The 57,671-nt window shown below is 62.4% G+C and carries 47 protein-coding genes (2 of these 47 only partly in view); 19 read left to right on the forward strand and 28 right to left on the reverse strand.

The genetic code is table 11. The features are described 5' to 3' along the window. From MUN81_RS19205 to MUN81_RS19240, 8 genes are all read left to right on the forward strand, one after another. Positions 1-126: the 3' portion of a hypothetical protein gene (locus MUN81_RS19205; protein WP_245113462.1), read on the forward strand. Its footprint begins 1,443 nt before the window's first position; the window shows 126 of its 1,569 coding nt (coding positions 1,444-1,569); its start codon lies beyond the left edge, outside the window; the stop codon is at positions 124-126. Between the two features lie 304 nt (positions 127-430). Further along, complete coding sequence (locus MUN81_RS19210; protein ID WP_190922795.1) at positions 431-727, forward strand: hypothetical protein; 297 nt, start codon at positions 431-433, stop codon at positions 725-727. 40 nt (positions 728-767) lie between these two features. After that, the gene (locus MUN81_RS19215; protein WP_190922794.1) at positions 768-1,061 is read left to right on the forward strand and encodes a cell division protein ZapA; all 294 of its coding nucleotides are present in this window, start codon (positions 768-770) and stop codon (positions 1,059-1,061) included. Between the two features lie 134 nt (positions 1,062-1,195). Beyond that, a complete protein-coding gene (gene rny / locus MUN81_RS19220; RefSeq protein ID WP_245113464.1) occupies positions 1,196-2,884 on the forward strand; it encodes a ribonuclease Y in 1,689 nt (562 codons plus the stop codon). A 105-nt stretch (positions 2,885-2,989) separates the two neighbouring features. Next, a complete protein-coding gene (locus MUN81_RS19225; RefSeq protein WP_245113466.1) occupies positions 2,990-3,784 on the forward strand; it encodes a hypothetical protein in 795 nt (264 codons plus the stop codon). Between the two features lie 65 nt (positions 3,785-3,849). Beyond that, positions 3,850-4,818 carry an N-acetylmuramoyl-L-alanine amidase gene (locus MUN81_RS19230; protein ID WP_245113468.1) on the forward strand — a complete coding sequence of 323 codons (969 nt, stop codon included), beginning with the start codon at positions 3,850-3,852 and terminating at the stop codon, positions 4,816-4,818. 74 nt (positions 4,819-4,892) lie between these two features. Further along, positions 4,893-6,131 carry a pyridoxal phosphate-dependent aminotransferase gene (locus tag MUN81_RS19235; RefSeq protein ID WP_245113470.1) on the forward strand — a complete coding sequence of 413 codons (1,239 nt, stop codon included), beginning with the start codon at positions 4,893-4,895 and terminating at the stop codon, positions 6,129-6,131. Between the two features lie 24 nt (positions 6,132-6,155). After that, positions 6,156-6,818 carry a cytochrome b/b6 domain-containing protein gene (locus tag MUN81_RS19240; protein ID WP_245113472.1) on the forward strand — a complete coding sequence of 221 codons (663 nt, stop codon included), beginning with the start codon at positions 6,156-6,158 and terminating at the stop codon, positions 6,816-6,818. A 204-nt stretch (positions 6,819-7,022) separates the two neighbouring features. Here the strand turns inward: MUN81_RS19240 and MUN81_RS19245 are convergent, their stop codons facing one another. The 3 genes from MUN81_RS19245 to MUN81_RS22765 form a co-directional block, all read right to left on the reverse strand. Further along, positions 7,023-9,377 (reverse strand): M1 family metallopeptidase, encoded by a 2,355-nt coding sequence (locus MUN81_RS19245; RefSeq protein ID WP_245113480.1) that lies wholly within the window; start codon positions 9,375-9,377, stop codon positions 7,023-7,025. Between the two features lie 80 nt (positions 9,378-9,457). Further along, the gene (locus tag MUN81_RS19250) at positions 9,458-10,051 is read right to left on the reverse strand and encodes a HupE/UreJ family protein (protein WP_245113481.1); all 594 of its coding nucleotides are present in this window, start codon (positions 10,049-10,051) and stop codon (positions 9,458-9,460) included. 122 nt (positions 10,052-10,173) lie between these two features. Further along, a complete protein-coding gene (locus MUN81_RS22765) occupies positions 10,174-15,111 on the reverse strand; it encodes a T9SS type A sorting domain-containing protein (RefSeq protein ID WP_280638228.1) in 4,938 nt (1,645 codons plus the stop codon). Between the two features lie 548 nt (positions 15,112-15,659). Here MUN81_RS22765 and MUN81_RS19260 point away from each other — a divergent pair. Beyond that, positions 15,660-16,151: a hypothetical protein gene (locus MUN81_RS19260; protein WP_245113483.1), complete on the forward strand. Its 492-nt coding sequence runs from the start codon at positions 15,660-15,662 to the stop codon at positions 16,149-16,151. A 127-nt stretch (positions 16,152-16,278) separates the two neighbouring features. Further along, complete coding sequence (locus MUN81_RS19265; protein ID WP_245113485.1) at positions 16,279-16,686, forward strand: hypothetical protein; 408 nt, start codon at positions 16,279-16,281, stop codon at positions 16,684-16,686. Between the two features lie 70 nt (positions 16,687-16,756). Here the strand turns inward: MUN81_RS19265 and MUN81_RS19270 are convergent, their stop codons facing one another. The 7 genes from MUN81_RS19270 to MUN81_RS19300 all read right to left on the reverse strand — a co-directional run bounded on the left by MUN81_RS19270 (position 16,757) and on the right by MUN81_RS19300 (position 24,464). After that, positions 16,757-18,466, reverse strand: a complete 1,710-nt coding sequence (locus MUN81_RS19270) for a hypothetical protein (protein ID WP_245113487.1) — start codon at positions 18,464-18,466, stop codon at positions 16,757-16,759. 285 nt (positions 18,467-18,751) lie between these two features. Then, the gene (locus tag MUN81_RS19275; protein WP_245113488.1) at positions 18,752-19,558 is read right to left on the reverse strand and encodes a hypothetical protein; all 807 of its coding nucleotides are present in this window, start codon (positions 19,556-19,558) and stop codon (positions 18,752-18,754) included. A gap of 84 nt (positions 19,559-19,642) precedes the next feature. Then, on the reverse strand, positions 19,643-22,252 hold the full coding sequence (clpB, locus tag MUN81_RS19280) for an ATP-dependent chaperone ClpB (protein ID WP_245113489.1): 2,610 nt from the start codon (positions 22,250-22,252) through the stop codon (positions 19,643-19,645). A 139-nt stretch (positions 22,253-22,391) separates the two neighbouring features. Continuing rightward, positions 22,392-23,117 (reverse strand): hypothetical protein, encoded by a 726-nt coding sequence (locus MUN81_RS19285; protein ID WP_245113491.1) that lies wholly within the window; start codon positions 23,115-23,117, stop codon positions 22,392-22,394. A gap of 1 nt (position 23,118) precedes the next feature. After that, entirely contained in the window at positions 23,119-23,721 is a 603-nt protein-coding gene (locus MUN81_RS19290; RefSeq protein WP_245113493.1) for a glycosyltransferase family 25 protein, read from the reverse strand. A gap of 261 nt (positions 23,722-23,982) precedes the next feature. Then, positions 23,983-24,246 (reverse strand): Txe/YoeB family addiction module toxin, encoded by a 264-nt coding sequence (locus MUN81_RS19295; RefSeq protein WP_245113495.1) that lies wholly within the window; start codon positions 24,244-24,246, stop codon positions 23,983-23,985. Then, positions 24,243-24,464, reverse strand: a complete 222-nt coding sequence (locus MUN81_RS19300) for a hypothetical protein (RefSeq protein ID WP_245113497.1) — start codon at positions 24,462-24,464, stop codon at positions 24,243-24,245. Before MUN81_RS19300 ends, MUN81_RS19295 begins: the two co-directional genes overlap by 4 nt. A gap of 148 nt (positions 24,465-24,612) precedes the next feature. On the opposite strand from MUN81_RS19300, the gene MUN81_RS19305 reads away from it, so the two are divergent. Beyond that, on the forward strand, positions 24,613-25,194 hold the full coding sequence (locus MUN81_RS19305) for a Fic family protein (RefSeq protein WP_245113499.1): 582 nt from the start codon (positions 24,613-24,615) through the stop codon (positions 25,192-25,194). On the opposite strand, the gene MUN81_RS19310 is transcribed toward MUN81_RS19305, so the two are convergent. From MUN81_RS19310 to MUN81_RS19330, 5 genes are all read right to left on the reverse strand, one after another. Continuing rightward, the gene (locus MUN81_RS19310; protein WP_245113501.1) at positions 25,163-25,357 is read right to left on the reverse strand and encodes a hypothetical protein; all 195 of its coding nucleotides are present in this window, start codon (positions 25,355-25,357) and stop codon (positions 25,163-25,165) included. The two genes, MUN81_RS19305 and MUN81_RS19310, sit on opposite strands and share 32 nt — an antisense overlap. 336 nt (positions 25,358-25,693) lie before the next feature. Beyond that, complete coding sequence (locus MUN81_RS19315; RefSeq protein WP_245113503.1) at positions 25,694-26,467, reverse strand: DUF3800 domain-containing protein; 774 nt, start codon at positions 26,465-26,467, stop codon at positions 25,694-25,696. A gap of 162 nt (positions 26,468-26,629) precedes the next feature. Beyond that, positions 26,630-28,219: an ABC-F family ATP-binding cassette domain-containing protein gene (locus MUN81_RS19320; RefSeq protein ID WP_245113504.1), complete on the reverse strand. Its 1,590-nt coding sequence runs from the start codon at positions 28,217-28,219 to the stop codon at positions 26,630-26,632. A 233-nt stretch (positions 28,220-28,452) separates the two neighbouring features. After that, a complete protein-coding gene (locus MUN81_RS19325) occupies positions 28,453-29,178 on the reverse strand; it encodes an NAD(P)-binding domain-containing protein (protein ID WP_245113505.1) in 726 nt (241 codons plus the stop codon). 215 nt (positions 29,179-29,393) lie between these two features. Then, positions 29,394-30,920, reverse strand: a complete 1,527-nt coding sequence (locus MUN81_RS19330; RefSeq protein WP_245113507.1) for a TonB family protein — start codon at positions 30,918-30,920, stop codon at positions 29,394-29,396. Between the two features lie 121 nt (positions 30,921-31,041). Here MUN81_RS19330 and MUN81_RS19335 point away from each other — a divergent pair, with 121 nt between their 5' ends. Then, positions 31,042-32,112 carry a hypothetical protein gene (locus MUN81_RS19335; protein WP_245113508.1) on the forward strand — a complete coding sequence of 357 codons (1,071 nt, stop codon included), beginning with the start codon at positions 31,042-31,044 and terminating at the stop codon, positions 32,110-32,112. Between the two features lie 27 nt (positions 32,113-32,139). On the opposite strand, the gene MUN81_RS19340 is transcribed toward MUN81_RS19335, so the two are convergent. After that, entirely contained in the window at positions 32,140-32,853 is a 714-nt protein-coding gene (locus MUN81_RS19340) for a DoxX family protein (RefSeq protein WP_245113510.1), read from the reverse strand. Between the two features lie 115 nt (positions 32,854-32,968). Further along, positions 32,969-33,547, reverse strand: a complete 579-nt coding sequence (locus MUN81_RS19345; RefSeq protein WP_245113512.1) for a hypothetical protein — start codon at positions 33,545-33,547, stop codon at positions 32,969-32,971. Positions 33,548-34,002: 455 nt separating this feature from the next. On the opposite strand from MUN81_RS19345, the gene MUN81_RS19350 reads away from it, so the two are divergent. Next, positions 34,003-34,677 carry a T9SS type A sorting domain-containing protein gene (locus MUN81_RS19350; RefSeq protein WP_245113514.1) on the forward strand — a complete coding sequence of 225 codons (675 nt, stop codon included), beginning with the start codon at positions 34,003-34,005 and terminating at the stop codon, positions 34,675-34,677. A 142-nt stretch (positions 34,678-34,819) separates the two neighbouring features. Here the strand turns inward: MUN81_RS19350 and MUN81_RS19355 are convergent, their stop codons facing one another. Both MUN81_RS19355 and MUN81_RS19360 read right to left on the reverse strand, forming a co-directional pair. Then, positions 34,820-35,464, reverse strand: coding sequence for a DUF4142 domain-containing protein (locus MUN81_RS19355; protein ID WP_245113515.1), 645 nt, complete (start codon positions 35,462-35,464; stop codon positions 34,820-34,822). A 137-nt stretch (positions 35,465-35,601) separates the two neighbouring features. Further along, positions 35,602-36,537, reverse strand: coding sequence for an NmrA family NAD(P)-binding protein (locus MUN81_RS19360; RefSeq protein WP_245113517.1), 936 nt, complete (start codon positions 36,535-36,537; stop codon positions 35,602-35,604). A 110-nt stretch (positions 36,538-36,647) separates the two neighbouring features. Here MUN81_RS19360 and MUN81_RS19365 point away from each other — a divergent pair, with 110 nt between their 5' ends. Both MUN81_RS19365 and MUN81_RS19370 read left to right on the forward strand, forming a co-directional pair. Then, positions 36,648-38,630, forward strand: coding sequence for a gliding motility-associated C-terminal domain-containing protein (locus tag MUN81_RS19365; protein ID WP_245113519.1), 1,983 nt, complete (start codon positions 36,648-36,650; stop codon positions 38,628-38,630). A gap of 45 nt (positions 38,631-38,675) precedes the next feature. Continuing rightward, positions 38,676-39,593: a pirin family protein gene (locus MUN81_RS19370; protein WP_245113521.1), complete on the forward strand. Its 918-nt coding sequence runs from the start codon at positions 38,676-38,678 to the stop codon at positions 39,591-39,593. A 69-nt stretch (positions 39,594-39,662) separates the two neighbouring features. Here MUN81_RS19370 and MUN81_RS19375 read toward each other — a convergent pair whose 3' ends face one another. Beyond that, entirely contained in the window at positions 39,663-41,789 is a 2,127-nt protein-coding gene (locus tag MUN81_RS19375; RefSeq protein ID WP_245113524.1) for a prolyl oligopeptidase family serine peptidase, read from the reverse strand. A 143-nt stretch (positions 41,790-41,932) separates the two neighbouring features. Here MUN81_RS19375 and MUN81_RS19380 point away from each other — a divergent pair, with 143 nt between their 5' ends. After that, positions 41,933-43,072: a hypothetical protein gene (locus tag MUN81_RS19380; RefSeq protein WP_245113526.1), complete on the forward strand. Its 1,140-nt coding sequence runs from the start codon at positions 41,933-41,935 to the stop codon at positions 43,070-43,072. Between the two features lie 16 nt (positions 43,073-43,088). Here MUN81_RS19380 and MUN81_RS19385 read toward each other — a convergent pair whose 3' ends face one another. The 4 genes from MUN81_RS19385 to MUN81_RS19400 all read right to left on the reverse strand — a co-directional run bounded on the left by MUN81_RS19385 (position 43,089) and on the right by MUN81_RS19400 (position 48,698). After that, complete coding sequence (locus MUN81_RS19385) at positions 43,089-44,429, reverse strand: sorbosone dehydrogenase family protein (RefSeq protein WP_245113528.1); 1,341 nt, start codon at positions 44,427-44,429, stop codon at positions 43,089-43,091. A gap of 104 nt (positions 44,430-44,533) precedes the next feature. Then, positions 44,534-44,935 carry an NUDIX domain-containing protein gene (locus MUN81_RS19390; RefSeq protein WP_245113530.1) on the reverse strand — a complete coding sequence of 134 codons (402 nt, stop codon included), beginning with the start codon at positions 44,933-44,935 and terminating at the stop codon, positions 44,534-44,536. A gap of 39 nt (positions 44,936-44,974) precedes the next feature. Then, positions 44,975-46,099, reverse strand: coding sequence for an acyltransferase (locus MUN81_RS19395; RefSeq protein ID WP_245113531.1), 1,125 nt, complete (start codon positions 46,097-46,099; stop codon positions 44,975-44,977). A 139-nt stretch (positions 46,100-46,238) separates the two neighbouring features. Next, positions 46,239-48,698, reverse strand: coding sequence for a prolyl oligopeptidase family serine peptidase (locus MUN81_RS19400; protein WP_245113533.1), 2,460 nt, complete (start codon positions 48,696-48,698; stop codon positions 46,239-46,241). A gap of 449 nt (positions 48,699-49,147) precedes the next feature. On the opposite strand from MUN81_RS19400, the gene MUN81_RS19405 reads away from it, so the two are divergent. From MUN81_RS19405 to MUN81_RS19415, 3 genes are all read left to right on the forward strand, one after another. Continuing rightward, positions 49,148-50,635 (forward strand): hypothetical protein, encoded by a 1,488-nt coding sequence (locus tag MUN81_RS19405; RefSeq protein WP_245113535.1) that lies wholly within the window; start codon positions 49,148-49,150, stop codon positions 50,633-50,635. A gap of 347 nt (positions 50,636-50,982) precedes the next feature. Next, entirely contained in the window at positions 50,983-51,345 is a 363-nt protein-coding gene (locus MUN81_RS19410; RefSeq protein WP_245113536.1) for a LysR family transcriptional regulator, read from the forward strand. 55 nt (positions 51,346-51,400) lie between these two features. Beyond that, positions 51,401-54,076 (forward strand): TonB-dependent receptor, encoded by a 2,676-nt coding sequence (locus MUN81_RS19415; RefSeq protein WP_245113538.1) that lies wholly within the window; start codon positions 51,401-51,403, stop codon positions 54,074-54,076. A 22-nt stretch (positions 54,077-54,098) separates the two neighbouring features. On the opposite strand, the gene MUN81_RS19420 is transcribed toward MUN81_RS19415, so the two are convergent. The 4 genes from MUN81_RS19420 to nuoL form a co-directional block, all read right to left on the reverse strand. Beyond that, a complete protein-coding gene (locus MUN81_RS19420) occupies positions 54,099-55,310 on the reverse strand; it encodes a hypothetical protein (protein ID WP_245113540.1) in 1,212 nt (403 codons plus the stop codon). Between the two features lie 132 nt (positions 55,311-55,442). Further along, positions 55,443-57,035 carry an OmpA family protein gene (locus MUN81_RS22770; RefSeq protein ID WP_280638230.1) on the reverse strand — a complete coding sequence of 531 codons (1,593 nt, stop codon included), beginning with the start codon at positions 57,033-57,035 and terminating at the stop codon, positions 55,443-55,445. A gap of 200 nt (positions 57,036-57,235) precedes the next feature. Next, positions 57,236-57,580 carry a hypothetical protein gene (locus MUN81_RS19430; RefSeq protein WP_245113542.1) on the reverse strand — a complete coding sequence of 115 codons (345 nt, stop codon included), beginning with the start codon at positions 57,578-57,580 and terminating at the stop codon, positions 57,236-57,238. Positions 57,581-57,609: 29 nt separating this feature from the next. Continuing rightward, positions 57,610-57,671, reverse strand: partial view of an NADH-quinone oxidoreductase subunit L gene (gene nuoL, locus MUN81_RS19435; protein ID WP_245113544.1) — the end only. Its footprint extends 1,933 nt past the window's final position; the window shows 62 of its 1,995 coding nt (coding positions 1,934-1,995); its start codon lies beyond the right edge, outside the window; the stop codon is at positions 57,610-57,612.

A 57,671-nucleotide genomic window follows, 5' to 3' on the forward strand; every position in this document is an offset into this window, starting at 1 on the left:
CCGCTGGGCTACCTCGGCGATACTTATGTGGACATGGGCAGCCCCAAATTCAAAGGCCGCCTGCGGACTGATTTCCTGTGGTCGATTGCCGACATGGCCTCCGCGCCACCGGATTCGCTGAAGTAGCCGCGGCTTAGGGTCGAGTTCGGGCAGGCAGGCAGCGGCTCAACACTCGGTTGAACGTCATGCTGAGCGCAGCAGAAGCATCTCGCGTGCAAGAGTAACTATTTACTACTGCACGCGAGATGCTTCTGCTGCGCTCAGCATGACGTTCTGATGTAATGGCATTCTGAATTTTACGACTTCCAGCCCTCTGCGTCTGCGCTACTCTACCTTTCAAACCTCTCTGAGGCACAAGCCGCGAGCAAGTGCCGGGTAAAGCGTAGCTTTCGGCCCGCCGCTTTATCTTCACCCAAAAATTTACTCGACCGTGGCCTCCTCCCAACAACTTGCGCAACTCGACCGCCTGGAGCGGCAGATTACCACCTTAGTGGCTGCCTATCAGGAACTGCGCGAGGAACTGGCCGACGCCAACACCACCATTCAGCAGCTACGCGCCGACGTGCGCGAGAAGGACCGGCAGCTCAAGGAGCGACAAAACCAGGAAAATATTGTTAAACTTGTACACACCATAGCTGGGGAACCCACCCACGCCAACGAACTTAAACTGCGCCTCAACGAATACATCCGCGAACTGGACAAGTGTCTTGCCTATTTGAGAGACTAACCCGACTGAACCCCTCACCCTGAGCCCTAATTATCGCTGTATGAGCGAGCTAGCCATCAAAATTCGTATTGCTGACCGGGACTATCCCATGCGCGTAGACGTGCAGGATGAGGAACGGCTGCGCCTGGCCGGAAGGCTGCTGGGCGACAAGCTGCGCGAATTCCGAGAAGGCTACGGCATTCAGGACAAGCAGGACTTGCTGGCCATGGTAGCCCTGGCCACCATGGCCGACCAATTGAAAGTGAGCAAGGAAAAGGATGGCACCGACGCGGCGCTGACCGAACGGCTCGCTCGTTTCGACGAGCTGCTATCAGGCGTGGTGCTGGCGGGCTAAGCGTAGCCCCGCCCGGCACCCACACACTCGTTGGCCCGGTTGGGCGGTGCGGCAATCGGCCGCTTCCGCTTAGCCCGGGCACTTCTGTTCTACCTGGTTATGGTTTTTTTACCCACCCCAAAAACCATAATTCCATGTCACCCATCATATTGTACTGTATACTGACCGCGGTGGTCGCCCTTGTGGCGGGCATCGTGGTGGGTAGACAGCTGGCCGGCAAAGCCCGGCTGGACCACGAGGGCGAGGCTCAGGCCCGCGCTCAGCAAATCCTCCGCGAGGCCGAGGAAAAAGGCAACCGCCTTCGCGACGAGAAAATCAAGCAGGCTGACGAGCGCCTGGAGCAGTCGAAGAACAAGTTCAAGACGCTGCGCAATGAGTTTGACACCGAAAGCCGCCGCCTCAAGCAGGCCCTCGACCAGGAGCTGACCGAACGCCGCCAAGGCGTGGTGGAGCAGGAACAAAGCATCAAGCTGCTCACCGAAACTACCCAGCGCCAGCTGGAGCAATTGCAGAAGAAAGAAGCTGATTTAGAGCGCCAGCGCGAGAAAAACCAAACCGATACCCAGCAGCTGCGCGACAAGCTTGAGGCCCAGGCCGAAAAGCGCCGCCTCGACCACGAGGAGGCCATGGCCGAGCTAGAAGCCAAGCAACGCGAAGCCGATGAGCAGCTGCACACCGTGCAGCGCCAGCTGGAAACCATTGCCAACCTGACCGCGGCCGAAGCCCGCGAGCAGCTGGTGGAGTCGCTCAAAAACGAAGCCCAGATTCAAGCCAGTTCCTACATCAAGGACACCGTGGCCCAGGCCAAACTCACGGCTACCAAAGATGCGAAGAAGATTGTGCTGGAAACCATTCAGCGCACCGCTTCGGAGCACGCCATCGAGAACTGCGTGTCGATTTTCAACATCGAAAGCGACGACGTGAAGGGCAAAATCATCGGCCGCGAGGGCCGCAACATCCGCGCGCTGGAAGCGGCCACGGGCGTCGAAATCATTGTAGACGATACCCCGGAAGCCATCATCATCTCGGGTTTCGACCCGGTGCGGCGCGAAATTGCCCGCCTCTCGCTGCACTTGCTGGTGAAGGATGGCCGCATTCACCCGGCCCGTGTGGAGGAGATTGTGGCCAAAACACGCAAGAACATTGAGGAGGAAATCGTCGAAATCGGCGAGAAAACCATCATCGACCTGGGCATTCACGGCCTGCATCCGGAACTGATTAAGATGGTGGGCCGGATGCGCTTCCGCTCGTCCTACGGCCAGAACCTGCTGCAGCATTCGCGCGAAGTGGCCAACCTTTGCGCCACGATGGCCGCCGAGATGGGCCTCGACGTGAAGAAAGCCAAGCGCGCCGGCCTGCTCCACGACATCGGCAAGGTGAGTACCGAGGAGCCCGAGCTGCCCCACGCCATCTTGGGTATGGAGATGGCCAAGAAGTGGAAAGAGCACCCCGACGTGGTGAATGCCATTGGCGCTCACCACGACGAGATTGAGATGACGGCCATGATTTCGCCGCTCGTGCAGGCTTGCGACGCCATTTCGGGCTCGCGCCCCGGCGCCCGCCGCGAGATGATGGAGAGCTACATCAAGCGCCTCAAGCAGCTCGAAGAAACCGCCAACGGCTTCAAGGGCGTGAACCAGTGCTTCGCCATCCAGGCCGGCCGCGAGCTGCGCGTGATGGTGGACGCCGAGAACGTGACCGACGAGCGCGCGGCCGAGCTGAGCTTCGAGATTTCGCAAAAAATCGAGAAGGAAATGCAGTACCCCGGCCAGATTAAAATCACCGTAATCCGGGAGATGCGCGCCGTGGCCTACGCCAAATAACACGCTCTGGCACACGCGCCAACGCAACTAAAAATAGCCCTCGCGACTCTTGTTGCGGGGGCTATTTTTGTAATTCCCTTTCGCTACTTCTTGCACTCACCCGTGATGAAGAAACTGCTACTTTATTTGCTTGGCGGGGTAATGTGCTCGGCAATGACCGGCTGCGTGGTGTATATGCCCATGCAGTGCGCGGCCCCACAGATTACCGATAAAAACCAGGGCGAGCTAAGCCTCAGCACCTACCTCAATGGGCGGGCCGAAATAGCGGGCACCTACTCGCCGGCGCGGCACGTGCTGGTGCGGGCCGCCTTTAGCAACCTGCGCAGTAATTCCCAGGACAGCACCTACTACCGGGGGCACCAGTTCGACGTAGGCGTGGGCACTTACTGGCCGCTGGGACACCGCTTGCTGCTGGGTGGCCTGGGCGGTTTCGGAAAGGCTCAAAGTGCGGCGGCCTTTACCGATGGCGGCTTTCTTTTCGGCCGTCCCAGCCGGCATGAGTACGACGCGCGCTACAACAAGGTGTTCGGCGAAATATATGGCACGCTGCAGGCGAGCGAAGGCTTTTCGATTGGGGCGGCATACCGCGTCACGCAGGTGAATTTCACCACCCTGACCGACCAAAATGTGCCCGTCGACCTCAGCCGCATGACCCGTAGCGAGCCGATGCTATACCTGCGCTGGCGCTTGGGCTACGGCAACACCGAAGACCGGCCCGTGCAGCTGCAGGCCGCCTGGGGCACCTCGGGCACATTTGGCTATTACGACGGCGACCGTTCTACCCCGTACCCGCCCGGCGTGCGCGACCTGAAGCAGACCCGGAGCTATGCCGCCATCGGCATCACCCTTTTTCCGCACTGCCTGTTCCGCAAAGACCGGCTTAGCAGCGAAGGACGGTAAACAGCCCGTTATTTGTGGGAAGCGTGGTCGTTTGACCCAATTCCCACCTTCCGAAACCCATTTGTATGCCCTTTCGCTACTGCCTGCGCTTGGCTGGCCTGGCCGCGCTGGCTTCCTGCGCCGCCCAGCGCAACCCCTACGCCGCCACCAACAAGTCCTACAAAGCGCAGGTGAAAGCCTACGCCAAGGCCCTGCGCGCCACGCCCGTGCCCACGCCCGGCGCCGACAGCCTGCTGCAGGGCGCCTACTGGGTGGGCACCACCAATTTCAACCTGCGCAAGCCCAACTACGTCATCATCCACCACACGGCGCAGGATTCCACGGCCCAGACGCTCAAGACGTTTACGCTGCCGCGCACGCAGGTGAGTGCGCACTACGTCATCGGGCGCGACGGGCGGGTTTTTCACATGCTGAACGACTACCTGCGCGCCTGGCACGGCGGCGCGGCCAAGTGGGGCAACACCACCGACATCAACTCGTCCTCCATCGGCATTGAGCTCGACAACAACGGTACCGAGCCGTTTTCGGAACCGCAGATGGCCAGCTTGTTGCGCGTGCTGAGCGGCTTGAAACGAACCTATGGCATTCCGACGGCCAACTTCGTGGGCCACGCCGACATTGCCCCGACGCGCAAAAACGACCCCAGCGCCTTGTTTCCCTGGAAGCGTCTGGCCGATAACGGCTTCGGCCTGTGGTACGACCCTGGCCCGCTGCCCAGCCCGTTTGGAGCCGACAGCGCCGCGGCCCTGGCCAGCCGCCTGCTGAACCCGACGGTAACCCTGCCCGAAGACGACCCGGCCGCCCCCCCGCTGCCCGCCGACACCAGCAAGGTCGACGCCCAGCTGGCCCGCCTCAACGGCCCGATTACCGTGTTTAATCCGCGGGATGCGCTGCGCATCATCGGCTACGATACCCGGGATTTGCCGGCGGCAATTCGGGCGTTTAAGCTGCACTTCATCCAGACGAACGTGGGCGGGCCGCTGACGGAGGCCGACAACCGCATTCTCTACAATCTGTATAAGAAGTGCTTGTAAGTGGCCCCGGGCCGCTATATTTAGCCGATACTGGCCTGCGGGTGCCGCGGCCGCCCGGGGCTTAAATTGATTGTATGCCAGAAGTTTCCCAGCGCGGGCAGGCCATGCCCGTTTCGCCGTTTCGCAAGCTGTTGCCCTTTGCCGAAGCCGCCCGCCAGCAGGGCAAGGTGGTGTATCCCTTGAACATCGGCCAGCCCGACGTGCTGACGCCGCCCGCCATGCTGGAAGCCGTGCGCACCGCCGACATCCAGGTGCTGGGCTACGCGCCCGGCGCCGGCACCGACAGCTACCGCCGCAAGCTCGAAGCCTACTACCAGCGCGCCGGCATTCCGGCCCGCTTCGAAGACATACTGGTGACCACGGCGGGCAGCGAAGCCATCCACTTCGCCCTGCTCTCCTGCCTCAATCCCGGCGACGAAATCATCATCGCGGAGCCGTTTTATGGCACCTACACGGCCTTCGCCATTGCGGCGGGGGTAAACATCGTGGCCGTCACGGCCCGCATTGAAGACAATTTTGCCCTGCCGCCCATTGCCGACTTCGAGGCCGTGATTACGGCGCGCACGCGGGCCATTCTGGTGTGCAATCCCAGCAACCCGACCGGGTACGTGTACCGGCGCGACGAGCTGGAAGCCCTGCTGGCCCTGTGCCGGCAGCACAACCTGTTTCTCATTTCCGACGAAGCCTACCGCGAATACTGCTACGACGGCGCCCGGGCCACCAGCGCCCTGAGCCTGTCTGGCGGCGAGCAGCACGTGGTGATGGTGGACACCATTTCGAAGCGCTATAGCGCCTGCGGGGCCCGCGTGGGCGCGCTCGTCACGCGCAACGCCGAGCTGTGGCAGGCCGCCTTCCACTTCGGCCAGATGCGCGTGTGCCCACCCGTGCTGGAAATGCTGGCCGCCGAAGCCGCCGCCGACCTGCCTCCCTCCTACTTCGACGGCACCCGCGCCGAGTATCAGGCCCGGCGCGACCTCACCGTGGGCCGCCTGCGCGCCATGCCCGGCGTGACCTGCCCCGTGCCCGGCGGCGCGTTCTACGTGGTGGCCCGCCTGCCCGTCGACGATGCCCAGCGGTTCGGCCAGTGGCTGCTCGAAGAATTCACCTATGAAAACCAGACGCTGATGCTTTCGCCGGCCAACGGCTTCTACCATACGCCCGGCTTGGGCCGGCAGGAAGTGCGCCTGGCCTACGTCATCAACCGCCCCGACTTGGCCGCCGCCCTCACCTGCCTGGCGCAGGCCCTGCTCCAGTACCCCGGCCGCGTCGAACCCCAACCAGCCGGCCGCGTAGAAGCTGCCATTGCCTCCTGATTTTAATTCTTTTTTAATTCCCCAATGGACACCCGCATTGCCCCCGCCGTCGAAGTTCCCATCAAAGACTACCGCGGCTCGCTGCGCTTCTGGCACTGGGCCAATGCCCTGCTCATCAGCCTTCAGCTGATGACTATTCTGTTTCAGAAGGTGATTGTGAAGGCCAAGACGGCGGTGCCGGAGCTGCAATCATCGGGCAAGGACGTGTCGGTGCCGCAGGCGCGCGAGCTGGCGCACATCATCAGCGAGCGTATCTGGGCCTGGCACATCTACTTTGGCTGGACCATTATCGCGCTGTGGGTATTCCGGCTGGGCTTGCAACTGTCGGGCCCGTCGGAGCTGCGCTTCTCGGCCCGGCTGATGGAAATCCTGCGCCGCTACCGCTTGGCCCCGCCGGCCGATAAGAGCAAGGCCGGCAAGATTCTGTTCGCCAAAACCACTTACGCGCTGTTCTACCTATTCATCACCATCATGGTGTGCACCGGCCTCATTCTGGTGTTTGAGGACGTATCGTGGCTCAAAGGCATCCATCACCTGGCCGAGGAAACGCACAACGTAACCATGTACCTCATCATTGGCTTCATTCTCATCCACGTGGTGGGCGTGGTGTGGGCCGAAATCAGCGAGGACCACGGGCTGATTTCGCGCATGGTAGGGGGCGAGGCGCCGAAGGCCAAGGTTTCCTAACGGGCGCCTCACCCCCGGCCCCCTCTCCCAAAGGAGAGGGGGAGCCAATCATACTTTTAACAAGTCAACCGAAAATAAAAAAGCCCGCAGTTGCGGGCTTTTTTATTAAAGAACTTTTTTGAGGCTTGCCCGGTGTCCCCTTTCCCTGAGGCTTCGCGCTTCAAGCGAACCGGGAGTCAGGGGGTGAGGCGCCTGCTCAAACACCTACTGGCCGCTGCCTACGGGCTTCTGCTCCAGCTTCTGCATGGGGCTGGTGGTGCGGCTGGTTTGCTGCTGCATGGGGTTCGCAGGGGCCTGGAACTGCTGCTGGAACAGCTCGAAGCGCGAGGCGGCGGGCTGGCGCGGGAAGGCGTTGTTGCTCACGTCCGTGTCAGCCGTTTGCTGGAAGGGGTCGATGACGAAGCTGATGACGGGCTTCTTGGTCACGATGATTTTCGTGACCTGGGCGTTGTTTTTGCGCCAGATTTCGGCCGGAATGGTCTGGATTTCCTGCGAGTTGTCGGCGTAGGTCATCTGCAGCACCACCGGCATTACGAGGCCGCCCACATTGCGCAGGCTCAGCTCGTAGAAGTTCTGGGTGTCGCCCAGGCGCTGCTTTTGTTCGTCGGTGAGGGTACCCAGGTAGGCGGTGTAGCGCTGCTGGTCGGCGGGCGTCACGGCCAGCGGGTCGTAGTTGTTGTAGAAGTCCTTCAGCTCGGGCTTTTCCTCCACCAAGGTCTGCTTGATGTCGGTGGCGTTGCGCTGGGCCGTGATGGACTGCGGCGCGGCGGCCTTCAGCTGCTGCAGGCGGGCGTTTTCTACCTGCGGGTTTTTGGTGCTCACGTTGTACGACTTCACCGACTCGAGGCTGATGTCGGTGTGGTCGATGGTGTAGAACCAGCCGCGCCAGAACCAGTCGAGGTCCACTGCCGAGGCGTCTTCCATGGTGCGGAAGAAGTCGGCCGGCGTGGGGTGCTTGTAGGCCCAGCGCTGGGCGTATGTTTTAAAGGCGTAGTCGAACAGCTCGCGGCCCATCACCGTTTCGCGCAGGATGTTGAGGGCCGTGGCGGGCTTGCCGTAGGCGTTGTTGCCGAACTGCAGCGCCGACTCCGAGTTAATCATAATCGGGGTTTGCAGGGTCTTATCCGTGGCCATGTAGGCCGTGATGTTGCGGGGCTCGCCGCGGCGGCTGGGGTAGTTGCGCTCCCACTCCTGCTCGGTCAGGAACTGCACGAAGGAGTTCAGGCCCTCGTCCATCCAGGTCCACTGCCGCTCGTCGGAGTTCACAATCATCGGGAAGAAGTTGTGGCCTACTTCGTGGATAATCACCGAAATCATCCCGTATTTCCGCTCGGCCGAGTAGGTGCCGTCCTTCTCGGGGCGGCCGCCGTTGAAGCAAATCATGGGGTACTCCATGCCACCGATGGCGCCGTGCACCGAAATGGCGACCGGGTAGGCGTAGGGAATGGTGAATTTCGAGTAGGTTTTGATGGTGTGGGCCACCACCTGCGTCGAGTACTGGCCCCACAGCGGGTTGCCCTCTTTGGGGTAATAGCTCATGCACAGCACGGGCTTGCCGCTCTGCGTGATTTGCATGGCGTCCCAGATGAATTTGCGCGAACTGCACCAGGCGAAGTCGCGCACGTTTTTGGCCACGTAGGTCCAGGTTTTGGTGCCCGTGGCGCGGCTGCCTTCGGCTTTCGTGGCCTCGTCCTGGGTCACGATGAGCACGGGCTTCTTGGCGCTTTTGGCCTCGGCCATGCGCTTCAGCTGTGCGGCGCTCATTACCTGGGATGCGTTCTGGAGCGTGCCGGTGGCGCCCACCACGTGGTCGGCCGGTGCGGTGATGCTCACTTTGTAGTCGCCGAAGGGTAGCGTGAATTCACCGTTGCCGAGGAACTGCTTGTGCTGCCAGCCCTGGTTGTCGGAGTACACGGCCATGCGAGGGTAGAACTGGGCCATCTCGTAGAGGTAGTTCTTGTCGGCCGGGAAGTACTCGTAGCCGCAGCGGCCGCCCTTGGTGGCGTCGTTGATGTTGTAGTGCCACTTCACGTTGAACGACACCGACTGGCGCGGCTGCAGCGGCGTGGGCAGGTCCACACGCATCATGGTGTGGTTCGTGACGGTGTGCAGGGCCTTGCCGTCCTTGCTGGTCACGCTTTCGATGCGGAAGCCGCCGTCAAAGTCGTCCACCAGCCCTTCGAGGGTCTGGAAGGTCACTTTGTCGCTCAGCGAATTCACCTCGGTGGCCGTCGTCATCGAGTTTTTGTCCCAGATGTTCTGGTCGAGCTGCACCCAGAGGTAGGGCAGCGCATCGGGCGAGAGGTTGGTGTAGGTGATGGTTTCGCGGCCGGTGAGGGCCTGCTTGGCATCGTCGAGGGTGACTTTGATGTCGTAGTCGGCGCGCTGCTGCCAGTAGTCGGGGCCGGGGGCGCCGCTGGCGGTGCGGTAGCTATTGGGAGTCGGCAGCATCGTTTCGAGCTGCGCGAATTTATCGGTGCCGGAGTTGGTGGTTTGCGCAGCGGCGGGCAGCAGGCCCGTCAGCGCCAGCCCCAAGCCAGCAAATAGAAAACGACGCATAGAATGAACGTGAGTGGGAAAAATCTGCAACAGTTAGGAAGGTCGGTAAAGTTACGCTGAGGTTGCGGCAGTGAGGAACCTCACGGCCACAGCTGTTGCATCAGCAGCACGGTGGCAATGCCCAGGGCCGCGCCGCTGGTGGTGAGCAGCCAGTCGCGCCGGGCCACGCGCAGGCTGCCCAGCAGCACCGCCCCCAGCAGCAGAATGGCGCTCACAATCAAAATCTGGCCCAGCTCCACGCCCACGTTGAAGGCAAACAGTTCTTCCACCGGCCGGCTGCTGGCCCCGAGTAAGGCCCGCAGGTAGCTCGAAAACCCCAGCCCGTGCACCAACCCAAAAACAAGCGCCAACACATTGGGCACGGCGGCAAACACGGGCGTCCGCCGCGTAATCAGCCGGCCGGCGCCCTGCATGTTGAGCAGGGCCGTGACCATGATGGTAACCGGAATCAGGGCCTCAATCACGGCCGGGCCGAAGTTCACCACGCCCAGCGTGGCCAGCGCCAGCGTGAGCGAGTGCCCCACCGTGAAGCTCGTGACCAGGGCCAGCACCCGCCGCCAGTCGTTCAGCACGTAGGGCGCGCACAGCGCCAGCAGAAACGTGAGGTGGTCGGCCGCGCGCGGCGTGCAAATGTGCAGGAAGCCGAGCTGCAGGTAGGTCTGAAAAACGGACATACTACAAAGCTACGGCAAGGGCAAAAGACCCACGCGACGCACCAGCCTAGGCAGCTTAGCACGCAAAAAGCCCCGGCCAATGCTGGCCGGGGCTTTTTCAGAATACCGAAAACGGCAGAAGGCTATTGCTTCACCACGCGGCGCGTGTCGAGGCCGCCTTCGGTTTTCACGCGCAGCACGTACACGCCCGAAGCCAGTTGAGTAAGGTCAATGGCCCGCGTGGCGGTGCCCGTCGAAGCCGGTACGGCGACGGTGAACACCACCTGTCCCAAGGCATTCAGCACGGTCAGCTCCGAGGCGTGGCGGTAGCCGGTCAGCTCCACGGTGAGGCGGCCGTCGTGCGTCGGGTTCGGGAACACGCTGAGCGAGGTGCCGGCCAGCGGCTTCACGCCGGAGGTTACGACCAGCGCAGCCGAGGGCAGCGACACGCAGCCGAAGGCGTTGGTAGTGGTCACGGTGTAGGAGCCGAGTTGGGATGGGGTGCCGTTCACCACGTAGGTCTGGCCGGTGGCGCCGGGGATGAGCGTCTGGCCCAGGTACCACTGGTTGCCGGTCGTCGCGCTCGAGGTGAGCGTGGTGGTCGCGCCGTTATACGTGGCCGTGATGGTGGGCGTGGCCGGGCGCGGGTTCACCGTGACGGTGACGGTGGCCGTGGCCGAGCAGCCCCCGGCGTTGGTGGCCGTCAGCGTATACGTCTGGGTAATGGGCGCGCCGGTCGTGTTAGGCAGCGTCACGGTAGGCTGCGCGGCGGTTGCGCTGCTCAGGCCCGTGGCCGGGCTCCAAGCATAGGTAGTGCCGGCCAAGGCCGCCGTACCGAGCGTAGCTGTAGCGCCGCCGCAGATGGTCACGGCCGGGCCCGCGTTGGCGATGGCCGCCGGAGCCACGGTCACGGTAGCCGTGGCCGTAACGGCCGCACAGCCACCAGCCGCGGCCACCGTATTGGTCACGGTGTAAGTACCGGGCGTCGAAGAAGCCAGCGTAATGGCGCCCGTGGTGGCATTAAGCGTCAGGCCCGTGGTCGAGGTGAACGTGCCCGCGGTGGCGCCCGTGGCCAGGGAAACGGTTGGGTTAGTGGTGCCGCTCACGCAGAACGTGGGCGTACCCGTGCCGTAGCTGAACGTGGCCACCGGGGCCGCCGTCACCGTCACCGAAGCCGTGGCCGACGAGGGGCAGGTGCCGCCCACACTGTACGTCACGGTGTAGGTGCCGGGCGTCGAGCTCGCGAGGGTGATAGCACCCGTGGTGGCATTAATCGTCAAGCCCGTGGTCGAAGAGAAGGTCCCGCCGGCCGTACCCGTCACCGTCGCAACGGGATTGGTGGCACCGCTCACGCAGTAGGTAGCGGCCGGGTACGTGAACGTGGCCGTGGTGGCTGGGTTCACCGTCACGGTAGTGGCCGTCGAGGTAGCCGAGCAGCCGCTGGCGTTGGTCACCACCACGGTATAGGAACCGGAGGCAATGGCCGTGAAAGTGTTGGCAGCCGCAGCGGCGCCCAGGCTGGTGGTGCCGTTGAAGAACTGGTAGGTGTTGCCCGCGCCGGCCGGCGCCGTGAGCACCACCGAGCCGCCCGCGCAGAACGTGGTGGGCGTGGTGGTCGTCAGGGTTGCCGTGGGGGCGGCGTTGATGGTCACGCTGGTGGTGGCCGTGGCGGCGGCGCAGCCACCGGCTGCGGCAATGGTGTTGGTCACGGTGTAGGTGCCGGCCGCGCTGGTGGCCAGGTTGATGGCACCCGTAGTAGCATTAATGACCAGACCCGTGCCCGAGGCCGAGAACGTACCACCGCTGGCTCCCGTGGCAAACACCGGTGCCGGCGTGGCCGTACCGCCCGCGCAATAGGCCGTGCTGGCGTAAGTGAACGTGGCCACCGGCGCAGCAGTCACGGTCACGGTAGCGGTGGCCGACGAGGGGCAGGTGCCACCTACGCTATAGGTAACCGTGTAAGTACCCAGGGTCGAAGCAGCCAGGTTGATGGCGCCCGTAGTAGCGTTGATGGTCAGGCCCGAAGTGGAGCTGAACGTGCCGCCGGTGGTGCCCGTCACCGTGGGCGTGGGGTTGGTGCCGCTGGTGCAGTAAGTGGTGCCGCTGTAGGCGAAGGTGGCCGTGGTGGCCGGGTTTACCGTCACCGTGGCAGCCGTCGAGGTAGCCGAGCAGCCGCTGGCGTTGGTCACCACCACCGTGTACGAACCCGCGGCCGTGGCCGTGAGCGTGTTGGTGGCCGACGCCGCCCCCAGGCTGGTGGTGCCGTTGAAGAACTGGTAGGTGTTGCCCGCGCCGGCCGGCGCCGTGAGCACCACCGAGCCGCCCGCGCAGAACGTAGTAGGGCCGCCGGCCGTGAGCGTGGCCGTCGGGGCCGGACGCACCGTCACCGTTACGGGCGTGGAGTACACTTGGCGGCCATCCGAAGTCAGGATAACGGCCCGGTAGGTGGTGGTAGCCGTCAGGTTGGTAAAGGTGAGCGTGGCGGTGGTGTTGACGGGCGATACCGGCGTAAAGCCCGTGCCGTTGTCAAACTCGTAGTTGAGGATGGTGCCCACGTTGCCGGCCAGCGTGAGGGTGCCCGTGTTGGCGCCGGCGCACACCGGCGCCGTTGCCGAGCTAGTGAGCGCGCCGCCTTCGGTATTGGCAATAACGAAGTAGTCCTTACCGGGCGTCAGGTCCAGCGTCGACACGATGCCGGTGGGCAGGATGGGCGCCACGGTGGTGGCGGCCACGGCGGCTCCACCCAGGGAGGCGTAGTCGCCGTTGGCGGTAGCGGCCTGGGCAATAACGGCCGTAGCGGCGTTGCCCACCACGTCATCGGCGCCGTAGCTCAGTTGCACACGGGCCGCGGCCGGCAAGTTGGCCGAGTTTTCGAGGCGCACGTAGCGGGTCGGGTTCAGGTTGGTAACGGGCGAAATGCCCTTGCCACCCGTTGCGCCGCCGATTACCGTGGCCGTGAAGGTCTGGTCCGTGCTGGTCGTAATGCCCGATACCACTACCGGGCGCCAGCCGGCCGCGTCGCCCACGGCGAAGGTGCGGCTGGTAGCCGTCGCGCTATTCACCGTGATGCCCATCGGGCCTTTGATGTAGGCAGAGGCCGAGCCCGTCGGCATCACCGTGGTGGCGCTGCCGCTGATGAGCCGGTTGCCGGCCGAAGTCGTCACGATGCCGCTCAGCAGGCTCAGCGAGCTGGAGGCCGTCGACGGGCCCACCACGGTCAGGTCGCCGCCGGCCACCGTAATGCCCTGCGGGTTGTTGAAGTCGGCGTAGTAGAGGCTGCGCGAGGCCGGCACCTCTACGCCCGTGGTGCGCGCGGCCAGCTCGGGGTTGTAAATCAGGTACAGCCCGCTGGTCGACACGTCGAACGTGGGGGCCACATCAAAATTGCCGGCCGACGAAGTGGGGCTGGTCAGGCCGAAAGAGACAACGGCCAGGGCCGTCGTGCTGCTCTGCACCGTCAGGTTGTTGGCGTTGATGACGTTGCCGCGGAACATGGCCACGTTGCGCGTGGTGATGGGCATGCCCACCGTCACGCCCGTGCTGCTGTTCTGAAAGGTGATTTGCAGCAAGGGGCTGGTCACGGTGCCCGTGCCGCCAATGCTTTGCGCCGTGGTGCCTTGGAAATAAAGGCGGCTGCCAGTGGCCGTGCCCGTCAGGGTGCCGTTGTTGGTGATGGTAGCGCCCAGTTGCAGCAGGATGGCGCCGTTCAGGTTCAGCGTCGCGCCGGGCGTGATGAGCACCGTGCCGAAGGGGTTGGTCTGCCCGGCAAGCAGCACGCTCTTGGCGTTGGTGGTGTTGTCGATGGCCAGGTTCGGCAGGTTGCCCCGCATCCGGAAATCGAAGTTGGTGGCCGTGGCCGTTGTGCCCGCGTTCACGGTGCCGCCGGTGTAGGTGTAAGTGCCCGCCACGTAGTAGTCGAGCGGCGTGGTGGCCGTGCTGCGCTGCACCAGGTTGATGGCGCCGCCCGAAATAGTACTGGTCCCGTTTACGCCAAACGAGGGCGTGCCAGAGGTGTTGCCGACGGTGCTCACGTTAATGGTGCCCGCGCTCATCGTGAAGGTCATGGTGCCCGTCACCGTCGAGGCGCCGGTGAAGTTGGTGAAGCGGCCCACCGTATTTAGCGTGCCGCCATCCATCGTATACACCGCGTTGGCGCCAAACCCAATGGAGTTGCCGATGCTGCTGCCCACGTTAAACGTACCCGCCGAAATGCGCAGCGAGCCGTTCACGGTGGGCGAGCCCGTTTGGGCGGCCACCGTGAAGTTAGGGTTGCTCAGCCAGAAGCCGCCCGTGGCCGGAATGACGTAGGAAGCCGCGTTGCTAAACACCCGGTTGCTGATGGTGGCCGTGCCCGAAATCTTGAGCGTGCCGGTCATGTCGTCCACCGTGTTGGTGGTGATGCGCGTGGAAAGGAAACCGGTGCCGCTGGTGGTGCTGCCCTGCACCGACAGCGTGGGCAGGTTCATGTCCACGATGTCGGCCCGCACCGATTTGGCCAGCGAAACGGTTTGCAGGTCGGTGGTGCCGGTGCCGCCAAACGTGACGCTGCCCGCGCCGGTAAAGCGCAAATCGGAGCCGATGGTGCTGCTCGCGCTCAAGTCCAGCGTGCCGTTGTTGGTGACGTTGCCGGCCACTTGCAGCGAGTACGCCGTGGTGGTCGAGGTGAGCAGCGAGCCCGTGCTGGCCACCGTGAGCGAGGCGCAGCTAGCGGCCACGTCCAGCGTGACGGTGGCGCCGCCGGCAATGGTCACGTCGTCGGTGGCGGCGGGCACCACGCCGCCCACCCAGGTGGCCGGGGCGCTCCAGTTGCCGCCCGTGGCCGTCGAGCTGATGGCCGCCAGACCCCGGCGGGCCGGACCGGTTTTCACCGGCACCATCGCGGCCGGAGCGGCCGTGATGGGCGAGGCAAGCTGCACTTCGAGAGTAGCCGGCCGCAGCAGGGCGCGGTTTTGGGCGTGGGCGCCCAGGGCCAGGGTGCCCAGAGCCGCCGCCAGCAAAGGCCGCCACAACCGGCCTGTCCCGGTGGCCCGGCCCTCAACGCGAGTGCCCGCCAATGTGGTAGAATGTAAACGGTGTTTCATCAATAAAAGAAAATGGTGGGAAGAAAATGGCAACAACAAACGATTGCGGCCCCGTGCCAGCGGCCGCCCGTTAAATGGCAAATCAGTAGGGAGCAAGGAATACACCGCCAGCAGCGGGTGTAGCAACCTCAATACTCGTGCTTTTTAATAGCAAAACACCGAGGCAAATACCAGGTAAAGATGGTGGGTATCTTGTCCTTTACCGCTCGTGCTGGGTAAAAATATTTTCCCGCTGTCTTCCAGACAACGAGCCGGCCTTTGCCGCCATCCGGCCGGCTATTGTGCCTGCGCCCGGCAAGGCCCCCCAACAACCTGCGTCTGCTTGAGTGATGGGTTCCATTTGAAGTAAAAACTTAGAATTATCAGACTTTATAAGACAGCAGAAGTGGCTTTACAAACATAGTTAAAGCTCATATAACACGGCTTTACCACTAACAAACACACCCAATAATCCGACTTTACACCAGCAAGCTCACTATTTGGTGGCTGGCGCGGGGCCCTCGTACTTCGTCCCATCAATCACCCCAACCATTCAACTGCCAGCCCCCATGTTTCGCCACACCCTGCTCCTCGCCCTGTTTGCCGCCTCTGCATCGGCCCAAACCCTTCCCTCCACCTCTACCGCCGCCGACTCAGCCCTGACGGTTGCTCCGGCCCCGGCTGGCCGCACGGCCGCCGATACGGTGCGGGCCCTGCACCGCTTGTTTGCCAAGCGCCGCAAGGTGGGCAACGTTCTTACCATCGGTGCCGTGGCTGCTGACCTGACTGCCGCAGGCGTTTCGGCGGCGGCCGAAGAACGCTCGCAACGCACCGCCAGCACCGGCAGCAGCGGATACGGGTGGGGGCCTGGCCCGTTCACCATTGGCTTTGGCGGGTACGCCGTGATTTACGGCGTGATAGCGGCACCCGTCATGGGCGTGGGCATTCAGCAGCTCATTGCCTACGGCCCCAAGCGCGAAGCCAAAATCGTGGCGCAGTACGAAGCCAACCGCCAACTGCCGGCCAAAATTCGCCGGCAGCTACGCCCCTACCTGCGCTAAAGCGGTACCGGCCGGCGCCTTGCGCCGGCCCACATCGGGCGACGCCGCGTAGCTTTGTTGCGAAAACTGTCCTATTTCCAACAAGCTAAAAACCCGACGCAAACGACGTCGAATCCGTGCGTTACCCATGAAGAAAACCCTACTCAGTGCCGGCCTGCTGTTCGGCCTTGTCTTTAGCGCCCACGCCCAGCAGCCGGCCGGCCCCGAAACCATGCGTACGCACGCCGACACGGTGCAGGCCCTGCACAACCTCTTCGGCAAGCACCGCACGGGCGGCATCATCTGGTCGGGCATCGGGGCGGCCGTGGCCGTGCGCGTGGCCACGGCCAGCGCTTCCGGCGACGGCGGCGGCAACGCCGGTGGCACGGCCGTGGGCATTGGGGTGCTGGGTGGCGTTCCGGCCCTAATTGGCGTGGGCAAGCTGCTGCGCTTCAGCAGCAGCCGGGAGGCGGCCGCCATTGCCGCCTACGACGCCGGCAAAGCCCTGCCCCGCTACGTGCAAAAACGGTTGGTGACGAAGTATTTCAGCCGGTAGTCGCGCTGGCACCACTACTTCAAACGGTCCCGCTGGCAATTGCCGGTGGGGCCGTTTGGGTACTACCACTTTAGAATATTCTTATTCCTTCGCCCTCCAGCACGTTGGCGCAGGGCTCCAGCTTGGGCGCTACCAGGGAAAAATATTGCGTAGCCGATTTAAAATCGGGCAAAGAATACAACTTGTTTTTTTCGGCGTTGTACACCAGCAACTGTGGGCTGTACGGGTACAAGCGCGACGGAATGGTGTAGACGTAGGTGCTTATTCCTGACGCATTATAGGTCATCCGGCGGGTTCTCACGTCGGCTTTCACGTCGGCGTTGTAATGCATGGTCAGTGCGCCGCTCAAGTCCCAATGGCAATCAAAAACGGGCGCCGGGCCCACGTAAGGGCACTGTCCGTCGAGCAGGATGGTGCTGTTTTTTCCGAGCCCGGGCGCAATGGCGTAAATTTTATCGAGCACCGCCAATTGCTGCGCATAGGACTGCGCGAAGAAATTCGATATCGTGCAATTGATGATGTAGCCGCTGCAGGCCACTGCTGCCAGCACCAGGCTAAAAACAGTGCTTCTGAGCGTTTTGGGTTTCACAAAGGAGCACAACAATCCGGCAGCCCCGACAAAGCAAATGGCCACGCCAATTGCAGCCGCAACCGTAATTCTGTTGGAAATTCCGGCCGCCGAAACCTGGAAATTAGAAGTAACCAGAAAGGCCGCGTAGCCGCCAACATACACTACTATTCCGGCTCCGATAAGCTTCAGCCAATCACTCTTTTTGACGGCATCGGCACCGACATTAAACAAGTAGTAAACAATTGCCGCAAACAGCGCTGCGCCGGTGAGCAAAATGCGCGGGTTGTAGTAGTCCCTAACAATTTTCCAGAGGATGACCGGCTGCTTCGCCCCATACACCCAGAAGTCGTTCGCAAGAACAGCTCTGAGTATACGAGCCACATGCATGAGGTAAGAACCCGCAATGCCGCCCGTTCTTTCCGACAGCAGAAACTTATAGGCAATACTTGCCGCAAACAGCAAGCCGGTGCAGAGCAGCAGCACATTGCCCGGCCAACTGGCTGAGTTGCTATGCAAAGGCGACCGTTTGCGCTGGACGCGGTACAAAATGCAAAAATTGACCAGGAAAAGCGGCACCGCAACCTCATAAGCCAGCGCACAGGCCACCACGCTAAGCCCGCTGATGGCCAGCCACCACTTCCAACGACCCGCGTTTTCGGCGGCACATACGCACCGCAGGCCGGCATACAAATGCAGGAAGAGAAACAGGATGCTGATGTTCGCACAAAAGCTGGATAGCCAAAAGCGAGCGGTGGAATAGTGGGGCAGCATGGCGTAAACCAAGGGCAACGCAACGACCAGGATTCTGGGCAGCTTGAGGCGTACTAGCGCCAGGTAAAACAGGAGTACGCCCGCAATAAGCGTCAGGAAATTGGCGACGTGATATCCCAATGGGTTGTTGCCAAAAAGCCAATACAGCAGCGAAAACTCAAGCCCCTGCACCGGCCTGACCACGAACCCATCTATGCGGAATGCCGCAGATAGAATGGCCCCCAGGCCCTGTGCTCTTGCATTGGTCAGGGTGCCCAATATCCACCAGTCGTCGCTGTAAAAGCCAAGCCTTCGCACGAAATAGCCTTGCAGCACCATCACCACTCCGGCCAGAAATAGCAGGTCTGCCGTTTTCCTCTTTCCAGTGTTGGCTTCGCCGCTAATTGCCATTGTTGAAGCGGCCACTTTCGCAACCATTGTATGAGGAGTTATTTCCATTGACCTGGCGAAAAGCACGGCACAATGATAAGACACGCCATGGATTTGCACTCATTTTTATAAATAATAATATTATTACGGAGAAAATACCGCATCAAATCATATATATTCTCGCAAATAATATCTAAAATATGAATACCTTATTTTTTTAATAACCGATTGTAGAAAGCGCTTTATCGAATGACAAAATTCTCACCAGCATCACGCTGACAGGGCTGTCTCTCCTGCCCCGCCGCCGGGGCCGCCGCGGCCGGGGTAGCGGGAGTTTCTGCCAGAAAGGTTGGTTTATAAACGCTGTCCAGGCTGTGCATGTACCTCTACAATCAGCTTACCATCTCTATCCAGCCATTTCCACCAAGCAACAAGGTCATTCTTAAAGAAAAGCTGGTATTTACCGAAAGGGCTGGCAAGTTCATACAAGCCATTGCGAGGATTCCCATCCTTTACGATTGCGCCATTTTGGGTAAGCGGCGACGCAGGGTCACTCCATCCTAATTTCTTTTCCTCCTTCCGGTAAGGTCCGCCATTACCGTCGCCGGGCATGAAATACGACCTACCAATTACCTCTCCAACTGCATTAACCTCTGTTATAATATACAAATTACCCTCATAGTGGTAGGAGATAAGGTGAACATTAAGTGGGCTTTCCCAGTCGTAGGACCGACCGTATCCATTAGCCTTGCCTAAATGATAGGGTATCTCCTCCCACAAGATACCATTCATATAACGTTTCTGCATTCCTTCTAGCTTCCCATTTACAAGCACCGTTTCGCTTTCAATAGTACCGTTTACAACATACCTGTAAACACCATCGGGTATTTTCTCCTTAAATCTGTATCCTATAGCATACACGTGCCCCATGTCTTCGCTCCAGCTTTTCTTTACAAATACTGTATCAGATTCATTTTCTAAGCGCAAGCTTTTCAATTGTGCTTCACTGTTGGAAGCGTGATTATCTCTGATTCTTATGGTGTGCGTAGGCAGCACTGTTTCAGAATTCGACGGCTGTGCACAAACCACTACAGCCATAGAATCAAGCACGGCAAGCATTAATAATCCTAAACATTTATTCACAGAGCGGTTCATATTCATAGCAGTAAGATATAAACACAAATGCAAAAAGCCCCGCCAGCACGACGCTGACGGGGCTTTCCCATTCATAAAGCCAACCGACAATTACACCGCCGGCATTTCCACGTTCTCGAACTTCACCGCGCCGTCTTCCAGCACGGCTTCTACTACGGCGTCTTTGCTCACGCGGCCCGAGAGGATGTCTTTTGACAGCTCGTTCAAAATCACGCGCTGTAGCACGCGCTTCAAAGGCCGGGCGCCGAACTGCGGGTCGAAGCCGGATTCGCCCAGGTAATCGAGCACTTCGCTGGTGGCTTCGAGCTGGATGCCGGCCTCGGCCAGGCGCTGCTGGATTTGCTTGAACTGGATGTCGACGATGCGGCGGATTTCCTTGCGCTTGAGGGGCTGGAACATCACGATTTCGTCGATGCGGTTCAGGAACTCGGGGCGCATGTGCTGCTTGAGGCGCTCCACCACTTCGTCGCGGGTGCGGTCGACGACCTCCTCGTGGTTGAACTCGTTGAGGTCCTTGAAGTTCTTCTGGATGATGTCGGCCCCGGTGTTCGAGGTCATGATGATGATGGTGTTCTTGAAGTTCGCCACCCGACCTTTATTGTCGGTGAGGCGGCCATCGTCGAGCACTTGCAGCAGGATGTTGAACACGTCGGGGTGCGCTTTCTCGATTTCATCGAGCAGCACCACCGAGTAGGGCTTGCGGCGCACGGCCTCCGTGAGCTGCCCGCCCTCGTCGTAGCCCACGTAGCCGGGAGGTGCGCCGATGAGCCGCGACACGGCGTGGCGCTCCTGAAACTCGCTCATGTCGATGCGCACCATGGCGTTTTCGTCGTTGAACAAATACTCGGCTAAGGCCTTGGCCAGCTCGGTTTTGCCCACGCCGGTGGTGCCCAGGAAAATAAACGAGCCGATGGGCCGCTTGGGGTCTTGCAGGCCGGCGCGGGAGCGGCGTACGGCGTCGGAAATGGCCGCGATGGCCTCCGCTTGACCGGCTACGCGCTTGCCCAGCTCGGCTTCGAGGTTCAGCAGCTTCTCGCGGTCCGATTGCAGCATTTTGCTCACCGGGATGCCCGTCCACTTGGCCACCACTTCGGCGATGGACTCGCTGGTGACGACTTCTTGAAGCATGGCGCCGCCGTCTTTGTTGGCCGCGGCTTCTTCCTGCAGGGCTTTCAGCTTGGCTTCGGCTTCCTGAATCTTGCCGTAGCGCAGCTCGGCCACGCGGGCGTAATCGCCTTGGCGCTCGGCCTGCTCGGCTTCCAGCTTGAATTGCTCGATGGCTTCCTTCTGGGTTTGAATGCCGGTGAGGACACCTTTTTCGCTTTCCCAGCGGGCTTTCAGGGTGTCGCGGCGGTCGTTCAGCTCGGCCAATTCCTTGCTGAGGATGGCTTCGCGGTCGCGGTTGTCTTCGCGGCGGATGGCTTCGCGCTCAATTTCGAGCTGCATGATGCGGCGCTGAATTTCGTCGAGCTCCACGGGCATGGAATTCAGCTCGATGCGGAGCTTGGCGGCGGCCTCGTCCATGAGGTCGATGGCCTTGTCGGGCAGGAAGCGGTCGGTGATGTAGCGGGCGCTCAGCTCAACGGCCGCAATCACGGCGTCGTCGGTGATGCGCACGCCGTGGTGCAGCTCGTACTTTTCCTTGATGCCGCGCATGATGCTGATGGCGTCCTCAATAGTCGGCTCATCCACCATCACGGCCTGGAAACGGCGTTCGAGGGCCTTGTCCTTCTCGATGTATTTCTGGTATTCCTTGAGCGTGGTGGCCCCGATGGCGTGCAGCTCGCCGCGCGCCAGGGCGGGCTTGAGCAGGTTGGCGGCGTCCATGGCGCCCTCGCCCCCGCCACCGGCCCCGATGAGGGTGTGCATCTCGTCAATGAAGAGCACAATCTGGCCGTCGGAGTCGGTCACTTCCTTGATGACGGCCTTGAGGCGCTCCTCAAACTCGCCCTTGTACTTGGCCCCGGCCACGAGCAGGCCCATGTCGAGGCTCATGATGACTTTGTCGCGCAGGTTTTCGGGCACGTCGCCGGCCACGATGCGCTGGGCCAGGCCCTCCACGATGGCGGTTTTGCCCACGCCGGGCTCGCCGAGTAGCACGGGGTTGTTTTTGGTGCGGCGCGAGAGGATTTGCAGCACGCGGCGGATTTCCTCGTCGCGGCCAATCACGGGGTCCATCTTGCCGGCGCGCACCTGCTCGTTGAGGTTGCGGGCGTAGCGGTTCAGGCTCTGGTACTGGTCTTCGGCGCTCTGGCTCGTGACTTTGCGCCCGCCGCGCAGCTCCTTGATGGCAGCCTTCAAGTCCTTATCGTTGAAGCCGGTGTCTTTGAGCAGCGTGGCCACGGCATCGCGGCCGCCGAGGATGCCCAGCAGCAGGTGCTCGACGGACACGAACTCGTCGCCCATGTCCTTCATGGCCGCGTTGGCGCGCTGCACGGCGGCGGCCGCGTCGTTGGCGAAGTAGGGCGAGCCGCCGCTCACCTTGGGGTAGGCGGCCACAATGGCGTCGAGCCGCGGCGTGAGGATGTTGAGGTTGGCGCCCAGCTTATTGGCCAGAAACGAGAAGACGCTTTCGTCGCTTTGGAAGAGGCCCTTCAGCAAATGGCCCGTTTCGACGGCCTGCTGCTGGTTGCCCCCAGCTATTTCGGTGGCCTTCTGCACGGCCTCCTGTGCCTTGATGGTGAAGTTTTTAAAGTCCATTTTGGGTTGTCTCTAAGTAGGTGCTTCGGGTTAGGAAGTTGTACGTAGGGACTAGCAAATGGGGTGCGAGAGTGGGTTTTCGGACTTTTTGGCGGGAAACGCGAATTTCAATAATGCATGCACTAACAATTTGTCATTATTAGGGTGTGTATTTGATTCTCTTTAGCTTCCCTGTTGAATAGGCAGTTGATGCTTTATCGTTAGTCGAATAGAAAAATAAATAAGACTTGGTTTTTCCAATGTAAAATTCAGTATTACTAGATGTCAGTGTACTGCCTTCAAATTCAACCTCTACATTACTGAAGTAACCCGCTTTCACTTTTTGTATCTCATTCCACGTTGCGAGCAGAATCAGAGACGTGAAACTTATTACCAAAGAGAGTATTATCACATACTGCTGAAGCGACTGAATACCGGAATATGCACTTGATTCTAGTGCTACCATTGGCACCAGCATGGTAATAATAGGCCATGCCCAAACGTACCTCACAAGCTCAAACTTCTCTATTTTAGGTCTTCTCCAAAGAATCGATAAAAACACAAGAAGGAATACAAAGCCTATAAATATTACAGGTAGCAGAAGGCTAAGATGTGCACTTAGCCTTTGAAAGAAGCCTAATCCAATATCAATTCCCGAAAGGTTGTAAGGCAGAATGAGACCAACATATGGAATAGCCAGAATCAACACAATCACACTCGCTGTCGCTATATTATCTGCGAATAGAGTTATTATCTCGCTTGGGTCGATATAATCAACGATTGGAACGTTGAAAGCCTTATAATAAATAATGAATTTTGAAAACCCAACTACTAGCAATGCCAGTGATATAACACTTATTGTTTGGCTTGAAAAGAAGGATTCCATACTATCTAAATTTGGTAGAACTGGAAAATGAGTAATCAACCCAGCATAGCGGCTCATTCAAGTGATATGCAAGAATCCGTTTATCCCGAATTAACGAGCCAATTGCAGAATCTACGCCACCTCGTGTCACTTGCACAGTTGGAACCATGTTTAAAAGTTTTCTTGCACCATTATAACTAACGATGTATCCGTATGCTCCATTTCTAATTTGATATGGAACGAAGGCTTGTCCATTTATAATAGCACGTTTATTATGCGGGTAATTATTCCCGGAATTCAGAAATAATATATCAAAATCAGAAGGCACCAATTTCAATGCATGGTTTAGCTCGCTGTTAAAATTTTCAACAAGAATTATATCATCCTCAAAAATCATTGAATACTCAAGCTTTCGATTAGCTGCTTCTGTCCAAATCGAATAATGCCCAAGCCAGCACCCAATACTGCCTTTTGAAAGGTAGTTAGCTGACCTCAAACTTATTGCATCAGTGAATTTGTAGGCATCCTGCCAGATAACACCATCACAAATAGTGTAACCTAGTTTCTCATTATCAAATCTCTTTTTGATAACACTTCGCCTATTTAGGTTAGTTTTCAGCGACAAAACGAATGTCTGCCGTATGCATATTGCCCCATCAACTATACGTTTGACCTCGGGAGGCTTATACCATCTCAATCTGAGCTTAGCATATTCAATCCTATTGCTGAAATTATAATGCGCAAAAGCATTAAGCACTAATGAGCTGAACAGCTTTAGTATTCCAGTGACCACGAATATGCTTGAAAGTAAATCTTGGTAGAAACAGGAGCAAGCTACACAGAAGCTCTAGTTTCTTCAGCGGCGGGGGCAGCGGGCGGGGGGGCGTTACTTATCGCCGTAGTGAAAGCGGCAGGCTGCAATGCGCAATCCGTCTTCGGATACTTTGTACACCAAACGGTGTTCATGATTGATGCGACGCGACCAATAGCCGCGCAGGTCGCCTTTTAGCGCTTCGGGTTTGCCCGTGCCCGCGAAAGGCGAGCGCTGGCACTCTTTCAGCAGCGTGTTGATTTTGCGGAGAATGGCGCGGTCGGTTTCCTGCCAATACAGGTATTGCTCCCAAGCGGCTTCATCCCAGATGAGCCTCATGCGTCAATGAGGTCGTGTTGTACGCCCTTACCGCTCTCCAAGCGTTCAATGGCATCCTTCAGGGCTTTCGCGTTGGCTGGGTTACTCAGCAGATACTCCGTTTCGTCCTGCGGCTTGGCTTTCGTGCGAGCCGGCGTGGCTTTCACAAACGGCAGGCTTTGCAGCAGTTCCATCATGAATGCCGCTTTGTTATCAGGAATTTCTAGCGTGATTTTCATACCATCCAAAACTACAAAGATTCCGCTTAGTTCCTGCCGCCTGCTTGCCGCTACGCAAGAAGCGCCCGTTTCTTCAGCGGCGGGGGCAGCGGGCGGGGGAAGTTGCGTCAAAGCTAGCTATTTTGGCCAACCAACTCTCCCCTACCCCGTGGGCCACTACACCGACGCACCCGAAGACAACCTGCTCGGACTGACCGACCGCCGCCTACTCGACGAAGCTGAGGCTGAAGGCGTCATCCGCGCCGAAAACTTCCTCTACGACCTACCCGAAGAAACCGATTTCACGGTGGCGCTACTGCTCGACCTGCACCGCGCCGCCTTCGGGCGCGTGTACGAGTGGGCCGGGCAGTACCGCCGCTCCAACCCCAACGTGGGCAGCTTCCTGCCGCCCCCGTTTCAGCAGGTGCCCACGCTGCTCTACCAATTTGCCGATGAGGTGCAGCACCGGCAGCGGCTGGTGGGCACCGAAGCAGAACTGGCGGCCCTGCTAGCATATGCGCATTATCGGTTCGTGGCTATTCACCCGTTCACCAACGGCAATGGGCGCACGGCCCGCCTGCTCACCAATTTTCTGGCCTTCCGCCACGGCTACCAGGAACTGGCCCTGTACCAGCGAGCCGCCGGCACCGACCGCGAAGCGTATTTAACCGCGATAAAAGCAGGAAACTCCGGCGACTACCGGGAACTGGAGCAACTGATTAGCGCGCAGCTTCGCCGGTTTGGCGAGTAGATTTTGTGGCGCGTTCGGCCTCTACTTTTTCGTAGAGGGCTTCGAGTCGCTCCATGGGCACGGTCTGGTTCTCCAGCGCCATCGTGCCGTACACGGAGCGCAGCATCATGCGCTTCACGAAGGAAGCGTCTTGCAGTTGAGCGTAGCGTTGGCGGAAAGTCATGGCGGGGAAACGCGGGGCGTGCGGAAATGGTTGACGCCTGCTAAAGTAGCTCAGAAGCTTTGGTTTCGTCAGCGGCGGGGGCGGCGGGCGGGGGCGTTGGGGCCGTTGGAGAGAAGCTGTCGTATCGTTCCAGCGGCGGGGGCGGCGGGCGGGGGCGTTGGGGCCGTTGGAGAGAAGCTGTCGTATCGTTCCAGCGGCGGGGGCGGCGGGCGGGGGGCCGTTTTCAAATATGCAACTTAATCTTACAGAAAACTGTAAGTTTGCAGTGAATCTGAACGGGTGCCAGTCGCCCTAGTAGGATTCACCCGGGGCCGCCGCAAGGTGGCCCCTTTTGTTTTATAGCTGCACGAGGTGCAGTGGGTGGGTGCGGTTGGCGTAGGCATTGAGCACCGGGTGCAGGCGAGCGTAGAAATTGTGCCCCTGCTTACTGCGCATGTACGCGTTGGGCTCATACAACTGCCGGGCGGCGTAAGCCACTACATCGACCAACTGGTGAATAAACGAGTGGGCCGAATCTTTCAGGAAAGGGTCCTCGATGACGGATTGCAACGCTAGGTTGCGGTAGCCCGCCCCCACGGTCTGGTGGGCGGAATTGTTGGGCACCGGGTTGTAGTGCCGCATTTTTCGCAGCAGCAGGGTAAGCTTGCCGCCGTCGGTGTTGTCGGGTAGCACCAAGCCGCGCTGGTCGGCGAACGCGCCAGGGTAGTTGCGGTTGCGCAACGTGTTATCGAAACGCTGGATGAGCGCCTGCCAGGCATTTTCGAAGACGTCATAGCCCGGTTGCTTCGTGGTTTTATTCACCACAACCGTACAGATGCGAATATCGCTGCGGTTGCTGAGAAAATCCAGGCACTGTTTCAGAATATCGAGCCGGTCGTTGCGCCGGATGCGGACCAGCGCGCCTGGATTGGTAATGAATGGTGCGGCGTGAATTTCTTCCCGCAGCTTCAAGCCTTTGGTGGTCCGTAGGTGCCGCCGAAACGCCACTATGTCGTTTAAGAAATCCCGCCACCGCGTTTCATGCACTACCAAGCTGGACAAAATGAAATACCTCGTTGGACTGGCTACGAGGCCGGTGTCGCCGCTTTCGTCGGCGTAGAGTAGATACATGGGTAGCGGTTTCAGATGCGAGTAGCAAGCTACTCAAGAAGCGCCCGTTTCGTCAGCGGCGGGGGCGGCGGGCTGGGAGGCGTTGGGGCCGTTGGAGAGAAGCTGTCGTATCGTGCCAGCGGCGGGGGCAGCGGGCGAGGGTGGGTGGAGAATTTTTAAAGGCTACCCCAGCCGGAGGGTGCGCTCCACTTGCAGTTGCTGCAGGAAATACTCGTCGTGCGACACCACCACGAGGGTGCCGTGGTAGTCGTGGAGGGCGGCCGTCAGGATTTCCAGGTTCCGGATGTCGAGGTTGTTGGTGGGCTCGTCGAGCACGATGAGGTCGGGCGCCTGGTTGCTTATCATCAGGCAGCAGAGCAGCAGCCGCATTTTCTCGCCGCCGCTTAAGGCACGGCACGGCTTGTCCCAGTAGTCTTTCGGGAACAGGAAGCGGGCAAGGCGAATCTTGACCTCGTGCTCCTGCAGCCCGGCGGCATTGAACTGCTGCGCCTGCTCGTACACCGACAATTTGTTGTGGAGCAGGGAATAGTCCTGGTCGATGAACACGGCTTGGCTGCCGGCCCGGTGCAGGGTGCCGCGCGTGGGCTCCAGCTCGCCGAGCAGCAGCTTGATGAGGGTGGTTTTGCCGGAGCCGTTGGGCCCGTGCAGCGCCAGCCGCTCGCCGCTGTGCAGCCGGAAGCTCAGGTCGTCGGGCCACAGCAGGCTGGCGCCGTAACCGTAGTTCAGGCCCTGGGCCTCGAACAGCACCTTGCCTTTGTGCAGGGCCGACTGGTCGAAGTTGAACTTCATTTTGTCGGTGTCGGGCAGCTCCTTGCGCAGCTCGCTCAGCTCCTGGGCCAGGGCGCCCACTTTCTCGGCATGAACGCCCTTAAGGCGGGAGGCACTGTTTTCGGCGCTGTTGCGCATCATGCCCAGCACAATGGCGGGCAGGCCGGCTTTGTCCTGGCTTTTCTTGCCGCGGGCATCCTGCTTGTGCTTGCGTTCGAGGGCCTCGCGCTCGGCTTCGCGGGCTTTGCGCAAGGCCGTGGCGCGGGCCTTCACGTCCTGAGTTAGGGCATGGCTTTCCACCTGCTTTTGCTCGGCGTAAAAGGCGTAGTTGCCACCGTAGAGGGCCAGGCCGCGCCGGCTCAGCTCGCACACCGCGTCGAGCAGGTTCAGCAGCTTGCGGTCGTGGCTCACCACCAGCACCGTGCTGGGGCTGCTGGCGATGAAGTCGTAGAGCAGCTGTCGGCCGGCGGTGTCGAGGTGGTTGCTGGGCTCGTCGAGCAGCACAATGTCGGGCCGGTGAATGGCGATGCCGGCCAGAAATACCTTGGTTTTCTGGCCGCCGCTGAGGCTGGCCAGGGGTTGGGAAAGACGCACGTCGGCCAGGCCCCAGTGCAGCAAGGCTTCCTGGCTGCGCTCCTCAATGGTCCAGTCGTCGTCCAGCGCGGCCAGGTTGGCGTCGGTGGCGCGGCCATCCAGGATTTCCGCCAGGGCCGTGATTTTGCCGTCGATGCGCAGCGCCTGCGCCACGGTCAGGCCATCATACTGGCCGAAATGCTGCGGGATGTAATAGGGCGCAGAGCTGGCCACCACGCGCCCCGCGGAGGGCGCCAGCAAGCCCGCCATGATTCTCAAGAGCGTGGATTTTCCTGCGCCGTTGTTGCCAATTAGCGCCAGCTTTTGGTGGTCGTTGACAGCCAGGTTCAGGTTGTCGAACAGCACGTCTTTATTGGGGTGTGCGTACCCGAGGTTTTGCAGCAATAGCATGAGTTCTTTCTCAAAAAAGCGAACGAATGCAGCCGCCCACGTCGTGGGGTGGCTACTCGATTTTTGGAGGAAGTCAGCTATTACATAAACCGGTGCGTGGTGTTTGCAGAGGCAAATTTACGCATTTCCCTAAACAGAAAGAAAACAAAAAGCCCTAGCAGGCGCCAGGGCTTTTTGTTTGGGCATAACTCAACTAACCATCGGCGGGACGGCCAAGGGTGGTTCAGCACAGGCTACTTCAGCTGAATGCCCTGAGCCTGCATCTGCTTTTCCGTGGCGTTGTGGTTGGCCAGGTATTGGGCGTGCTGCTCGGGCGTGCGCTTGGTGCCCAGGCTGGCCAAGTGTTCGCGCAGCTTGTCGGCGGGCATGTCGGCGCCGTAGGACGGGGTGCCCGGCTGCTGGCGCCACGACTCGTGCAGGATGCCGTCGTCCACGGCGTCGAAGCCCAGCTCTTCTACCAGGGCCATTACCTTCTGCTTGGCGGCGGCATCGTCGCCGGCCACGGGCAGGGCAATGCGGCCGGGGGTACCGGCGGCCACGCCCTTGTTCTGCAGGTGGTCGGCGTAGATGTTGTTGAACACCTTCACCACCGGGCGGCCCAGGTGCTGCTGCACCCACTCGCTCTCGGTGAGGTCGCCGGTTTCCAGCTCGGGCATCTGGCCATCGCGCAGCAGGGGGTAGTAGTTGCTCGTGTCGATGACGGGCACATCAGCCGGCACGCCCTCGAACAAGTCTTTGGGCAGGTCGGGGATGTTTTTCAGCGGAATGGTCACCACGATGAGGTCGGCGCCCTGGGCCGCTTCTTTGGCCGTGACGGGCGTGGCGCCGGTTTTCTGGGCCACGTCGCCGAGGGTTTCGGGGCCGCGCGAGTTGGCAATTTTAACCGAGTGGCCGAGGCTGGTGAGGCGCACGGCGAGGGCGCTGCCGATGTGGCCGGCGCCAATGATTCCAATGTTCATAACAGTAAGCTAAGCGGGTGATGGGTTAGCCGCCTTTTCGCAAAGCGGCATGGGCTAAGACCACCCACCCGGCCCGATTGTTTTGCCCGGGCACCCGGCGGCCCCGGCCCGGCCGCGCACGGGGCCGCCGCAGAGCCCCTCAAGCGGTGCTTATTTTCTCAGCAATACTGGTCCGGCATCCGGTCTGGCGACGGGCCGCAACCCATCGGGCGGCGCTATTTCTTCTTCGCGGGGCTGCCGGCCGGCTTCCTGGCCGGAGTTGGGGCCGGCGTGGGCGCGGCCGAAACCGAGCTGGGGGCGAAGGGCACTTCGACGCGCATTTGGATGGGGATGGCGCGGCCGTTTTGCTGGGCGGGCGTGCACGGGCACACCTGCGCAATGGCGTCGAGCACGGCCTGGTCGCAGCTGGTGCACAGGCCCCGCGTGATGTGCGGCTTGCGCACCAGCCCGTCGGCGTCGATGACGTACTCGGCGTACACGGTGCCGTTGATGTTTTCGCGCTTCACGGCCTCGGGGTAGCGCACGGCCTGCTGAATGGTGGGCCCATAGACGGGGCTGCCGTCCAGCAAGGTGGGCATGCTTTCGGCGTAGGAATACACCTTATCGGTGTCGGTGAAGGGCTTGTTGGGGTCGGGCAGCGGCATGGGAATGTCCACGAACTGCCGGGTGGCCACGGACTGGTCGGCGTTGTCGCGGGCGGGCTTCCAGGCGGGGAAGGCATTTACGAGGCGCAGGGCTTCGGCGTCGCAGCTGGTGCAGAGGTGGGTTTTCACTTCGGCGGCGTCTATTTTGCCAGTGGGACGCACCACAAACTCGACGCGCACGCGGCCCTGCAGCTTTTCGGAAGCTACCACGGCCGGCACGCGCAGGTTGCGGCGGATGTAGTCGTAGAGGCCCGCCGGCTCCGCGAAGCTGGCGTGCAGGCCGCGGGGGTCGGCGGGGTACACGTGGTTGGGCGAGATGAGCTGCAGGGGCAGCACCATGTTCACGGCCACGGGCTGGCCGCCCTGCTGGCCGGGCACCAGGCGCGGCAGCTTGCGCACGGCCGCCAGCACGGCCTCGTCGCAGGCCGGGCACAGGCCGGTCACGATTTTGGGGTCGCGCACGTTGCCCTTGCCATCCACCACGAAGGTGACCTGCACGGGACCTTCCGATTTGGCGTCGCGCACCTCGGCCGGGAAGACCATATTTTTCAGCACGGCCGCCTGCAGGGTGGTTTTGTCGTTGGGGGCCGGCAGGGTGGGCATTTGCTCCACGTAGCTATACACGCGGGCGCCGTCGAGCAGGGCGGGCGCCGTGGCCCCCGAGGCCGGCGGGAAGGTGGCCGGCACCGTGAAGCTCACCGACACAGCCCGGCCGTTTTGCTTGCCCGGAATGAAGCGCGGCAGCTGGCTCACGGCCGCAATGGTGGCTTCGTCGCAGCCGGCGCCGATGCCTTTTACCACCTTAATGCTCTTGACGCCGCCGGTGGTCGTGACCGTGAACGAGACGAACACCCGGCCGGTCACGTTGTCGCGGCGGGCCTGCTCGGGGTACACCAGCCGCTCCTGAATGGCGGCTACAATGGCCTGATTGCCGCCGCTGCCGGGCAGCTGGGGCATTTGCTCCACGTAGGTGTACACTTTTTCTTCCTCGGCCTCGCCTTGCGCGGCGGCAGGCCGGGCCAGCGCCAACAGCACCAGCAGAGAAGCAAAAAACGGGGCCGCAAGGGCCGAAAATGAATAGCGCACACGTGGTTTCATACTGCAAGTTAGGGGGCAAAGCCGCGGCTCAACCGCACGGAGCACGGCCCGGGCCGGCGGCCGCCAGCCGGGCCGCCCGGTATCTTTACCGGAGCCTCCGATTTGTTTCTGCCGCGCCGCCATGAAAATTTCTCTTTTTGCCTTTACGCTGCTCGCCGGGGTGCTAATGGGTGCCAGCGCCCCGCTCAGCGAGTCGGACGAAACGGCCGATAACGACTTGGTGTATGGCGTGCGGCGCGAGGCATTATTTCGCAAGCACGGGGTGAAGGAGCTGTTTGTGGAGAGCGAGTCGTTCGACCAGGGCAAGGTGACTACCGCCCGCCACCTCAACGAGTACCAGCTTTTCGACCACAACGGCCGGATGGTGCAGCAGGAGCGCGCCTCCGAGCGGGTGCTCTCCTACCGCAACGACTGGGAATACAACGCCAAGGGCCAAGCCGTGGCGGGCACTTCTTACCACCTCATCGGCGGGCGCCGCGACACCGGCCGCGCCGACCTGGCCTGGCTGCCCACCGAGCACACCCGCTACGTGGCCGAGGGCACCGAGCTGGCCGGCAAAACCCGCTGGAACGCCGATACCGGCCTGTGGGACCCCCTCACCCGCATCCGTACCTGGATCCGCCACGACACCACCTACGTCGAAACCCGCGATGCCCAAGGCACCCTGACCGAGCTGGAGCGGCAGTTCACCGTGGGCCTGGGCAAGCACACGCAACGCACCGACAACCTTACCTTTTCCAATGGGCGGCCCCGGGAGCCCAAGTTCCGGTACTACCGCATCGAGAAAAAGCATGTGGTAGAGTCCGGAGAAGTGACTTTTGAGAAGGAAACTCAGGAATACGTGGAGAAGCACCCCGAAACCCTCGGCTACGTGCTGGGCGGCTCCAAATACGGTTTCCACGCCCTCACCTACTATGTGGCCGGCCTCAAGCCGGGCACGCTCAAGCCCGACTTCAAGCTGCTCTACAACCGCAAAGGGCAACTGCTGCTCGCCACCGGCTACGGCGTGCGCACGGCCTACCAGCGCGACGCCGCTGGCCGCGCCATTGCCAGCACCCAAAGCCGCGAAGAGGGCGGCGGCGCTACCATCACCGCCTACTCCTACCGCCCCGATGGCCTGCTGGCGCGTGAAATCATCACCCGCCCCGACGGCGCCACCGAAACCCGCTACTACCGGTACCGCTTCTTCTAAAGCAACACGGACGCCGCATTGCTGCTTTCAGCGGGCGTCGTCGGGCGTCTTGCGGTAGGTTTCCAAGGCCTGGTCCAGCGGCTGGCCTTGGATGTGAATGCAGTCGCAAAACCGGTAGCCGGCAATGGTTCGGCGGCTGTTGTTGAATTGCGACCGGCAATCGCGCAGCGTGTTGCGGGGCATTACGTCGTACAGGCGAGTCAGCCCCACCACCAGCGCCACCGTGGCGGCGGCCCCCGCAAAGAAGGCTTTGGGAAACTGCTGGCTGCGGGGCGCAAGCGCAAGCGTGGCCGCTGGCGGCTGGTTGAACGGCAAAATGAACTTCAACCGGTCGTAGTACCAACACAGCAGGTACAGGTTGGCCACCACCATTAAGGGCGAAGTAATGAGCGAGCCCTCAAACCGCACCGCCAATGACAGAATGCAGATGTTCAGAATGATAGGAAAGTACATCGCCGCTCCCAGCGCGGCAGTGCCCGGAATCAGGAGCAGGGCGGCGGCCGTCATCTGGGCGATGCCGATGTAGGTGTAGTAGTAGCCGGTGTGCGACAGCGCCTCCAGGTAGTGCCCCATCGGGTGGTTGTCGGACAGCGACGTGAACCGCTCCCCCATGATTTTGATGAACCCCGATGGCAGAAAGCCAGCCGCTAGGGCCACCCGGCAAAACACTGCCCAATACCGCATCCAGCGGTTGTGCTTGGCGTGGGAATGAATGCGGTCGAGAGAGACAGCCAGGCTCATGGGCTTGCGAAGGCAAGAAAAGCGCGCCGTAGCAGGGCGCCATCCTTGTAGAAAAAAGCGAAACGGAAGTAGGCTTGCGGGCGTGGACTTCCGCCGAGGTATTCTTGGAGGACCGTTAGGCCAGGCGGTGGCCCGACTGGGGGCCGGAGACTTGCGCAGCCCGCCGGAACAGCCAGCCCGAGAACACCCACATGGCCGCAAAGGCGGCGTTGGCCGCCAGCACGTTGGCCAGCTGCACGCCAGGCTCGGCGGCCGCGCCGGTGGGTTTCCATACAAACAGCGCAATCAGGGTGACCAGCACGTAGGCCAGCGCGGCCCCGAACATGGCCCGCGACATGCCCTGCGGCCGGAACCGCGCCGCAATGGCGCCAACAAGAGCCACCGCCAGCACACTCACGTAGAGCAGGTTGGCGGGGTTGTCTTCGCTGCCCACCAGCCCCACAGCCAGATTGGCCCACACCAGCAGCAGGCCCGCGGCCACGGCCACGGCAGCCGCCAGCCGGTAGGCGGTGCTGTTGGCCGGGCGCGCCACCAGCACAAACAGGCTGCCCGCCCCAAACAGCAGGCCGCCGGCCACCACAAAATCAAACGAGGTCCACTGCACTTCGGCGCTGAACTGCATGGCCACCAACGGAATGAGCAGCAGGGCGAACGTGGCCAGTGCCACCAGGAGGAGGCTTTTGGAAAGAGGCATTGCGGTAACGATTAGAGGTGAGAAGATGGAAAACGCCGGGCCCCCGGCGGCGCACACGGCCCGACGCCGTCCTACACCGTGCGTCAAGCAAATAAGCACGACACAAAAGTATTAAAAAGAACTTTGCATTTCAAAGAGAATTGATGTAAAGAGAATAAATAGTAGGAAAGGAGGACGCGTTGAAGCATTGATGAGGTGGCAATTGGTGGCAACGAGGCCACTTCACCAGGCAGCAGTCGGCCCAGCGAAATAAGGGGTTCGGCAGGAGCTGACCGAGGCTAAAAGCAGACTTTGCCCGACGTCAGAAACCGCTGGAATCGGCAACTTTGTGCAAACGTTAGCGCAAACGTGCTGAGTTACACGACAATAAAATTTCTCCTAACGTCATACACTGAATTATAAGACGTTGTAGCTTTGAAACACAAATTCCTACTCAACCCTTAACCCCAATACGCATGCAAAATTTTACTCTTAAAGCCACCCTGTTTTTCGCGTTCCTGCTGTCGGCCTCGCTGAGCAAGGCGCAGACTACTATCACGACGGTGGGCATCATCGGCTCGGCTACGCCCCGCACGGCCACCAACACGACGGGCTGGGACGCCTCGACGCCCATGACCCGCACCGTGGCCGGCGGCAACGACTGGACCATCACGCTGCAACTGACGGCCGCTACGGGCTCGAACGAAGTGAAATTCCGGGCCAACGACGCCTGGACCATCAACTGGGGCGCCGCCGCCTTTCCCTCGGGCACCGGCGTGCAGGACGGCCCCAACATCGTCATCCCCACCGCCGGCCGCTACTTGGTGCGCTTCAACAGCCAGACCGGGGCTTACTCGTTTTCGATAGTGACGGCCGCCAAAACCAGCAACGACTTCGTGCTGCGCATGGCCTTGGCGCCCAACCCCGCCAGCGGCAACGTGAGCGTGGTGTACGACCTGGCCAAGGCCGCCACGGCCACGGTTAAAGTGCTGAACCTGGTGGGCCAGACGGTGCGCCAGCTGGCCCCGGTGCAGCAGAGCGTGGGCTCGCAGCATCAGGAATTGGCCCTGCAGGGCCTGGCTGCCGGCATCTACCTGGTGCAGCTGCAAACCGCCGACCAGGTGCAAACGACCCGCTTGGTGGTCGAGTAAGCTTCGGCATCTTTGCCGGCTAGCGCCGCGAACCTGGGCCCGGGCCCGGTTCGCGGCGTTTTTTTGTGCCCGGCAGCCACAAAAAACCCGGCCCACGCAAATGCACAGGCCGGGTGATTTTCACAGCGGGAAGGCGGCGCGCCTAGTCTACCTTTTTCTCCAGGCTGTTGGCCATGTCGTAGTGCGAGCGCAGCACGGGCAGCGTTTTGGTGGCGAAGGCCTGCACGTTGGGCGACTCGGCGGCGGTGCTTTTCACCTCAAACATGGCCACGTCCATTTTGTGGGCCGTTTCCATGAGGTCCATGTAGGTTTCGTCGAAGTTCTTGCCCGACTTATTCATCAGGCGGTCGGCCAGGGCTTGGTGCACGGGCAGCATGGCGTCGGGCATTTTCACGCCCAGCGGCGCGGCCACGGCCTTGAGCTCTTGGCTGGACTGGTTGTGCTGGCTCACCATCATCTGGGCGTATTTGCGCACCTCGGCGCTGGTGGCCTTTTGCGAGGCCATCTGGCCGGCCCGGATTTCCATCATGTCGCTACTGGCGGCATTTGTCAGAAACACGGCGTCCGACATTGAGGCGAAGGAATTCATGTACGCCGTGGCATCGGCGCTGGCGTCGGTGGCAGCGGTGCCGGCGCTGGCATCCGGAGTAGTTGTGGTGGCGACACCGGTTGGGGCGTCGGCGGCGCTGCTGGTGGCCGTTTCGGAAGTGCCGCTGGTGCTGGTGCTGCTGCACGCTGCGCTTAGGGCAAACACGCCAGCCAGCAGAAAAGAGGGAATTGCTTTCATCGTTTTCATCAGAATTGGGTTGAGGATGATGGGCTATATACGACAAGCACCGACCCCAAGGACAACGATTTACCTATTCACCGTGCGGTGCCCCTCCCCCATTCTCTACGGCCGCGCCTATGCCGGCTAGCCGCGGCCTATGCCTGGCGGGCGGCCAGCACTTCCCGCACCGAAGTCCAGCGAATGTCGGCGTAACGGGCATTATCCAGGTGCGCAAACTTGGGCCGGCCCGAAAACATGTTGTGCAGATACTGCATACCCTGCCAGGCCGGAAACACCTCCTGCGGGGCCGGCGCCAGCGTGCGCGTCACCTTGATGAGTGTGCCTAGCACCCACAGGCCGCCGGCCCGCAGCAGCTTGAAGGGCTGGCCGGTGGCCTCGGTGGCGGCGCGCTGCAGGCCGCGGGCGCTGGCCACCTCGCCGGCCACGCGCAAGTAGCGCGGCGTGTCGGGGTCGAGGGCCGCGGCGGCGGTGTATTCGGCGGTATTGTCGATGGTGGTAAAATCGAGCGGCTGGTCGGCATCGCCGTAATACAGCACCCGGCCGAGGCCAAACAGCACCACCGGCGCCTGCCCGGTGAGCAGGTCGGTGAACATGCCGTTGAGCACGGACGTGGCCTGGATGGGGGCTTGGTCGAGGCGCTGGTTGAACTCGCGGCGCAGGTCGAGGTTGCGGTTGCTGCCCGCGGGCAGTGTGGTGTAGTCGATGCAGAAGTCGGACGGGACGAAGCGCGGCACGCCCGCCGCCACGGCGGCATCAAGCAGGCGCTTCTGGCCGTCTACAATCACCTCGCGCAGCCCCGAAAGGGCCGACACCACGCAGGCCGCCCCCGCACAGGCGGCGGTGAGGGCCGTCACGCTGTTGAAATCCACTTCCACTACTTCGGCGCCGGCGTCGCGCAGAGCGGTGGTTTCGGGTTTGGTGTTGCCGGGGCGTACCAGGGCCCGCACGGCTGCCCCGCGCCGGAGCAGGGCCTGGGCAATGCGAAAGCCCAGGTCGCCGGTGGCGCCGGCCAGCGCCACGGGGCCGGCCGGCGGGGCATTGGTTGAGGAAGAAGGCTGATTCTGAGTCAAAATAGAGAAGAGTATAAGATGGTGATTGGGTAACAGGAAGGTCAGCCATCGGTTAACATCAGCCAACCGTGCTGCTGAGTATCTTGCTTGTCCTTTCTTTTCCAACCGCTATGTCAGGCTTTTATTTACGCAGTATCGTGGGCGTGCTGTTGTGGCTGCTGAGCACGCTGCCAGCCGCGGCCACCCATCTGGTGGGCGGCGAGTTGAGCTACAAGTTTCTGGACGCGAACGGCTCCCGGGAAACTCCTTACCGCTACCAGATTACCGCCCGCATCTACCTGAATGCGGCTACTTCGAACCTCGGCGCTACCAGTACCATTTTGGTAAGCTCGCGCGCTGCGGGCATGCCGGTGCTCACGCAGCAGGCCGTGGGCTACACCAGCATGACGAGCATCACGCCGCCCGCGGTGCCGGGCTGCCCCGTGCAGGTACCCGAAGTAGTACTGGGCATTTATACCCTCGTCGTGGAGCTGCCGCTGGTGAGCGAGGGCTACCAGGCCTCATACAATGCCACGGCCCGAAACGCCGGCATCACCAACGTGCAGAACCCCACGCAGCAGTCTATGTTGCTCTCGGTGGACATGACGCCACCATCCATTCCCAACACCTCCCCCGTTTTCTCCACCACGGCCCTCAACGTTATCTGCGTGGGCGATACCAGCGCCCTGCTCAACAACGCCTACGACGCCGACGGCGACCGGCTGAGCTACGCCTTTGTGGCACCCAATAGCAACGGCTTGGGCGCTTCGGTTACGTACGCGCCGGGCTACGGCGTGGCCCAGCCATTTGGCAGCAACGGCTACGTGGCGCTGGATGCCCGCACCGGGCTGGCGCGCTACCTGAGCCAGCGCCAGGGCGTTTTCCTGCTGGCCATCGACGTGTCGGAGTACCGCGTGGTGAATGGCCGGGAAATATTGCTGAGCACGGTGCGGCGCGACATTCAGATTGCCGCCCGCGTTTGCTCGGTGGCGCCCAACCAAGCTCCAGCGTTCAGTGCCGCCAGCCTGGCCCAGCAGGATTTCACCGTGCGCGAGGGCCAGCGCCTCGACTTCACCATCACCGCCACCGACCCCGACCTGCAGCCCCTCGTGATGACGGTGCGCAGCGTGCTGCTGGACGGCGCCGGCCCCATCGATGCCACCGTAAACGGCCAGGCCGGGGCCGGCGTGCCGGGCAGCATCAACAGCGCCGTGGATGTCACGGGCATTGGCACCGTGACGGCGGCGTTCCACCTCACGGCCGGCTGCGGGCAGGCCCGCCCCGCGCCCTACGATGTGCTGGTCACGGTTTCGGACCAGGTGTGCGGCAGCAAAAGCATCGCCGGCGTGTTCCGCATCGCCGTGGTGGGCGATGCCCCGCTGACCCGCGTGCGCGGCGACTCGGTGCGCTGCGTGCAGAGCACCGGCACGTACACCGCCTTTGGGCCGGCGTTTGGCCAGTACCGCTGGACGGTGCGCGGCGGCGAGATTGTGGGCCCCGCGACCGGCCGCACGGTGCAGGTGAACTGGACTGCGAGCGGCCCGGGCACCGTGGCGGCCCAGGGCATTGCCCCGGGCGGCTGCCCCACGGTGGCAGCCACGCAGGCCGTTACGGTAGTGCCCGGCCCGCTCATAAAGGGTCCGAACGTGTATTGCCGGGCCGACAATACCGGCCTGCGCTATACCGTAGACGGCCCGGTCGTGGCCTACCAATGGAGCATCGACGAAGGCACCATCGTGAGCGGGCAAGGCACCAACAGCGTGGTGGTGGACGTGGTGAAAGGCGCTAGCACGACCCTGCGGGTGGAAGCCCCGAACTCGGCCCTGTGCCCAATCGGTGCGCTGCGCATCAGCCCCGACAGCCGGTGCCTGTCCTTCTACAACGTCATCACCCCCAACGGCGACCGGCAGAACGACCGGTTTGTGATTGAGAACATCGAACAGTACCCCAACGCCACGCTCACCATCTTCAACCGCTGGGGCCGCCAGATTTACCAGTCAACGAACTACCGCAATACCTACGACGGCGAAAACAATGTACCCGGCGTGTATTACTACTTCTGCCAACTGCCCGATGGTACCCGCTACAAGGGCTGGTTTGAGCTGGTGCGATGAGCTGCCACGGCGCGATATTGCTTCTAATTTAACTGCTGCATTGCCATGCTCGACCTTGTGATTGATGCCCGCCCGGCCGCTCTGGCGCCGGGGTTCGACGTGAAGCGCATTCTCCCCTACCGGCTGCGGCGCATGCTGGGCCCGTTCATTTTCATGGACCACGCCGGGCCGGTGGACGTGGCGCCCACGCAAATGGCCAACCTCGACGTGCTGCCCCACCCGCACATCGGCCTGAGCACGGTGAGCTACCTGTTTGGCGGGCAGGTCACGCACCGCGACAGCCTGGGCGTGCAGCAAATTATTCGGCCCGGCGAGGTGAACTGGATGACGGCCGGCTCCGGCATTGCCCACTCCGAGCGGTTTGAGGACCCGGCCGCGCTGGCCGGCGGCGCCCTCGAAATGATACAAACCTGGGTGGCCCTGCCCGAAGCCGACGAAGAGCAAGCCCCCACCTTCGCCAACTACCAGCCCCAGGAGCTGCCCATCTTCACCGACACCGGCGTGTGGATGCGCCTGATTGCGGGCGACGCCTTCGGGCTGAAAAACGACGTCAAAACGCATTCGCCGCTGTTTTACCTGCATGTGGTGCTGCAGGCAGGCGCCCGCTTCGGCCTGCCTCGCGGCTACCCCGAGCGCGGCGCCTACGTGGCCAAGGGCAGCGTGGAAGTGGGCGGCCGCACCTACACCGCGGGCCAGCTGCTGGTGTTCACGCCGGGGCAAGACCCGGTGCTGGTGGCGCGCGAGCCCAGCACGCTCATGCTGCTGGGCGGCGAGCCCCTGGGCGAGCGGTACATCTGGTGGAATTTCGTGTCGTCGCGCCGCGAGCGCATCGAGCAGGCCAAGGCCGACTGGCAGGCCGGCCGCATTGCCCTCCCGCCCAACGACAACGCCGAATTTGTGCCGCTGCCGCAGGACAAAAGCCGACCGGCCGGCTCGTCGCCTGCGCCGCAGGCCTTGTCCTGAACCGCAATTTTTGCCAATAAAAAAGGTCACGCCGTGGGCGTGACCTTTTTTGCGTTTAGCCACGGCGGGCTAGTTGTTCTGGTAGGGCGTCACGCCCATGTTCTGGAACATGAAGGACCATTTGTCGGTCTGCTCGCCGATGACCTGGGCCGTGGAGCGGCCCGCGCCGTGGCCGGCTTTGGTTTCGATGCGGATGAGCACCGGGGCCGTTCCTTTCTGGGTTTCCTGCAGGCGCGAGGCAAACTTGAAGGAGTGCGCGGGCACCACCCGGTCGTCGTGGTCGGCGGTGGTCACCATGGTGGCGGGGTAGCTGGCGGGCTGCAGGGCGTGGTAGGGCGAGTACTTGTAGAGGTACTCAAACATCTCCTTGGAATCTTTGGCCGTGCCGTAGTCGTAGGCCCAGCCAGCGCCGGCCGTGAACTCGTTGTAGCGCAACATGTCCATCACGCCCACGGCCGGGAAGGCCACTTTGGCCAGGTCGGGGCGCTGGGCCATGGTGGCGCCCACCAGCAGGCCGCCGTTGGAGCCGCCCGAGATGGCCAGGTGGTCGGTGTCGGTGTACTTGTTGGCTTTCAGGTACTCGGCGGCGGCAATGAAGTCGTCGAACACGTTCTGCTTCTGCAGCTTGGTGCCGGCCAGGTGCCACTTCTCGCCGTACTCGCCGCCGCCCCGGATGTTGGGCACAGCGTAGATGCCGCCGTTCTCCAGCAGCACAATGTTGGAGGTGCTGAACGAAGGCGTCACGCTGCTGTTGAAACCGCCATAAGCGTAGAGCAGCGTGGGGTTTTTGCCGTTGAGCACGGTGCCTTTTTTGTAGGTGATAATCATGGGCACGCGGGTGCCGTCCTTGGAATTATAAAACACCTGCTTCGACTCAAACTTGCTGGGGTCGAACTGCACGCCGGCCTTCTTAAACACCGTGGATTTGCCGGTGGCAATGTCGTACTTGAAGATGGTGGGCGGGTAGATGTAGGACGTGAAGGTGTAGTAGGTTTCCTTCTCGTCTTTCTTGCCGCCAAAGCCGCCGGCCGAGCCGACCGAAGGCAGCGCGATGGTGCGCTCCTTCTTGCCCGTCATGTCGTACTGCTCGATGAGCGAGGTGGCATCTTTCAGGTAGTTGGCGAAGAGCTTGCCGCCCACCGAGCTCACGTGCAGCACGTTTTGGGTTTCCGGAATCAGGTTTTTCCAGTTGGCGGGCTTGGGGTTGGCGGCGTCCACGGTCACCACGCGGTTGTTGGGGGCGCCCAGGTCGGTGAAGATGTAGAGCTTGCTGCCCACGTTGTCGATGACGTCGACGTTGTTTCTCTCATTGTCGACCACCTGCACAATGGGGCTATTGGGCTTGGTCAGGTCCTGAATGTAGAGCTCGTTGCCGGTGGTGGTGTTAGCCCCCGAAATCACCAGATAGCGCTGGTCTTCCGTCACGCTGCCGCCGATGTAGCGACGCGGCGTTTTCTCGCCGCCGAAAATCAGCTTGTCGGTGCTCTGGGGGGTGCCCAGCTTGTGGTAGTACAGCTTGTGAATCTGGGTTTTGCCGGCCAGCTGGCTGCCGGCCTTGGGCTTGTCGTAGGAGCTGTAGTAGAAGCCCTCGTTGCCCTTCCAGGCCAGGCCCGAAAACTTCACGTCCTTCAGCGTGTCGCCCACAATGGCCTTGGAGGCCGTGTTCAGCACGATGACTTTGCGCCAGTCGGAACCGCCTTCCGAAATCTGGTAGGCGGCCAGGCTGCCGTCTTTGGTGAAGTTGAGGCCCGCCAGCGACGTGGTGCCGTCTTTCGAGAAGGTGTTGGGGTCGAGAAACACTTCGGGCTTGCCATCGGCGCCCAACTGGCGGTACACCACCGACTGGCTTTGCAGGCCGGTGTTTTTGGTGAAGTAGGTGTATTTGCCCTCCTTGAAGGGCGCGCCGTACTTCTCGTAGTTCCACAGCGTTTCCAGCCGCTTGCGGATGGATTCGCGGAAGGGAATCTGGGCCAGGTAGTTCTGCGTCACCTTGTTTTCTTCCTGCACCCAGCTTTTGGTGTCGGGCGCCTGGTCGTTTTCGAGCCAGCGGAAGGGGTCGGCCACCTTGGTGCCGAAGTAGGTGGTCACGGTGTCCACCTTCTTCGTCTGCGGGTAAGGCAGCGTTTTGATGGGCGCCTGGGCCTGAGCGACGGTGCTCAGCAGCAGGGCGGCCAGCGCAGCGTAGTTGCTTTTCATGGAGGGACGTTAGGTAAATAATGCGGGTAAATTAACACATACCGGACGCCGGCGGGGCGGGCGCATAGTCGGCAGCGGGCGTTACTTTGTTGCTTCATCTGCCTAAATGCTGTCCTATGCGCGTTGGTTTCGTTGTTGCCGGAATGTTGCTGCTGGCCAGCTGCGACCAAAACACCGCCAGCCGGCAGGAAACGGCCACGCGCCCGCCCCGGCACGCCCCGGCCGATGTTCTACCCGACGCCCCGCTGGCTCCCCCCGATACGGCCCTCCCCTACCGCCTGCTGCCCGGCTTCGGCGATTCGGTGCAGGCACCGCCACTGGTGCGCATCGGCGCCGAGGATTTTCGGGTGTTGGCCACGGCCCGCACCGACAGCGCCCGGCCGCTGCGTTACCTGCCCCCGCCCCTGCCCGGCACTGACCCCACCGACTCGACCCAGAACGGCATCGCCAGAGGTTTTGAAGGCGTTTATACGTTTCGCGTGCTGCGGCCCACCGGCCAGCCCCTGTTCGTGCGCCAGCTGAAAAAGTCCGATTTTAAGGCTCTTTTCAGCGATGCCCTGACGGTGGAGAGCGAGGTGACGGCGCCTTCGTTTGCGGGCTACCTGCCCGCGTTCAACGCACTGGCGTTCGAAATCAGCTTCTACCCACCCGAAAGCGACGCCGGCGGGCAAGCCCTGGTGCTGCTCGACGCCGCCACGGGCCGCGTGCGCCACAAAGGCCTGGCCCGCTGGACCGACGGCTGCAACTCGCTCCTGGCACTTTCGGCCAACGGCCGCACCCTGCTCAGCAGCACCGAGCTGCTGCAAGCCAACGGCCACGTCACGTCGCTCGAAAAGCCCGGTCGCACCATTCTGGGCACATTGCTCATCAACGACCAAACGGCGCTGGTGGAATACGGCGCCGGCTACGACCGCCGCGGCCAGGACGTGCCCCTGCGCGGCCCCAACGCCACCCTGCTCGACGCCAGCGGCCGCGTGCTCAAAACCTTCACCCTCGAAAGCATCGAGGCCGGCCTGGGCTCCCAAATACTGGCCCGCTACCTCCCCCAAACGCACGCCTATTATCTATTCGACGAAACTCACCGCCAGCTGGCCGTGGTGCCGCGCGACCAGCCCACGCAACTCCAGCTATTGAAGCTGCGCCAGATGGCCCCCTTCCGGGCCCCACAGCGCCCCACCGAGGTCAAGATTGTTTTTGAGACGGAAACGGGTGCGCACGCGGCTTTCTACCTCGACACGGCGAGCAAGCAGTTCCGGTATACCCTGCGCAAGCCGGTGTATTGAGCGGCATTTTGCTTCGCTACGGTTTGGCGCTTACGCGCCAGATTTTATCGGCTGCGTCATCGGCCACCAGCAGGGAGCCGTCGGACAGGGTGGTCACGCCCACGGGGCGGCCGTAGGCCTCTTTCGAGTCGCCGCCGGCCAGGAAACCGGTCAGAAAATCTTCGGGCGGGCCGCTGGGCTTGCCGTTGGCAAAAGGCACGAATACCACTTTGTAGCCCGAGTACTGCGAGCGGTTCCAGGAGCCGTGCTCGCCGATGAAGGCGCCATTGCGGTACTTGGCCGGGAAGGCGTCCTTGTCATAAAAGGTCAGGCCGAGGGCGGCTACGTGGGCGCCCAGGGGCACATCGGGCACCAGGGATTTTTGCACCAAATCGGGCCGCTCGTTTTTGCGGCGGGGCTCTTCGTTCTGGCCGTAGTAGGCGTAGGGCCAGCCGTAGAACCCGCCTTCCTTCACGCTGGTGAAATAGTCGGGTACCAACTCGTCGCCCAACTCGTCGCGCTCGTTCACCACCGTCCAGAGGGCGCCGGTGCCGGGCTGCCACTGCAGGCCGATGGGGTTGCGCAGGCCGCTGGCATACACCTTCTCGTCGGTGCCGTCGGGATTGATTTGCAGGATGTTGGCCCGGCGCACTTCTTCGGCGGTGCCGTGCTCCTGCACGTTGCTGCTCGAACCCACGGTCACGTAAATCTTGGCGCCGTCGGGGCTGGCCAACAGGTTGCGGGTCCAATGATTGTTGTAACCGCCCTTGGGCAGGCCCAGTATGCGCTGGCCCGAGCCCGTGATTTTGGTGGCGCCCGGCTGGTAGGGGAAGCGCAGCACGCCGTCGGTGTTGGCCACGTAGAAGCTGTTGCCCAGAATGAGCATGCCGAAGGGCTGGCTGAGGTCGGCCAGGAAGGTGGTGCGCAGGTCGGGGCGGCCGTCGTGGTTGGTGTCGCGCAGCAGCGTGATGCGGTTGGCGCTGTGGTCGCGCAGGGAGCGGGATTTGTCCAACTTCAGCTCGGCGGCCACTTTCTTGGTCATCGTGAGCGGAATGGTGCTGGCTTCGGCCACCAGCACGTCGCCGTTGGGGGCCACGTACAGCCAGCGCGGGCTGTCGAGCTGGCCGGCGTACTCGGCCACGGCAAAGCCGGCGGGCGCGGTGGGCGTGCGGCCGGCGGGCCAGGGCACAATTTCCACGCGGTGGCTTACCGATTTGGTGGCGTAGGGCGCGGGCAGGCGCACGGCCTGGGCGGCGGGCGTTTGCACGGTTTGGGCCGGCGTGTTGGCCTGGGCGTCCTGCTTTTCTTCTTTGCTGGGGCCGCCGCAGGCAGCCAGCAGGGCCAGCCCCGCCAGTAGCAGAGGGTGAGTGTTGTGCATCAGGGGAAGGAGTAAGCAGCGGCAACCAGGAAATCCCGGCCGCTCGGCAGTGCTTTTTTACTTCGCCTCCGAAAATTGGTTGCCGCGCCCCCGCGCGGGCTGGCCTACTCCGCCAGCAGCCCGCGGCCCCGCAGCCAGTCGAAGATGAGCTGGTCGACGGCCGACACTTCGGCACGGTGGCGGTAGGTAAGCCAGCGCACTTCTTCGATTTCGGCGGCGGGCTGCAGCGTGCCGGCGTAGCGGGCGTAGTAGCAAGCCATGCGCACCAGCACGTCGGGCGCGTGGCCGTGGGCGGGGGCCTCCCAGGTGCCGGCGTATTCCAGACTGGCGGAGTCCAGGTCGACGGTCAGCTCCTCGCGGATTTCGCGCAGCAGTGTTTGCTGGTCGGTTTCGCCGGCTTCGCGCTTGCCGCCGGGGAAATAGTATCGGTCTTTGCCGCGGCTGCGGGTGCTCAGCACCTGGCCGTCGCGCAGGTGCAACCAGGCTATTTTGTCAATCAGGGGCATAAAAAGGATGGCAGGAATTGCTTGGATTGTTGCCCCACCTCAATGGTCCAGTGCGGGTGCGGGTGCCGCCGGACGGCCGAGCGCACGCCGCAGCCAGTGGTTGAGGGGCTCCTCAATCAGCCAGTACAGCCCAATGGACAAGCCGTAAAGCGCCAGCACCGTCAGCCCGGTGCTGCCCAGCCGCTGCTGTAGCAACTCTTGCAGCACGCCCATGTGAATGAGGTAGAAAGCATAGGAGCTTTTGCCCAGCAGCAGCAGCGGGCGCGAACTCAGCAACCGCCCGAGCCAGGTTTGCTCCTGCACCAGGCCCCACAGCAGCGGCCCCACGCCCAGCAGCGGCAGCAGCGCGTTGTTGATGAACATGCCCGCCGGCCGCAGCACCCCAAACGCGCCGACCTGCGGGCCGTGCAGCAGGCTCAGGGCGCCCAGGCACAGCAGCACGCCCGCGCTGCCCGCATACGTCAGCCAGCCCGGTGCCCAGGCGCTGGCGCCCCGCCGCAGCCCCCACGCCAGCCCCACGCCCACGAAAAACTCCACCGCCCGGCCCGGGTAGGTGAACTGAAACAGGAAATCGAAAGACCCAAACAAGCCGTGCCACGGGTGCAGCCGGCACAGCAGCACCAGGCCCACACCCAGCGCCACCAGCGCCAGCGGCAATGCCCACAGCCAACGGGCGTTGCGCCGAACGAGCCAGAACGCCAGCGGCGCCGACAGGTAGAACATTTCCTCCACCGTGAGCGACCAGCCCTGCCCGATGCCGGTGTACACGTATTGCTCGAACAGCCCCCGCAGGAAGGTGATGTTGAGCAGGTACTCAACCAGAAAAAATGGCTTGCCCTGCCAGCGCAGCACCGCAAACGTGAGCGTGGTGAGCAGGAAATACAGCGGATAGATGCGGGCGAAGCGGTTGGCGAAGTAGCGGCGCAGCTCCACCTGCCGCCCCAGGTAGCGGTAGCCAATGAGGAAACCGCTGAGCACGAAGAAAATCGTGACGCCGATGTGCGTTTCGGCCGCCAGGCTATGCAGGCGCCAGCCAAACCGCTCCGGCGCAAAAGGATTGAAATGATGCAGCAGCACCAGCCCGGCCGCCACAGCGCGCAGGCCGGTCAGGGCTGGAAAGTAGTCGCGCCGGGCCTCAGCGGTGCTGTTTTGGGGCATTTGCATGAGAAGGGAACCTGCACAAAAATAGAACGTCATGCTGAGCGCAGCCGAAGCGTCTCTACCGCACAAGTAACTTATTTACTGCTGCGGTAGAGATGCTTCGGCTGCGCTCAGCATGACGTTCCTTCGTCAACGCAATAATCTAGTTGGCCTGCGGCGCGGGCGCCTTCACGTACTTGTCCAGCCAGGTGTTCATTTCCCAGAGCATGTGGAGCAGGTTTTCGCGAGCGGCGTAGCCGTGGGCCTCGGCGGGCAGCACCACGTAGCGGGCGGTGGCGCCCTGCCCTTTCAGGGCGGCGTAGTACCGCTCGCTCTGGATGGGGAAGGTGCCGGAGTTGTTGTCGGCCTCGCCGTGGATGAGCAGGATGGGCGTCTTGATTTTGTCGGCGTAGTTGAACGGCGACATGGCGTTGTATACCTCCGGCGCCTGCCAGAAGGTGCGCTCCTCGCCCTGGAAGCCGAAGGGCGTGAGCGTGCGGTTGTAGGCGCCGCTGCGCGCAATGCCGGCCTTGAACAGGTTGGAGTGCGAGAGCAGGTTGGCCGTCATGAAAGCGCCGTAGCTGTGGCCCATCACGCCCACCTTGTTGGGGTCGACCACTCCCAGACGGGCGCCCTCGTCGATGGCGGCTTTGGCGCTGCTCACCAGCTGCTCGGTGTAGGTGTCGTTGGGCTCTTTGCTGCCCTCGCCCACTATCGGAATGCTGGCGTTGGCCAGCACGGCGTAGCCCTGCGTCACCCAGTACACGGGCGAGGCCCAGCTTAGCCGCGTGAAGGTGTAGGGCGAGCCGCTCACCTGCCCGGCGTTGTTCTTGTCCTTGAATTCCACGGGGTAGGCTTCCATGAGCGTGGGCAGTGGGCCGTCGGTTTTCTTGTAGTTCTGGGGCAGGTAGAGGTCAGCCGTGAGGTCCACGCCGTCGGCGCGCTTGTAGCGCAGCACCTGCTTCTTAAAGCTGCCGCCGAAGGCCGCGTAGGGGTTCGGGAACTTGGTGATGGCCGTCAGCTTGTCCTTTTTGGTGGCGTCGCGCAGGTAGTAGTTCGGGTTTTGGGTCAAGGACTCGCGGCGGGTGAGCAGCGTGCGCTTCTTGCCGCTGGCGTCGAGAACGGCCACCGGCACCTCGTACACCGGGGCCTCGGAACGCCACCAGCGGATGGTTTTCTTCGAGGCCAAATCCAGCTCGTCCACGAAGGGCCGGTCGCCTTCGGGCGAGGCGCCTTCGCCCAGCAAATAGATGCTCTGGCCGCTGGGGCCGCCCGTGAGCAGCACAAATTTGCCTTGTGCGTTGCGGTGCTCGTAGGGCGTGCCGGGGTTCTTGTACGTGTCCTGCGACGACCCATCGAACAGCACCGTGAGCGGGCCACTGGGGGTGCTAGGGTTCAGCTGCCAGGTGGTTTGGTGGCGGTCGGCCCAGCGGTAGCCGTCGGCCAGGGCCAGGGTAGAGTTGCCCCAGGTGAGGCCGGCAAAGCGCATGGGCAGGGCGGCCAGCTCCTGCGCCGGACCGGTGAAGGGCGCGGCCAGGGTATACACCTTATCACGAATGTCGGCTTTCACTTTGGGGTCGCCGCCGTCCTGGGCCTCGGCGTAGGCAATGGTGGCGGGCACATCGGCGCGCCAGGAGTGGCCGCGCGGGCCGGTGGCCACGGCGTCGAAGTTGGTGGGCACGTTGTCGGCCAGGGGCAGGTCGGCCACGGTTTTTACCACGGCGCCGCTGCCCAGGTCGAGCACGTCGATGCGCTGCGGGAAGCTGCTGATGGGCAGCAGGTAAGAATACGGCCGGTGGCGGGTGCGCACCAGCACGTATTGGCCACTGGGCGAGGGCGAGGCCGTTTGGATGATGCCGGGCTGGCCCAAGGGCTGCGCGGCACCGTCGGCCAGGCTCACCTTCACCAACTGCGACGTGGCGTAGTAGTCGAACAGCCGCTCGTCGGCCGGGTTTTTCAACAAATCCTGGTAGGTGCGGGCGCCCGATTTCTTGCCCCCGCCGCTTTCCTGCACGGCCGGACCGGTGGGCGCGGTATCGGCCGAAGGCGCGGCGCCGCGGCCGGCGGGCACGGTGCGGGCCAGCAGGGTTTTGCTGTCCGACACCCACTCGAAGGAGTTGCCAAAGGCGTCGTTCAGCGGCTGGGCCAGCAGGCGGCGCGCGGTGGCCGAGGCCACATCCAGCACCCACAGCTCCACACGACCGTCGGTGCCGGAGCCGGGCGTGGTGAGGGCAAAGGCCATCGATTTATTGTCGGGCGACCAGCTGGGGCTGCTGATGCGGGCTTGCGCGGGCAGGCCCTTCACGTCGATTTCGGCCCCGTTGGGCAGCTTTTTTAGCTTTATGCCCACCGCGTAGCTCACCCGGCTGGGGCCGTTGGTGCGCGGGTTGAAGCGCAGGCCGGCCAGGCGCAGCTCGGGCTGGGCCAGCTCGGCCACGGTGGGGAAGTCCTGCACCTGCAGCAGGGCCATGGTCTGGCCGTCGGAGGCCAGGCTCAGGCGCGGCGTGGGCGGCGCCAGCAGCAGGTCCTGAATGGCTTTGGGCGGGGTTTTGTATTGAAAATCCTGGGCCTGAGACAAGGCGGCAGCGAGCAGAAAAGTGGCGGAAAGCAGGAGTTTTTTCATACGCAGGAATGAAAAAGGAATAGCGGGCGGCAACGCTGCCGCGCTCGAAAGGTACTCACGGGGCAAGTGCCGGCCGGCATATTTTTCGGGCCTGCCGAGACGGTTTGTCAGTCTAACAACGCGGCTTCGGAACGGGAAGCCCGGCCTTGACTCTGGCGGGCCGGAGCTGCATAAATCGGCTTACAACCGCGAATGGCTGGCCCGCGTGGCGGATGAAGCACGCGCTGCGCCGCAAGTGCGCGGGGCGTACCTGCTTTTCAACAACGGCATGGGGGCCGTGGGCGCTTTTGCTGCCCGGCACCTGCAGGCGCTGCTGGGAGCACCACTGCCGGCGTAAGCTCACCGAAACCGTCCGCCAGAGGCAGAAATCGCATTCTGCTCGGCAAATAAGCTCCATCTTTGTCCGGGGTCGGGCTCCGGCGCCAGAATGATTTCGTTGACCTGCCCCGATGGCCCAGCTCCTGCCCAAGCACCTCTTGCGCCTCCAACGCTGGCTGTTGGGTGTGGGCAAGGCCGGCATCTGGCTGGCCATTTTGCCTTTTTTTGGGTTGTGCTGGTACGCGCATCCCTCCGCCGATGACTTCCTGCAAGCCACCGCTGTGCGGAAATACGGTCACCTGGGCTACCTGCGCTACATGTACGGCTGGTGGTCGGGCCGCTACACGGCCGTCGTGGGCTGGAGTTATTTCAACCCGGTTTCCTACGGCCGGCTGGGCCTCGAATACAAGCTGGTGTGCGGCCTGATGCTGGCGCTGCTGCTGGTGTCGCTGGTGGTCATGCTCCGCGGGCTCCTGCAAGGTGCGGGGTTTGCCGCTCGGCAATGCTGGCAAATGGGAGCGGGCGCTTTTCTGCTGCTCGTGTACTACTTGCCCAGCACCGCCGAAGGATTCTACTGGCTCACCTCCACCTTTAACTACCTGCTGCCCATGCTGCTGCTGTTTTTGGCAGTCGGGGCGCTGGCGGCCATGACGCACGCGACCACCGCGGCCCGCCTGTATTACCACGGACTGGTCGCCGGGCTGCTGTTTCTGACGGTGGGGTGCAACGAGACCGTGGCGGTGCCGGTGCTGTTCACGGTCTGGGCCGTGGCGGGGGTTGTGTCCTGGGAGCAAAAACGATTGGTGGGCTTCCCCGTCGCGCTGGTGGTGAGCGCCGGCTGCGCCCTGGCCTTTCTGGCGCCGGGCAATACCATGCGCCTCCACGGTGCACCGATTGGCCAGCCCGGCCTGGTGGCCAGCGTCCAGGCTACCTTTCTGTTTGCGGGCTATTGTGTGCTGAACTGGTTGGGCAACGGCGTGGTGGTGGTAGTGACGCTGCTCCTCGTGCCGGCCTTTGCTCGCCTGGCCCGGCTTCCCCAGTTGCCCCTCAATCGCCTCACCCGGCACCCGTGGCTGCTCACGCTGCTGGTGCCCGCCTTCCTGGTGGCCGGCCTGTTTCCCAGCTTCTGGGTGCGCACAGCCCCGGCGCCGCTACGGGCGCTGAATGAGCTGTACATGTGCTTCCTATTGTGCTGGATGCTGGCCGTGTATGCCTGGGTGGCCTTCGCCGTTGGCCGCGCAGGCGGCCCGGTTTCGCTCCGATTGCCCGGCTTTGCGCGTTGGGCGCTGCTGGCGTGGCTGCCGTTTACCTTCCTCACCGACTACGACAACCACCTGCGCAGCGGCGGCCACCGGCTGAGCACCAACAACTCCCTGCTTGCCTACCGCGACCTGCTGCACGGCACGGCCGCGCGCTACGACGCGCAGCTCACGGCCCGCTACCAGTATTTGCGCAACAGCCCCACGCTGCATCCGCAAGTGCGGGCCTTGCCGGAGCCGTGCATCACACTGCTCTACGGCGACATCAGCCCCGACTCGGCCAACTGGGGCAACCGTGCTTATGCGGATTTTTTCCGCAAGAAAACCATCGTAACCCGCCCTGTTCTGCTGGCGCGGTAGGCCCGTTGTGCCGCTGCTACAGTGCGGCAGTCCGGCTTTGGATAATGCGCATTGGGCGCTGCATCGTCGGCGAAGCCCGGCAAGAACTGGCGATGACGCAGTGGACTGGTAGCTAGCTGCCGGCTTTGCTCTTTTTCCGTCCTCGACGCCATGCCGATGACGTCGCGGACGCGCACCTCCTCGTCCATCATCTTATCGAAGGCCTTGTTGACGTCCTGCGTGTCAATTCCTTTTCACTTCGGGCAGGAAGTCGTGCTCGGTGCGAAAATCCAGCACCTCCCGCGTCCCGGCAATGCCGCCGATGACGATACTGGCCACCGCGCTGTCGCTCGCTGCATCTTTACGCCATGAAAACGCTGCTGCTGCCCACCAAAACCTACCGTCTCAACGGCCGCCTGTGGTTCGAAACCGAAGACGGGCGCTTCCTTGGCATCGGGCGACTGGAGCTGCTGGAGCACATTGCCGCGCTGGGCTCCATCTCGAAGGCCGCACAGGCCATGGGCATGTCGTACAAGCGCGCCTGGGACCTGGTGAGCTCGATGAATGCACAAGCCAGCACCCCGCTGGTGGCCACCCAAACCGGTGGCACCAAGGGCGGCGGCGCTATTGTCACCGAAGCCGGCCAGGCGGCCATTGCCGAATTCCGGGCGCTGCAGGAGCGTTTTCAGGAATTCATGGCCGCCGAAACAAAGCGCGTGCAGGAGCGTTAGCAGGCCGCGGAGCGTTATATCTTCGCTAACATAACGCCGATTCACCCCTGCTCGCTTGACTCATTCCATTACCCCCGCAGCGCTTCGCCGCTTCCGTTTCCCGCTCGTTTGGCTGGCATTATTGGGCAGTGCGACGGTGGCCCGTGCCCAGACCACCGCCCCCGCTGATACCGCGCGCAAAAAGCTCAATCTGGAGGAGGTGGTGGTGTCGGCCTCGCGGGTCGAGGAAGGCTTTCTGCAGTCGCCGGTGACGGTGGAAAAGCTCAGCGCCCGGGCTTTGCGCCTCACGCCAGCCCCGTCGTTTTTCGACGCCATCGAGCACCTGAAGGGCGTGCAGGTCATCACGCCCAGCCTGGGTTTCAAGGTGATAAACGCCCGGGGCTTCGCTAACACCACCAACGTGCGCTTTGCCCAGCTCGTGGACGGCATCGACAACCAGGCGCCGCACATCGGCGGGCCCATCGGCAACGTGCTGGGGCCCAGCGACCTCGACATTGAACGCGTGGAAGTGGTACCGGGCACGGCCTCGGCCCTCTACGGCCTGAACGCCATCAACGGGCTGGCCAATTTCAGCACCCGCAACCCCTTCCGCTCCGCAGGGCTGAGCGTGCAGCAGAAAACCGGCCTCAACCACCTGGGCGACCCCGCCACCGGCACGCGGGCCTACTCGGAAACCAGCCTGCGCTACGCCCGGGTGCTGCTGGCCGATAAGCTCGCCTTTAAGGTGAACGGCACGCTGCTGCGGGGCTACGATTGGGTGGCCCGGGATGCCACTGACCTCAACCCGGCTGGCAACGCCAACGTGGGCCTGCTGGGCGCCGACAACCCGGCCCGCGACCCGGTGAACAGCTATGGCAACGAGTCGTCGGACCGCAGCAACTTCGCCCTGCTCAGCTCGCCCGACCCGCAAAGCACCAAAACCTACCAGGTGGCGCGCACCGGCTACGACGAGCGGGACCTGGTTGACTATACCCTGCGCACCATCAAGGCCGACGCGGCCCTGCACTACCGGCCAAAGCCCGGTGCCGAGCTGAGCTACACCTACCGCGTGGCCGGCTTCGATAACGTGTACCAGCGCTCGAACCGCTTCCGGCTGCAGGGCTACCTCTTGCAGCAGCACGCCGTGCAGCTCATCACGCCGGTGGTGCAGGCGCGGGCCTACCTCACCCAGGAAAACACCGGCCGCAGCTACAACCTGCGCTCGATGGGCGAGAACCTGGACCGCAACTTCAAGCCCGACGACCAGTGGAAGCGCGACTTCACCGCCGCCTGGAACGCCGCCGTGCGGGCCGGCCAGCCGGTGGCGCAGGCCCAGGCCGCGGCCCGCGCCGCTGCCGACGCCGGCCGCTACCAGCCCGGCACGGCCTTATTTGGGCAGAAATTGAGTGAGTTGCAGGATATCAACAACTGGGACGTGGGCGCGGCCCTGCGCGTGCGCGCCGCCCTGGCTCACGCCGAAGCCCAGGTGAACCTGGCCGAGGCCCTGCGTCGCGGCGGCCACCCCTTCCCCACCCGCCTCGACCTGCTGGCCGGCGCCGACCACCGCACCTACGTGGTGGTGCCCGACGGCAACTACTTCATCAATCCCAACCCCGGCAAAGACCCGCTCGCCGACAACCTCACCTATTCCAAAACCGGCGGCTTCGTGCAGGCCGGCGGCCGCTTGCTGGCCGACAAGCTGCGGCTAACGGCCACCCTGCGCGCCGACAAAAACGACTACTTCGACGTGAAATTCAACCCACGCTTTACGGCCGTTTATTCGCCCACACAGCGGCAGAATTTCCGGCTGAGCTACCAGACGGGTTATCGGTTTCCGAGCTTGTTTGAGGGGTTTTCGAACGTGAACAGCGGGCAGGTGAAACGCATTGGCGGGCTGCGGGTGATGTCGGACGGGGTGTTTGAAAACAGCTACCTGCGCAGCAGCATCGACTTGTTTACCAAAGCCGTGACCGACGCGGCCAACGCAAACGCCTCGACCACGCTCACGCCCGCCCAGAAAACGCAACTAGCCGTGCAGCAAAACCAAAATCTACTGGTAAAAAACCCCTACACCTACCTCCGGCCCGAGCACATTCGCTCGCTGGAGCTGGGCTATAAGGCCGCGCTGGGCCCTAGCGGCCGCCTGCTGGCCGACGTGGACTTTTACTATAATGCTTATCGCGACTTCATTGCCCAGGTAGAAGCCTACGTGCCCCAAACCAGCAGCAGCGCACCCCTCGTGAGCGCCGACCTCGGCACCGTGGCCACGGCCCTGAATACCCGCGCCGGGCAGGCTCGCTACCGCCTCTGGACCAATTCCCAGAGCCAGGTGTACAACTACGGCGGCTCGCTGGGCCTGTGCTACGAGTTGCCCGGCGGCTACCTGGCCGGCGCCAACACCACCTACACCCGCCTCGACCGCAGCGACACCAGCGACGGCCTCGAAGACGGTTTCAACACGCCGCGCTGGGCCTACAACCTGAGCCTGGCCAACGAAAACGCCTACCGCAACGTCGGCTTCGGCCTGAACTACCGCTGGCAACAAGGCTACTACTCGCAAACCTTTTTGGTGAACGGCGAAGTGGCCGCCTACCACACCCTCGACGCCCAGCTCAGCTACGCCGTGCCAGCGCCGAACTTGCGCGTCAAGCTCGGCGCCAGCAACGTGCTCAACCAGTACTACGTGTCGTATTTGGGTGGGCCCAGCGTGGGCGGGCTATACTATCTGTCGGTGACCTACGCGCTGCTGTAATCAGCCCGGTCCCCGGCCGAGGCTAGCCCCGGCTGGCGGTGGCAGTGGGAATGACGACGATGTAGTCGTAGCCCAGAATAATGTTTTCCAGCAACTGGTCGGCCACCTCCAGCTTGTCGCGCAGCAGGGCCCGGCGGGCCGGGCGCAGGTCGAACACCTGCCAGCCCGGGCCGGTAGCTAGGTCAGCAAACGGCTTCATGAAAGGCTCTTTGGTGAGGTCGAACGGCACCACGTTCTTGGTGGGGTCGTCGGGGTTGAAGCTGCCCACCTGGGTGCCCTGCTTGCCCATCACCAGCAGGTGCAGCGACTTGGCGTCCTGCGCATCGGCCAGGTTCAGCGCTAGGTTGCCCACGTCGGTGATGCCGGCCCAGGGGCTCAGGGCCCGCGCCATGTGGCTGGCCCCGAACTTGAAGAGCAGCTTGGGCAGCGGCTGGCCCGGCTGCGGCGCCAGCGGCCGCAGGGCCTCCAGCAGGTTGCGCTTCATGAGGTTGATGCGGGCCTGATGATTGCCAAAGCCCTTCACCTGATTGCGGTAGATGCGGGAGCTGAGCAGGTAGTCCTGCACCATGCGGCGCACCTCCGGGCTTTCGGCGCGGGTGAGGGTTTCGAGGCTATCGAGGGCCGATTGCCGTTGGCCCAGTATGCTGTAGGCCTGGCCGCCGCTGCGAAACTGGGCGTTGTCGTGCTGCTGATACGCCGCGCCCTCCCGCTGCAGGTACGCTCGGGCCGGCTTGCTTTTCACCAGCCCGGCCAGCTGCTCATAAAAGCGGCCCAGGGTGAAAATCCCCACCTGCTCGATGCCAATAAACTGGGCCTTTTGCGTTCGCAGCTGCTGCGCCAGCTCGTATTCCTCGCGCCAGCTAAAGAACGACAGCGCCCCGGGGCTGGCCTTCAGGTAGGCCGTGGGGAAGCCCGGCGCGGCCGTGAGGCGGGTGAGCGCACGGGCCTGATAGCGGTCGATTTCGGTGACGAAGGCCGTCGGTTGCAATACCCGCGCCACCGCTTGGGTGATTTGCGGAATCTGGGCCATGCCGTGGTCTTCGCCCACCAGCACCATCTGGCTTTCGGCAATGCTGGCGCGCAGCTTATCCCAGCCCGTGCCGGCCAGCTGCGCGCCCGTGGCGGTGAGGGGGTAGGCGTTGGTGCGCAGCAGGCGGGTGAGGGTAGTGTCCTGCGCACGGGCCGGCGCCAGCAGGCCGCAGAGGCCCAGCGCGAGAAAGAGTGTTTTCATCATGGCAAAGTAGATGAGGGAAAAACCTCGTCCGTTGCCCTTGTACCGCTCCTGTCATCGAAACCGCTCAGCACTAAGCACAAAAAAAGGCCCGCTCAATTACGAGCGGGCCTTTTCTTTGGTCAGCCTTGCGCCTTACTTGCGCTTGGCCGGCGCCTTTTTGGCGGGCGCCTTCTTCACGGGTGCCTTCCCGGCCGAGGGCCGGCCGGTGGGCGTTTTCTGCAGCTCCGAAATAGTGGGCGCGGGGCCGTACTTGGTTTCGGCCGGGTTGGGGTCGCCGGGCAGGAAGGGGTCGAAGTCCACGCGACGGTTCAGGGCCTGGCCGGCCTTGGTGGCGTTGGTGGCAATGGGCTTGGTTTCGCCGTAGCCGCGCGACTCAATACGCTCGGGCGCCAGGCCCTGGCTCAGCATGTAGGTGCGGGCAGCGGCGGCCCGGTCGTACGACAGTCGCAGGTTGTAGTCGTCGGCACCCACGTTGTCGGTGTGGCCGGCAATGCTCAGGCTGTAGTCGGGGTACTCGTTCATGATGCGCACCAACTCCTGCAGCTTCGGATACGAACTCGGCAGCAAGCGCGCCTTGTTGAACTCGAAATTGATGTAGCGGGTGGCTTCGTTCAGCACCTTGCGGGCTTCGGCCTTAATCTCGGGGCAGCCTTTGTTCGAGGCCGGGCCGGGGCGGTTGGGGCAACGGTCCTGGTAGTCGGGCACGCCGTCGCCGTCGCGGTCAAGCGGGCAGCCGTTGGCGTCTACCTGCACACCGGCGGGGGTGCCGGGGCACTTGTCGTTCTGGTCAATCACGCCGTCGTTGTCGGCGTCGGGGCAGCCTTTCAGCTCCGCCTTGCCGGGGGTGTCGGGGCAGGCGTCGTCGGCGTCGGTCACGCCGTCACCGTCGCGGTCGGGGCAGCCCTGCAGGGCGGCCAGGCCTTTCACGTCGGGGCACTTGTCTTGGTAGTCGGGCACGCCGTCGCCATCCTTATCCAGCGGGCAGCCGTTGGGGTCCACGGCCACACCGGCGGGCGTGCCGGGGCACTTATCTTTCTTGTCCGATACGCCGTCGCCGTCGGCATCCTTGGCCTGGCCCAGGGCTACGGTGATGCCCGCCTGGTGCAGCAGGAACCGGTCGTAGAGCTTGTCGTCGGGGCTGCCGTAGAGGTTATCCACGCGCTCGGTGAAGGGGTAATGCTGGCTCGTGGTCAGGTCCAGCGACACCACGTCGCTGAGCCGCACCCGAATGCCGGCCAGACCAAACACCTCGGGGCGCCGAATCTGGTTGAAGAAGTCCTGCCCGTTGGCGCGGCCCTTGCTGTTCGACAAGAAGAAGCCACCGCCGCCCATCAGGTAGGGCTGAATGCGGGCCTCTTCTTTAAGGATTTTGCCGTTGTTCATCTTGAGCTTGAAGCCCAAATCCACCATACCAATGCGAGCCTCGAAGTTGTCGCCGGCGCGTACTTCGCTGCTGAATTTGTAGGTTTCGTAGTAGCCCAGCACAGCCACATCCCACGAGGGCGAGAGGTAGCGGGTAATCGCGCCGCCACCGCCTACTTCGAGGTCGGGTTCGGAACGGTCCCAGAAGTCGGTGCCCATGTTGCCGCGGTATTGCAATAGCCCCACGTTGGCGCTGATGGCCGTTTTTCTGTCTGGCGTCTGGGCCTGGGCATGAGGAGCCGCCATGCCGAGCAAGGCGCCACCCACTGCCAACCCACGCAAGAGGTTAGTTGTTGAGAACATAATTTTTAGGTGTGGGAATAGATGAGTAAATCCACATCGAGCCTTTCGGCCTGTGTGGACGCTCTGCTATACCCTTCCTTCCTAAAAAAGTTGTTTCTTCAATTTTCCAACCTTTCCCTGTTCCAACGCAGGGCATTGGCACTCAAAGTCATCGGCACCTACACTGCCTGACTAATCGCGGCACTGGCCACCGCCGTGAGCTACTTCACCCGCGAAAATTTCGCTTCCCGCTGGCCGCCGGTTATCAGCAGCTGGTCGGTTTCGGGCAGGTACTTCACGGGCACTTTTTTCACCCCGTTGTCAATCATAATGCTCTCGACGTTGGGGTCGTAGGTACCCACCAAGTCGTTGATGCCTTCGTGAATGTAGAAAGTGTCGCCGGTGCGCTTGATGCGGGTGTGGGTCTGGGCGTTGGTGTCCGCGCTTTTCCACTCACCCACAAAATTATCGCGCATGTCCACCTCTTTCTCAGGCGTTTTTGGCCCGCAGGCGCCCAACAGCCCAATCAGCAAAACCGCCAACAGCCGACCAACCAACGTTTTCATGGCACAGAAATGTTGAAGAGTACGCAGGCCTAGAAGCGGCCGAAGTTCAGGCCCAGAATCAGCACAATGCCGATAACCATGAGGATGAGGT

This window comes from Hymenobacter sp. 5317J-9 (assembly GCF_022921075.1).
Taxonomy (GTDB): Bacteria; Bacteroidota; Bacteroidia; order Cytophagales; family Hymenobacteraceae; genus Hymenobacter.

Coding starts and splice junctions, on each gene's coding strand:
- MUN81_RS19215 (WP_190922794.1), top strand. CDS start 768: ATGAGCGAGCTAGCCATCAAAATTCGTATTGCTGACCGGGACTATCCC.
- rny (WP_245113464.1), top strand. CDS start 1,196: ATGTCACCCATCATATTGTACTGTATACTGACCGCGGTGGTCGCCCTT.
- MUN81_RS19225 (WP_245113466.1), top strand. CDS start 2,990: ATGAAGAAACTGCTACTTTATTTGCTTGGCGGGGTAATGTGCTCGGCA.
- MUN81_RS19230 (WP_245113468.1), top strand. CDS start 3,850: ATGCCCTTTCGCTACTGCCTGCGCTTGGCTGGCCTGGCCGCGCTGGCT.
- MUN81_RS19235 (WP_245113470.1), top strand. CDS start 4,893: ATGCCAGAAGTTTCCCAGCGCGGGCAGGCCATGCCCGTTTCGCCGTTT.
- MUN81_RS19240 (WP_245113472.1), top strand. CDS start 6,156: ATGGACACCCGCATTGCCCCCGCCGTCGAAGTTCCCATCAAAGACTAC.
- MUN81_RS19245 (WP_245113480.1), bottom strand. CDS start 9,377: ATGCGTCGTTTTCTATTTGCTGGCTTGGGGCTGGCGCTGACGGGCCTG.
- MUN81_RS19250 (WP_245113481.1), bottom strand. CDS start 10,051: ATGTCCGTTTTTCAGACCTACCTGCAGCTCGGCTTCCTGCACATTTGC.
- MUN81_RS22765 (WP_280638228.1), bottom strand. CDS start 15,111: ATGAAACACCGTTTACATTCTACCACATTGGCGGGCACTCGCGTTGAG.
- MUN81_RS19260 (WP_245113483.1), top strand. CDS start 15,660: ATGTTTCGCCACACCCTGCTCCTCGCCCTGTTTGCCGCCTCTGCATCG.
- MUN81_RS19265 (WP_245113485.1), top strand. CDS start 16,279: ATGAAGAAAACCCTACTCAGTGCCGGCCTGCTGTTCGGCCTTGTCTTT.
- MUN81_RS19270 (WP_245113487.1), bottom strand. CDS start 18,466: ATGGAAATAACTCCTCATACAATGGTTGCGAAAGTGGCCGCTTCAACA.
- MUN81_RS19275 (WP_245113488.1), bottom strand. CDS start 19,558: ATGAATATGAACCGCTCTGTGAATAAATGTTTAGGATTATTAATGCTT.
- clpB (WP_245113489.1), bottom strand. CDS start 22,252: ATGGACTTTAAAAACTTCACCATCAAGGCACAGGAGGCCGTGCAGAAG.
- MUN81_RS19285 (WP_245113491.1), bottom strand. CDS start 23,117: ATGGAATCCTTCTTTTCAAGCCAAACAATAAGTGTTATATCACTGGCA.
- MUN81_RS19295 (WP_245113495.1), bottom strand. CDS start 24,246: ATGAGGCTCATCTGGGATGAAGCCGCTTGGGAGCAATACCTGTATTGG.
- MUN81_RS19300 (WP_245113497.1), bottom strand. CDS start 24,464: ATGAAAATCACGCTAGAAATTCCTGATAACAAAGCGGCATTCATGATG.
- MUN81_RS19310 (WP_245113501.1), bottom strand. CDS start 25,357: ATGACTTTCCGCCAACGCTACGCTCAACTGCAAGACGCTTCCTTCGTG.
- MUN81_RS19315 (WP_245113503.1), bottom strand. CDS start 26,467: ATGTATCTACTCTACGCCGACGAAAGCGGCGACACCGGCCTCGTAGCC.
- MUN81_RS19320 (WP_245113504.1), bottom strand. CDS start 28,219: ATGCTATTGCTGCAAAACCTCGGGTACGCACACCCCAATAAAGACGTG.
- MUN81_RS19325 (WP_245113505.1), bottom strand. CDS start 29,178: ATGAACATTGGAATCATTGGCGCCGGCCACATCGGCAGCGCCCTCGCC.
- MUN81_RS19330 (WP_245113507.1), bottom strand. CDS start 30,920: ATGAAACCACGTGTGCGCTATTCATTTTCGGCCCTTGCGGCCCCGTTT.
- MUN81_RS19335 (WP_245113508.1), top strand. CDS start 31,042: ATGAAAATTTCTCTTTTTGCCTTTACGCTGCTCGCCGGGGTGCTAATG.
- MUN81_RS19340 (WP_245113510.1), bottom strand. CDS start 32,853: ATGAGCCTGGCTGTCTCTCTCGACCGCATTCATTCCCACGCCAAGCAC.
- MUN81_RS19345 (WP_245113512.1), bottom strand. CDS start 33,547: ATGCCTCTTTCCAAAAGCCTCCTCCTGGTGGCACTGGCCACGTTCGCC.
- MUN81_RS19350 (WP_245113514.1), top strand. CDS start 34,003: ATGCAAAATTTTACTCTTAAAGCCACCCTGTTTTTCGCGTTCCTGCTG.
- MUN81_RS19355 (WP_245113515.1), bottom strand. CDS start 35,464: ATGAAAGCAATTCCCTCTTTTCTGCTGGCTGGCGTGTTTGCCCTAAGC.
- MUN81_RS19365 (WP_245113519.1), top strand. CDS start 36,648: ATGTCAGGCTTTTATTTACGCAGTATCGTGGGCGTGCTGTTGTGGCTG.
- MUN81_RS19370 (WP_245113521.1), top strand. CDS start 38,676: ATGCTCGACCTTGTGATTGATGCCCGCCCGGCCGCTCTGGCGCCGGGG.
- MUN81_RS19375 (WP_245113524.1), bottom strand. CDS start 41,789: ATGAAAAGCAACTACGCTGCGCTGGCCGCCCTGCTGCTGAGCACCGTC.
- MUN81_RS19380 (WP_245113526.1), top strand. CDS start 41,933: ATGTTGCTGCTGGCCAGCTGCGACCAAAACACCGCCAGCCGGCAGGAA.
- MUN81_RS19385 (WP_245113528.1), bottom strand. CDS start 44,429: ATGCACAACACTCACCCTCTGCTACTGGCGGGGCTGGCCCTGCTGGCT.
- MUN81_RS19390 (WP_245113530.1), bottom strand. CDS start 44,935: ATGCCCCTGATTGACAAAATAGCCTGGTTGCACCTGCGCGACGGCCAG.
- MUN81_RS19395 (WP_245113531.1), bottom strand. CDS start 46,099: ATGCAAATGCCCCAAAACAGCACCGCTGAGGCCCGGCGCGACTACTTT.
- MUN81_RS19400 (WP_245113533.1), bottom strand. CDS start 48,698: ATGAAAAAACTCCTGCTTTCCGCCACTTTTCTGCTCGCTGCCGCCTTG.
- MUN81_RS19405 (WP_245113535.1), top strand. CDS start 49,148: ATGGCCCAGCTCCTGCCCAAGCACCTCTTGCGCCTCCAACGCTGGCTG.
- MUN81_RS19410 (WP_245113536.1), top strand. CDS start 50,983: ATGAAAACGCTGCTGCTGCCCACCAAAACCTACCGTCTCAACGGCCGC.
- MUN81_RS19420 (WP_245113540.1), bottom strand. CDS start 55,310: ATGATGAAAACACTCTTTCTCGCGCTGGGCCTCTGCGGCCTGCTGGCG.
- MUN81_RS22770 (WP_280638230.1), bottom strand. CDS start 57,035: ATGTTCTCAACAACTAACCTCTTGCGTGGGTTGGCAGTGGGTGGCGCC.
- MUN81_RS19430 (WP_245113542.1), bottom strand. CDS start 57,580: ATGAAAACGTTGGTTGGTCGGCTGTTGGCGGTTTTGCTGATTGGGCTG.